A 54,254-nucleotide genomic window follows, 5' to 3' on the forward strand; every position below is an offset into this window, starting at 1 on the left:
AACGGGGGGTGGCGGCAGCGGGCGGCCGCCGAACTGGACGCCGCCACCGGACGCCTGGACCCGACGGCGGGCGTGATGGCCCAGTTCGTGTGGTTCGACGCCGCCGGCCGGCCCGGCCGCCTCCTGATCGCCCTGCACCACCTCGTGGTGGACGGGGTCTCGTGGCGCGTCCTGCTGCCCGACCTGGCCGCCGCCTGGGAACACGTCCGCGACCGGCGCCGGCCCGAACTGCCGCCGGTGGGCACCTCCTTCCGCCGCTGGGTCCACGTGCTGTCCGAGGAGGCCCGCGCCCCCGGCCGGGTGACCGAACTCAAGCGGTGGCAGGCCGTGGTGGACGGCCCGGATCCGGTGCTCGGCTCCCGGCCGGTGGACCCGGCCGTGGACGTGATGTCCACGGTGGAGACCGTCTCGCTCACCCTGGCCCCGGAGACGACCGAAGCCCTGCTCACCACGGTTCCCAGGGTCTTCCACGCGGGAGTGGACGACGGGCTGCTGGCCGCGCTCGCGCTGGCGGTCGCCCACTGGCGCCGCGGCCGCGGCGTGCACGAGACCTCCTCGCTCATCCGGCTGGAGGGCCACGGCCGGGAGGAACACGTGGTACCGGGCGCCGATCTGTCCCGTACCGTGGGCTGGTTCACCAGCATGTTCCCCATCAGGCTGGACGTGGCGGGCTGTGACGGGACCGAGGCGCTGGCCGGCGGCCCGGCGGCGGGCCGGGCGGTCAAGGCCGTCAAGGAGCAGCTGCGGTCCCTCCCCGACAAGGGCATGGGCTACGGCCTGCTGCGCTACCTCAACCCGGAGACCGCCGAAGTCCTGCGCCGGTACCCGACCGGCCAGATCGGCTTCAACTACCTGGGACGCTTCTCCGCCGACGACATGCCCGAGGCACTGCGCGGCCTGGGGTGGACCGAGGCGCAGGATGCGGTGGGGCTGCTCGCGGACCTGGACGCCGACATGCCGGCCCTCTCCACGGTCGATGTCAGCGCCTACGTCCTCGACTCGCCACAGGGGCCGCGGCTGAGCGCCCGTATCGGCTACCCCGCCGGAGTGCTCTCCAGTACCGAGGTGCGAGAGCTCGCCGACGCGTGGACCGCCGCCCTGGAGGGTCTGGCCCGGCATGTGGCCGCCCCCGGCGCGGGCGGGCTCACCCCCTCCGACCTGCCACTGGTGTCGGTGACACAGCGCGAACTCGACGGATGGGAACAGCGGTACCCGGGGCTGTCCGACGTGTGGCCGCTGACGGCCACCCAGGCCGGGCTGCTCTTCCACAGCAGGCTGACCGCCTCGTCCTTCGACGCGTACCACACCCAACTGGTCTTCCACCTCAGCGGCCAGGTCGACCCGGAGCGCATGCGCACCGCCGGCCAGGCGCTGCTGGACCGGTACCCGAACCTGCGCGTGGCGTTCGCCGACGAGGCGGGCGGGGAGCAGGTGCAGCTCGTCGTGGACGGCGTGCGCCTGCCGTGGCGCCACCTCGACCTCGGCGCGCTGACCGAGGAGGCGCGCCGGGAGGCGCTGGAGCGGCTGCTGGCCGAGGACCACGCGGACCACTTCGACCCGGCCGTGCCGCCCCTGCTGCGGCTCACCCTGGTCACCACCGGGCCCGGCCGTGCGGAGCTGGTCTTCACGGCGCACCACGTGCTGTACGACGGCTGGTCGCTGCCCTTGCTCATGCAGGACCTGGTGCGGCTGTACGCGACCGGCGGCGACGCCTCGGCGCTGCCCCGCGTCCGCGGGTACCGGGACTTCCTGGCGTGGCTGGCCGACCAGGACCACGCGGCGGCCCGTGCCGCGTGGGCCCGCGAACTGGCCGACGTCACGGAACCGACCACGGTCGCCACCGAGGCGGTCACCGCGCAAAACGGCATCGGGCAGGTGGACGTCCCGCTGGCCGCCGACGTCTCCCGGGACCTGGCCCGCCGCGCCGGGGAACTCGGCATCACCCTCAACACGCTGGTGCAGGGAGCCTGGGGCATTGTGCTCGGGCACCTGACCGGACGCGACGACGTGGTGTTCGGCACCACGGTCTCGGGACGGCCTCCCGCCGTCCCCGGGGTGGACTCGATGGTCGGCCTGTTCATCAACACACTCCCGGTGCGGCTGCGGTACACCCCCGGCCAGACACTGCGCGAGCTGCTCGCCGACCTTCAGCGCCGGCAGGCGGCGCTGATGGACCACCACCACGTCGGACTCCCGGAGGTCCAGCACACCACCGGTCTCGGAGCGCTGTTCGACACCCTCGTCGTCTTCGAGTCCTACCCGGTCGACCGGGCGGGGCTGAGCGAGGCCCACAGCAGCGCGGAGATCACCGTTACCGGCATCCGTCCGACGGCCGGAACCCACTACCCGCTGATGCTGGCCGGTGCGGCCGACCCGCAGCTGCGGCTGGGCCTCCAGTACCAGCACAGCCTCTTCGACCGGGCCACGGCCGAGCGCCTGGGCGCCCGCCTCGCACGGGTGCTGCGGCAGCTCGCGGCCGACCCGGACACCCGGATCGCCGCGCTCGACCTGCTGGAGCCCGACGAGCGCACCGCGCTGCTGCGCGGTGCCGACGCCCCCGCCCCGACGGTGTCCGAGGAGACGCTGCCCGCCCAGTTCGAACGGCAGGCGGCCGCCACCCCGGAATCCGTCGCGGTCTCCAGCGGGGAGACCTCGGTGACCTACCGGGAGCTCAACGCCCGTGCCAACCGGCTGGCCAGGCTGCTGGTCTCCCGTGGGGTGGGCCCCGAGAGCCTGGTCGGCATCCGCCTGGAACGCTCCGCGGACCTGGTGATCGCCGTGCTGGCGGTCCTCAAGGCCGGCGGCGCCTATCTGCCCATCGACCCCGCCTACCCGGCCGACCGCGTCGCCTACATGCTCCGGGACGCGGCCCCCGTACTCCTCATCACTCACGGCGCCGAAGCGGCCGGAGGCGGCGACGGGCCCGGGGACTCCACGACCGGCGGCCCGGGCGGTGGCGTACCCGTGGTGGACCTCGGCCGGCCGGAGGCCTTCGCCGGCCTGCCCGACACGGACGTGACCGACGCCGAGCGGACGGTACCGCTGCGCGCCGCCCACCCCGCCTACGTCATCTACACCTCCGGCTCGACGGGGCACCCCAAGGGCGTGGTGATCCCGCACCGGAACGTGAGCGGGCTGTTCGCGGGAACCCGCGACGCCTTCGGCTTCGGCCCCGACGATGTGTGGACACTCTTCCACTCCTACGCCTTCGACTTCTCGGTGTGGGAGCTGTGGGGACCGCTGCTGCACGGCGGACGCCTGGTCGTGGTGGCGTACACCGTCTCCCGGTCGCCCGCGGAGTTCCTCCGCCTGCTGGAGCGCGAGCGGGTCACCGTCCTCAACCAGACGCCGTCGGCCTTCTACCAGCTCATCCAGGCCGACGCCGAGAACCCCGGGCATGACCTGGCCCTGCGCTACGTCGTCTTCGGCGGTGAGGCGCTGGACCCGCGGAGGCTCGCCGGCTGGTACGAGCGACACCCCGACGACGTGCCGGAACTGGTCAACATGTACGGCATCACCGAAACCACCGTGCACGTCACCCACATCCCGCTGCGCGCCGGCTCCGCCGAACGGCACGGTCCCGGCGCCATCGGCGGCCCCGTCCCGGGGCTGCGGGCCTACGTCCTGGACGGGGCCCTGCGGCCGGTGCCCCCGGGCGTGCCGGGAGAGCTGTACGTGTCCGGTTCCGGGCCGGCGCGCGGCTATCTGGGCCGCATGGGGCTCACCTCGGAGCGGTTCGTGGCCTGCCCCTTCGGGGAGCCTGGGGAGCGGATGTACCGCACCGGTGACGTGGTGCGCCGCGACCCGGACGGTCGCCTCGGCTATGTGGGACGCGCCGACGACCAGGTCAAGATCCGCGGCTTCCGCATCGAACTCGGCGAGATCGAGGCCGCGCTCGCCGGGCACCCGTCCGTCAGCCAGGCCGCGGTGGTCGTCCGCGAGGACGCCCCCGGCGACAAGCGCCTGGTCGGCTATCTGGTGCCGCGGGCCGGGAACGGGAACGGGGAACAGGGCACCGGGCCCGACATCCCGGCGCTCCGCGACCACCTGTCGGGCCTGCTGCCCGAGTACATGGTGCCGTCCGCGCTCGTACCCCTGACCGAGCTGCCGCTGACCCAGAACGGAAAGCTGGACCGCCGCGCCCTGCCGGCCCCCGCCGCCACCGGCACGGACACCGGCCGCGCGCCCCGCACCCCGCAGGAAGAGGTCCTCCGCGGCCTGTTCGCCGAGACGCTCGGGCTCGACCGGATCGGCATCGACGACGACTTCTTCGCCTCGGGCGGCCACTCGCTGCTGGCCAACCGGCTGGTGGGCCGGATCCGCGCGGTGCTCGGCGTCGAAGTGCCGATCCGGGTCGTCTTCGAGTCCCCGACCGTCGCGCAACTCGCCGCCCACCTGACCTCCGGCGGTGATGCCACCGGCCTGACCGACCCGTTCGGGGTCGTCCTGCCGCTGCGCACCGGCGGCGAGCGGAAGCCGCTGTGGTTCATCCACCCGGGCGTCGGCCTGTGCTGGGCCTACCTGGGCTTCGCGCGCCACCTCGAGGACCGGCCGCTGTACGGCATCCAGGCCCGCGGCTTCGACGGCACCCCGCCGCCCGGCTCCATCGCGGACATGGTGGCCGACTACCTGGAACAGATCCTCAGGGTCCAGCCCGAGGGGCCCTACCGGCTGGTCGGCCACTCCCTCGGCGGCACTCTGGCCCAAGCCCTCGCCTCCGCACTCCAGGAGCGCGGCCACGAGGTGGCGCTGCTCGCGCTGCTGGACGCCGTGCCCAGCCCATGGTTCGCCACCGGCGACGCGTCATTGGCGCTGGCCGAGGCCCAGGAGTTCTTCGAGGGATACCTGCCCGCCTCCGCCGGCGGGCAGGACGAGGAGCGCGCCTCCTTCATACGGCACGCCTCCGAGATCATCGTCCAGCACACGGCGATGCTGAAGGACTTCACACAGCCCGCCTACCGGGGCGACGCGGTGTTCTTCAAGGCGACGCTGAACCCGCACGACTCCTACGCCGCGCAGTGGGCGCCCTTCATCGCCGGCACCGTGCACGAACACGGCGTCCGCGCCACCCACATGGGGATGACCGAACCCGATGCCACGGCCGAGATCTGCACGGTCCTCAACCACTACCTCGACGGAAAGTGACGCAAGCATGGCGACGCTCGCTGAACGCTGGGACCTTCGTCCGGAACACTTCTGGATGCGGGACGGCCGACCCGACAAGCCCGTGGAGACCGACGAGAACGGCGTGTGCAACGTCTACGGGTACCAGGCGATCCTGGACGTCTTCGGCGACCCGAAGACCTACTCCTCCGACGTGACCCGGTTCTTCCTCGCGGACACCGAGACCGACGACTCCTTCAACGAGGGAACGCTGCTCCAGGCCGACCCGCCGGAGCACACGAAACTGCGCAAGCTCATCAGCCGTTCGTTCACCGCCAAGATGGTCGCGGGGCTGGAGCCGCGCATCAGTGCCATCACCCGCGAGATCCTCGACGCGATGGACGGCAAGGACGAGTTCGACCTGGTGGCCGAAGTCACCTACCCGATGCCCGTGATCGTCATCGCCGAACTGCTGGGCGTGCCCGGCAGCGACCGCGACCTGTTCCGCGGATGGGTCGACCGGATGACCGACAGCGCCACCGCCCTCGCCTCCGAAGGGGGCGGCACCGCCGGGGGCGAGGAGCCCGACGCGCAGGCCGCGATGCGGCACGTGCCCGAAATGCTCGCCTACCTGCACGAGCACGTCGCGGAACGCCGGCGCGTGCCGCGCGAGGACCTGCTGTCCGCCCTGATCGCCTCCGAGGTGGACGGCAAGCGCCTCGACGACGCGGCCGTGGTCAACTTCGCCAACGAACTGCTGGTCGTCGGCCACGCCACGACCAGTGCGCTGCTGGGCAACACCGTCCTGTGTCTCGACAGCCACCCCGAGGACCTGGCACGCGTCAGGAAGCGGCCCGAGACGGCCGCCGCGGTGGTCGAGGAGGCGCTGCGCTACATGAGCCCGATCGCGGCCTCCTACCGGGTCTCCACGACCGACACCCGGCTCGGCGACACCGAGGTGTCCGCGGGGACGCTGGTCGCGCTCTGGCTGGGCGCCGCCAACCGCGACCCGGAGCAGTTCCCCGAGCCGAACGTCTTCGACCCCACCCGCGATCCCAACGCGCACCTGGCGTTCGGCCGCGGCATCCACTTCTGCCTGGGCGCCCCGCTGGCCCGGCTGGAGGGGCGCCTGGGACTGAACCTGCTGCTGGAACGGTTCCCGGAGCTGCGCACCGACCCGGACAACCCGCCGGAGTTCTGGGCGCTGCCGCATGTGATCGCCACCTCCAAGCTCCCGCTCCGAGTCGGCTGAGGAGTACCGCGTGTACGACGTGATAGTGGTGGGCGCCCGCTGTGCCGGCTCCCCGGCCGCGATGCTGCTCGCGCGGGCCGGCTACCGGGTGCTCATGGTCGACCGCGCCCGCTTCCCCAAGGACACGCTCTCCACGCTCTACATCCACCAGCCCGGCGTGGCCCTGCTGCACCGCTGGGGGGTGCTGCCGCGGATCGTGGAGACCGGCTGCCCGCCCATCGACAAGGCCCGCTTCAGCCTGGCGGACATCACGCTGGAGGGCTGCTCCTGGCCGGCCGACGGGCTGCGTGCCGCCTACGGACCCCGGCGTCACCTGCTCGACACGCTGCTGATGGAGGCCGCCGTGTCGGCCGGAGTGGAGTTCCGGGAGAACTGCTCCGTACACGACCTTGTCTTCGACCCCGACGACGGGGACCGGGTGGTCGGAGTGCGGCTCGGCTCCGGGGCGCGGGGCGGCATTGTCGAGCGGTCCCGGCTGGTCATCGGCGCCGATGGGATGCGCTCGACGGTGGCGGACCGGCTCCGGGCCCCCATGGAGATCGAGGACCCCACCGTCTCGTGCGCCTACTACAGCTACTGGTCCGACCTGCCGCAGCGGTTCCGGCTCTACGAGCGGGCGGGCGGCTGGGTGGGCACCGTGCCCACCAACGACGGTGCCACCCTGGTCGCCGGATACCTCCCGCAGGAGCGGTTCGACGCCGCACGCTCCGACGCGCTCGGCGCCCTGCTGGACAACGTGGCGCGCACCGCCCCCGACCTCCGCGAGGAGATGGCCGCCGGGCGGCGGCTGGAGCGGATGTACGGAACCGGCGACCAGCGCAACTTCTTCCGCCGGGCGGCCGGCCCCGGCTGGGCGCTGATCGGTGACGCCGGACACCACAAGGACTCCATCACCGCCCGCGGCATCACCGACGCCTTCATCCAGGCCCAGCTCCTGGCCGACCACATCGGTGATGGCCTGCGGAACCCGAGCCGGCTGGACACGGCCCTGGAGTGCTTCGCGGCCGCGCGGTCGGAGGTCCTGCTGCCCGACTACCGCAGCACGCTCAAGACCGCCCGGCTGGCTCCACGCCCGCATGAACTGGAGATGCTGCGAGCCGTCGCCACCAGCCCCGAACTCACCGATCGGTACTTCTCGACCCTCTCCGGCGTCTGCCCGATCGACGAGTTCGTCACCCCCGAACTGCTCGATCTGATGGACGAACGCGCGGAGATCGAACCATGACCGCGACCGGACGGGAAGGGAACGGCCAGATGACCGACCGGACGAGCACCCACGGGCCCCTCTCCCCGGTGCAGGAGCAGATGTGGTTCCTGAACCAGCTCGAACCCGAGCGACCCGAGCACACCACGGTCTTCGCCTGGCGGCTGCGCGGACCGCTGCGCCCCGTCGCGCTGACCCAGGCCCTCGAGTGGCTGGCCCAGCGGCACGACGCGCTGCGCACCACGTTCGCCACGGTGGAAGGCCGTCCCCGGCAGACCGTGGGACCGCCCGCACCGGTCGAGCCGGAGTACGCCGACCTGGCGGAGCTGCCCGCCGCGGAACGGCGGCCGCGGGCGGAGGCGCTGCTGCGGCGGATGGCGCGACGGCCCGTCGACTTGGCGGCCGGGCCGGTACTGCGTGTGCTGCTGGCCCGGCTGGACGCCACCGAGCATCTGCTGACCATGCTGACCCCCGCACTGGTCGCCGACCGCGCCTGCCACGGCGTCCTCACCCGGGAGCTGGGCGAGCTGTACGCCGCCGCCCTGGAGCAGCGGCCCGCTCGCCTGCCCGACGTGCCGCTGCGCCCGCTCGAGTACGCCGCCCGGCAGCGGGAGCGGCTCACCGACGCCGAGCTCGCCCGGCAGCTGGAGCACTGGCTCGGCCGGCTGGCGGACCTGCCCGACCTGCGGCTGCCCGCCGACCGGCCCCGTATCGCCCAACCGCCCGGTCCCACCGCGCGGCACGAGACCGTACTGCCCGCCGAGGTGGTGCACGGCCTGACCGGCCTGGTCCACGAGTTCGGAGGCACGCTCTTCACCGGCCTGTTCGCCGCCTGCCAGGTGCTGTTCGCGCGCTACAGCGGGCAGCAGGATCTCGCCGTGGGGTCCGTCGCCGAGGGCCGCGAGCGCCCCGGACTGCGCTCGGCGGTGGGGAGTTTCGCCAACCCCGTGGTGCTGCGCGGGACCGTGCGGCCCCACGCCTCCTTCGCCCAGCAACTCGCCGAGAGCCGCGGCACCGTCCAGGAGGCGTTCGCCCACCAGGACGTGCCCTTCGGCCGGCTGGTCGACGCCTTGGACCGCCGTGGCCAGGATGGCCGCAACCCGATGGTGCGCACCGCCGTCGTGCTGCGTCAGGACGCCGCGCACCCGGCCCGCGCGGGCGCGCTGTCCCTGCACCCCTGCCCGCCGCCCGGCGTGCCGCTGGGAGCCGAGCTGGCCGTCGAGTTCACCGAGACGGCACCCGGCGAGGTGACATGCTCCCTCGCCTACGACGCCACCCTCTTCGAGCGGGGCACGGTCGAACGGCTCGCCCGTAATCTGGTCGTCCTGCTCCGCGGAGCCGTCGCCGACCCCGGCCGCCCCGTGGCCGAACTCCCCGTCCTGGACGAGATGGAGCGGCGCACGCTGCTGGAGGAATGGGGCGTCAACCGCTCCCCGTACCCCGACCGCAGGTGCCTGCACGAGCTGGTCGGCGAGCACGCGCGGGCGCGTCCGGAGGCGGTGGCCGTCGTCCACGGCGACGCGGCCATGACCTACGGGGAGCTGGACGCGCGCGCCATCCAGCTGGCCGACCTGCTGACCGGCCAGGGGGTCGCGCCCGGCACCTTCGTCGCGGTCTGCCTGCCGCGCGGGCCCGAGCTGTTCGCCGCGCTGCTGGGCGTCCTGCGCGCCGGGTGCGCCTATCTGCTGCTGGAGCCGGGGCACCCGGCCGACCGGCTGGAGTTCATGATCCGCGACACCGGGGCGGCGCTGTGCTTGACCGAGCGTCCACTGCTGCACAAGCTGCCGGCCGACGCGGTGCGCACGGTGTGCCTGGACGAGCAGCGCGCGGCCGTCACCGCGCGGCCCACCGAGCCGCCCGCGGTCGAGGTGACCTCCGACGCCGGTGCCTACGTCATCTACACCTCGGGCTCGACGGGCCGGCCAAAGGGCACCGTGGTCACCCACCGCGCCTTCGTGCGGCTGCTGCGGGGGGCCGACTACCTGACGCTCGGGCCGGACGACGTCTCGGGCCAGGGCGCCGATGTGACCTTCGACGCCGCGGCGTTCGAGATCTGGGCGCCGCTGACGGCCGGAGCCCGACTGGTGGTCATCGACAAGCAGACGCTGCTCGACCCGCCCGCCCTGACCGGACTGCTCAAGGCCCGGGGATTCACCACCCTGTTCCTGACCACGGCGCTGTTCAACCAGGTCGTCGCCGAGGACCCGAGCGCCTTCGGCGGTCTGCGCAACATGCTCTTCGGCGGCGAGGCCGTCAATTCGCTGCGGGTCTCCCAGGTGCTGGCCGCCGACCCGCCGCGGCGGCTGGTGCACCTGTACGGGCCGTCGGAGACGACGACCTTCGCCACCTGGCACCTGGTGCGGGAGGCCGACGAGCACCGCCCCGTCCCCATCGGCCGGCCCGTCGCCAACACCACCGTCTACGTCTTGGATGAACTGCTCAATCCCGTGCCCGTGGGGGTCACAGGAGAACTGTTCGTCGCCGGGCCCGGGGTGGCACGCGGATATATCGACCGGCCTGAACTGACCGCCGAGCGCTTCTTGGACAACCCGTACGGCACGCTGCCGGCCGACCGTATGTACCGGACCGGCGACCTGGTGCGCTGGTCTGCCGAGGGCGCATTGGAGTACGTGGGCCGCGCCGACCATCAGGTGAAGATCCGCGGCTACCGGATCGAGCCGAGCGAGATCGAACGGGTGCTGCAGCAACACCCCGACATCGATGCCGCGCTGGTGGTGGCACGCGCGGCCGAAGGAGATCACAAGCGTCTCGTCGCCTATGTGCGCCCGGTGGCCGGATGCGAACCGGACCCGGGGGCGTTGCGCGACTTCGCCGCCGTCCGGCTGCCGGACTTCATGGTGCCCGCGGCTCTCGTCACGTTGACGGAGTTCCCGCTCACATCGAGCGGCAAGGTGGACCGCGCCGCGTTGCCTGAGCCGGAGCTCACGGGGCGGCCCGCCGGACCCGGGAGAGTGGAGCCGCGTACCGACGCCGAACGGGCGCTGGCCGCGATCTGGGCGGAGGTGCTGGGCGTGGAGCGGGTTGGTGTCACCGACAACTTCTACGAGCTGGGCGGCGACTCGATCCTGGGCGTCAAAGTGGTGGCGCGTGCCAGGAAGGCCGGGCTGGCGATCTCCGCCAAGGACGTATTCCGCCGGCAGACCGTCGCCGAGCTGGCCGGCGTGGCCGTGCTGAGTGACACATAGTGGTGGTTCGCTGATGTCGGAATGATTCAGCGCGGGCAATGGCCCCGACGGATCGGACACCGGCCGTTTTGCGCCATGGATGGCAGGTGTGCGCCGCCGGGGCCGTCACCGTTGCCCCGTGCGGGGACCGTATCTCTTCACGCAGTCTGTTCCGGATTTTTCCTACGAGCCCTATTCCTCATCGGGATTCCTCATCGGGATTCCTCATCAAGGCAGCCGCTCCATCAACCGCGCCGTGTCCTGGTGCCTACTGCACGGATGCTGCGCGAACGAACGCCGCACTCGGTCGCGCACGTCGGGTTCCTGTTCCTGGCTGAGCTTGAACATGCCCTCGGCCCCGGTCACGGTGATCCGGAAGGCACCTACCCCGGACACGATCTGCCGGAAATAGTCCACTGACGCGGTCATATCCCAATCGGTGCCGTGGTCGCGTTCGAAGGCGCGCACGGTGGAGCGCACCACGCCCAGGGTCTCCTCAAAGGAGTCGATCTTCTCGATGACACCGTGCACATGGACCGAGGTGAAATCCCACGTCGGTGCCGCCGGCGACTTCTCGTACACCGTCGGCGAAACGTAGGCATCCGGTCCGGTGAACGTCACCAGGGCGACGATTCCGGATTCGAGTGCGGACCAGTGAGGGTTCATTCTGTTCATATGGCCCAATAGCGTGGCGCCGGACAGATCATTCGTCCAGGGGGCCGTCATCTCCGGATCCGGGATGACGGGTAAATGTGTGGCGAACGGACCGGCGGTTGAAGTGCCGTTGGTTGCGAACAGCGCCAGGGGGAAACGGCGGATGATATCGACCATCCACCCTCCGTCGGGCTCGCGGTACTGATCAGGGACGAACATGGTGATTCAAGTCCTCTCCGAGCTCGGCGAGTTCATGTCCTGTCGCCAGGACACGATTCCGCAATCAGCGTATCCCGGCCAAGTCGTCTTTCCGGTACGGCGACACAGAATTCGGCACCGGACTCCCCAGCCCTTGAACGGGTGGAAACTCCGGTCTACGTTGGCCGAACGGAGTTGTCCAGTGCCGTGCGAGCACGGGATCTGCCGAGTGTGCACCCTTCGAGACTCGGAAACAGATCACAGTGACCTCACAGATGCGCCTGCGGGAGAATTCTTTATGGGTAATCGTGGAGACGAGACGTACGATGTCGTCGGTGTAGGGTTTGGCCCTTCCAATCTTTCGCTCGCCATCGCACTGAGAGAGCACCGGTCCCGGGCGAACGGAGAAGAACTCAAGGCGGTCTTTCACGAGCGGCAACCCTCGTTCGGCTGGCACCGCAACATGCTGCTGCCGTCGACGACGATGCAGGTCTCCTTCCTCAAGGACCTGGCAACGTTCCGGAACCCGACTTCCGTGTTCAGCTTCGTGTCGTTCCTGCACGCCTCGGGGCGGTTGGCCCAGTTCGTCAACAACCAGGATTTCTTTCCCAGCCGTGAGGAGTTCCACCAGTACCTGGAGTGGGCCGCGGCGGGCGTCAGCGACGTTGTCCGCTACGGCTCGGAGGTCGTCTCGCTCCGCGAAGAGCCGGAGGACCGCACCGGGCCGGTCGAGTACCTCCAGCTGGACGTACGGGATACGTTCGGTCGGATGCGGCAGGTACGCACCCGCAACGTGGTCATCTCCACCGGTCTGGTGCCGCATATGCCCTCCGGGGTGGAGCCCGACGAACGCGTCTGGCACAGCTCGGAGTTCCTGGCTCGGTACCGCCGCATGGACCCGGCTCGGTTGCGCAGCGTCGCGGTGGTCGGCGCCGGCCAGAGTGCGGCCGAGATCACCCGGTTCCTGCACGATGAGCTCCCGCACGCCAAGGTGTACGCGATCATCCCCTCCTATGGCTACTCGATCGCCGACGACACCCCCTTCGCCAACCAGGTGTTCGACCCGGCCGCCGTGGACGACTACTACTTCAGCACCGACCAAGCGCGCGACTCGTTCTGGCGTTACCACCAGAACACGAATTACTCGGTGGTGGACGACGACGTCATCAGGAGCCTGTACCGCCGCTCCTACGACGACCGGCTGCGCGAGGCCGACCGGTTGTCCTTCGTCAACCTCACTCGCGTGAGTGGCGTCAAGCGAGAGGGCAATGAGACGCGGGTCGCCCTCCACTCCCAGCTCGGCAGCCACCCGAGCGAGCTGGCGGTGGACTTCCTCGTATGTGCCACGGGTTACGACGGGATGGAGCCGACCGGCCTGCTGGGCGAGCTCGACCGCCACTGCCTGAGGGACGACTTCGGGCGGTACCGCATGGAGCGGGACTACCGCATCACCACGACGCCCGAGGTGCGCTGCGGCATCTATCTGCAGGGCGGCACGGAGCACACTCACGGTCTGACCTCCTCGCTGTTGTCGAACATCGCGGTACGCAGCGGTGAGATCGCCGAGTCGATCCTTCTGGGACGGCCCGTCGGGGCGAGCTGACGCAGGACCGCGTACGGGAGCGGGGTCGGTACTGGAATCAGTACCGACCCCGCTCCCGTACGCGGTGCTTCCGGCCGTCGGCGGTTCCTCAGCGGGTGGCTTCCTCCGCGGCCATGGCCTCCCGCAGGCTCTTGGGACGCAGATCAGTCCAGTTCTGCTCGACGTACTCCAGGCACTCCTGCCTGCCGCTCTCGCCGAACGCGACCTCCCAGCCGGTGGGCACCTCGGCGAAAGACGGCCACAGTGAATGCTGCTCCTCTTTGTTTACGAGGACCAGGAAACGGCCGTTCTCGTCATCGAAAGGATTCGTGCTCATAAGGGACTCCTGATTCTTCATGGAGGCCAGACAGAAGAAGCCGCCCAGATAAGTGCACGATTAGCGGCGACTGTCCTGATGGTATCCGCTCCAGCATGCTCCGGTGAAAAATTCGGCAGGCGGACAGAAGGATGCCGGTGTGTGTCCGGAAGGGATGTGGTGCGGGGAAGGCGGTGCGCCGGTGCAGATTCCACCCGGGCATCGGGCGGCGGGAAGCCCGTGCGGTGGAGTCGCATCAGGGGTGCGCGAAACGGCTGATGGCTGCCTCCTGCCGCTGTCGTGTGCCATATAGGCTCAGATCCATCTTGTTGTGGCGCCATACCATGCGCCATGCTGGCGCTATGCCGTCTCCACCTCGGCTCATTCCAGTATGCCCATGCCTTGATCACGGTCCCGTGCGACGGGTCAAGCGCTCCCATCCGCCTCCCGTGCGCGGTCGGCGGACGCTGCCGAGCCGTCCCGCTCTTGTCGGAAGGCGACCCCTGGAGAGAGCCGCACCATGCACACCTTCAATACGCCCGGGCCCATTCGCGCCCTCCTCGACATCGGCTTGGGGGACGTCTGGATCATCGCCGACGAGCGCGGCCGCACTCGTGTCGGAGCGCATCCGAGCGACCCCGGCGACCCCCGGGACGTGGCCACCGCCGAGCGCACCCGTGTGGAGTTCGCCGACGGCCGGCTGCTGGTGATGTCTCCTCGGCCCAGTGGCTCCCGGCGCACCGGCGGAGCGGTGACGGTGGTGATCGAGTTGCCGGTGGGTTCCAGCCTGCGCGGACGGGCCGTCGTCGCTGACTTCCGGTGCGAGGGCCGGTTGGGGGAGTGCCGGATCATCAGCAACTGTGGCCACATCTGGCTGGATCGCACCGGTGCGCTGTGCCTGACGGCGGGCTTCGGCGATGTCGCCGTCGAACACGCGTCGGGAGATGTCGAGGTGACCGCCCACTCCGGTGACCTGTGGGTGCGGGAGATCGAGGGCGGTGCGCTGATCGGCAAGCCCAGCGGCGGCGTCCGGATCGGGGAGATCTCCGGGGACCTGCGGGTCCGCGGGGCGGACGGACCTGTTCTGGTCGGCCGGGCGCATGCCGGGGTGGAGGTCAGGACCGTGCTCGGTGACATCCGCATCGACGAGGCCGCGCACGGACCCCTTCACCTCGACACCACTTCCGGCGAGATCGAGATCGGGCTCCCGGGTGACGTCGCGCCCTGGCTGGAAGTCACCTCCGAGGCGGGGGACATCTACCGCTCCCTCGACACCTTCCAGGCGGCGGCGCCCGCGGAAGGCGTCAAGGTGCGGGCCCGTACCGTCGCCGGGAACATCGTGATCCGCCGTTCGCCCACGTCATGACCACCGGGAGACGCGCCTTCGCCGCCGCGGGCACGCCTTGCGCGGCTGCCGCCGGCTCGATTGGCGGAGCAGGGCGGCTTCCTGTGGAGCCACTTATGTGCCATGATGGCGCCGTGGCTAGAGCCACGGCCTGGTGGAAGGTCGTCCCCCGTCGGTCACCACCGGGTGTGCGTGCGGCTCGGCTGCGAGCCGGGTCGCACGGCGGTCCCGGGGGGCCTCCAGGATCGAGCGGCTCCCCGGGCCGTAATTCAGGCCTGCGATGCCGGACTGTCCCCGTCTGGTGCCATCCAGCCCTCGGCCGCACTGTTAATCAAGGAGATTGGTCATGAGTGACTCGACGCTCGAATACTCGGATCCACCCCCAGGTGAGGCCGGGGCCGCCGGAAAGGCAAAAGCATCTGCCGGGGCATGGTTCAGCCTGATCGCCGTGGCGCTCGGGATCATGGTCGTGCAGATCGACGGTACCGTCGTAGCTGCCGCCAACCCGAAGATCGCTATCGATCTGAATGCCACTCCCGGGCAGATCCAATGGGTGACCACCGGCTACTTACTGGCCCTTTCGGGTTTACTCATTCCGGCCGGCACGGTGGCCGACAAGATCGGCCGCAAGAAGGCGTTCCTGATCGGGGTGGGCGGATTCTCGCTCGCCTCACTGCTGTGCGGCATGTCCGGTTCGATCGAGATGCTGATCGGCGCCCGGGTACTGCAGGCCGTCTTCGCCTCGCTGCTCGGTCCCTCCGGACTCGCCGTGCTCAAGGCATCCTTCCCGCCGGCCAAACTCCCCGCGGCCCTCGGCATCTTCGGCGCCGTAACCGCTGTCGCGATGGCGGGCGGACCTATGCTCGGCGGCGTGCTGGTGGAGTACGCCAACTGGTCATGGGTCTTCTACATCAACCTCCCGTTCGGCGTCATCGGCGTCCTGGTGGGTCTGATCGTCATCAAGGAGTCCGCGCAGAGGGGCTCTGAGCCGCTCGACATCCCCGGCGCCATCGCGCTCACGGCGGCCATGGTCAGCGCTGTGTGGGGCATCACCGGAGCCCAGGACGACGGCTGGGTCTCCGGCAAGACTCTCGGCTTTATCGGTCTGGGCGCCGTGCTGCTGGCGATCTTCGTCTTGATCGAGGCCAGGACCGAACACCCCATGGTCGCGCTCAGCCTCTTCAAGGACCGCTCGGTCGCGGTCGGTCTGCTGCTGATGGTAGTGACGATGCTGGCCTTCTTCGCGATCGTTTTCTACCTGATGTTCTATCTCCAGGGTGTGCAGGGGAAGAGCGCGATTATGGCCGCCGTCAGCCTGCTGCCGCTGACCGCCATCTTCACCGTCGCCTCACCGCTCGCCGGCTGGGCCACCGGAAAGCTCGGTGTGAAAGGCACCCTGCTGCTCGGCGCCGTGCTCCTTTTCGGTGCCCTGGTGTACCTCCGGCAGATCGAGGTGGACACCTCCGGCTGGGCGCTGGCCCCGCCGCTGGTTCTCTCCGGGTTCGGCGCCGGCTTCTTGCTGGTCGCCGGCATCCAGGCCATTGTCGGCAACGCTCCGGTGGAGAAGGCCGGTGTTGCCTCCGGTATGCAGCAGTCCATGCAGCAGCTGGGCGGCACGCTCGGCATCGCGATCTTCGGTAGCCTGCTCGCCTCCTCGGTGAGCTCCAGGTTCCCCGATGCGCTGCGCGACGAGTTCGCCGGCAAGGGCGGCTCGGCCGTCGATGTGATGGCCGACAACAATGGTGTCCACGAGTCCGTCGCCCTCGGTTTTCCGCCCTCGGCCCGGGACGCCATCAAGGACCAACTCGTCCAGGGCGGTGGGATGCGTACCGACGACATCAACTCCTTCGTCGGCACGCTGACACGGGTGGCGCACCAGACCTTCGTGGACGGGATGCATCTGGTCTTCACCATCTCCGCGGGCCTTACGGTCGTGGTCGGCTTGCTCTCCCTGTTGGTCCGCAACGCCAAGCCACAGCAGGAGGAGTCGGCGGCCGCACCAGAGATCGGCATCCATGTCTGATTCCGGCTCCTCCGCGGGCGGACCTCCCGGCAACAGTGACGGTGGCGGGAGGCCGCTCGCGTGTCCGCCGTCCCCACGGCAAGGTGGACCGTGCGGCCCTGCCCGTCGCGGAGGTGGCCACCGCACCGTCGGACGCGCCCCGCAGCCGTGCGGATCACCAACCGGGTCAGGGATGAACTTGGCTTCCCGCTCACCGTCCGCGGGCTCTTCGAGCATCCGACGATCGAGGAGCTCGGTCGGCTGATCGACGGGACCGGCGCGGAGGACTGACCTGTCCGGGAGAGATCACTCGGGGCGCGGAATCTCCTCGGTCCGCGGGGCCCGCCGTATCAGGCCAGAGGGACCGCCCCCCCCAGGTGATCAGCCGGGCGGCGCTGACGGTGCGGGCCTGAAGACGGAGGATGTGGCCGGCGGCGAACAGGGCGCCGCCCAGCGGGCACCAGGAACGGCAAGGTCGGGGCGAACCCCACGAGCCCCGCCTGGAACGGCGAGCCCGTCAGCGCCGCGGCCGCCACCGAGGGCCTGCTCAACGAGGCGGCCGCCACCTGCGCGGCGGCCCGGCGGGCAGGCGTTTGCCGTCGGCGCAGGGTGGCGGGCTCAGTCGGACGGGCTCGCCCCTCAGTTGATCGTCTGATCGTCGCGGACGCCGCGGGCGGTAACGATGTGGCGGCTGCCGCTTGGCGGAGCAGGTCGGCGAATTCGTTCATGACCGGGGCGGGGACGTGCGCGTGCCATGCCAGCATGACCTTCGAGACGGCGGGGCGGCCTGACAGGCGGGCGAAGCGGACGCCGGGCAGGCCGGACCCGGCCACGACCTTCGACACCAGGGCCAGGCCGTCGCCTGCGGCGACCAGCCCGAGGATCAGTTCGGTACCGAGTGCTTCATGCCGGATCTTCGGTACGAACCCGGCGCTCTGGCACGCGGAGAGCATGATGTTGAGAAGGGTGCTGGTGGGCTGCCTGCTGTAGACGATGAAGTCGTCGTTGGCCAGATCTGCCAGATCGATGACATCGCCCGTGAGCCGGTGTCCGGTGGGCAGGGCCACCACGAGCTCGTCCTCGTGGATCAGCACCGCGCAGTGGCGCTCCGCCGTGATCGCGCCGCGCACGATCACGGCGTCGAAGCGCACGGTGCTGAAGCCCTCGACCAGGCCCTCGGTGTGGCCTTCGCTGAGTTCCCAGACGATCTCGGGGTGGCGGGCCCGCATCGTCCGCACGACCGCGGGAAGTGAGCTGACGGCCATCGATTCGATGGCGCCCAGGACGATCCGCTGATGCCGGCCCCCGCTGAGGTCGGCGACCATCGTCGCCGCGCTCTCCCAGCGGCGCAGCAGATTCTGGGCCTCTCGGCGCATCAGAACGCCGGCCGGTGTGAGGCTCACCCCGCGGTTGCCGCGCTCGAGCAGACGGGTGCCCAGGGTCTTTTCGAGGGCCTTGATGTGGCGGCTCACCGGGGGCTGCGCCATGCGGAGCCGGTCGGCGGCCCTGCCGAAATGCAGTTCTTCCGCCACCACGAGGAAGACCCGCAGCTGTTGGAAGGTCGGATCACTCATACCTTCGAGGGTATCAACGCGGGCGGTATTGGTATTGGACTCCCGTCGGGAACAGGGCGAAGAATCGCGGCCAGGCCCCTTGAGCGGCGAACGGACCCTGGCCACGGGTCATCGTCTCCCATCGCTCGGCACCGGTGGCATCTGCAGCAGAAGCCCGTCTCATGTCGCCCGGATACAGGAGAGAGTTGCGATGACCACAACCACCGCCCCACCACCGTCCCGTACCGCGCAAAGACGGGTGTTCTGGGCTACCACGATCGGGGTTTCGGTCGAATGGTTCGACTACGCGATCTATGGCGTGATGGCGCCCGCGATCAGCCACAATTTTTTCCCGCAAAGCAATCCCACCGCGGGTCTGCTGGCCACCTATGGGGTTTTCGCCCTGTCGTTCCTGGCACGTCCGCTGGGCAGCATGTATTTCGGCAGCCGAGGTGACCGGCTGGGCCGCCGCAACACCCTGCTCACGGTCATCCTGCTGATGTCGGGTTCCACCGCCGCGATCGGTTTGCTGCCGGCCTACTCCACCGTCGGCCTGGCCGCTCCGCTGCTGCTGCTGGCGCTGCGCATCGTGCAGGGATTCTCCGCCGGAGGGGAATTCGGTGCCGCGGCCCTGCTCTACGAACATGTGGGCGCGCGCAGACGGGGCATGGTCTTCGGCCTGTTCAACCTCTCCTCCTACGTCTCGGCCCTCTCCGCACTGGGCCTGTCCACGCTGCTCACCCAGCTGATCGGCGAGAGCGGGGTGAACGAGTGGGGGTGGCGAGTACTGTTCCTGATCTCGCTGCCGCTGGGGCTGACCGGCCTGTACTTGCGCCGGCGGGTAGCCGAGAGCGCGGTCTTCATCAACATGGCCGAGCGGGGCGCGGTCGCCGAGCGCCCGGTGCGGGAGGCCGTGACGCAGCAGCGCAGACGGCTGTTCAGCTTCTTCGGGCTGATCATGCTGAACTCGGTCGCCTACTATGTGCTCAACACCTACCTGCCGACCTACCTGTCGGAGAACGCCGGCGTCAGCAGGGTCGCCGCGCTCGCCGCGTCCACCCTGATATCGCTCACCATGATTCTGCTCCAGCCCCTGTACGGCCTATTGTCCGATCGGATCGGACGCAAACCGCTCCTGCTGTTCGCCGCGGTCGGCCTGGTCGTGGTGCCCCTGCCCGCCTTCTTCATCGCCGGCCTCGGCGCATTCGTCTTCGTCTATCTGGGCCAGCTGTTGTTCATTCTCGCTGCCGCCCCGACAAGCGCGCTGGCGGCCGTGGTGGGCAGCGAATTGTTCCCCGCGAAACTCCGCTACAGCGCGCCGACCATCGGCTATAACTTCGCCTACGCCGCATTCGGCGGCACCGCACCGCTCATCTGCGCGGCACTGCTGGATACGACCGGCAGCCAGCTCGCACCGCCGATCTACATCATGGGCATTGCGGTCATCGCCTTCTTCATCATGGCGTTCACTCTGCCCGAGACCGCACCGTATGCGCGAAGCCGCCCTATGCAGGGGGCAGAGCAGCCAGAAAGCGAGACCCCGTGACCATCTGCGAAGGATCCGCCGCGGCCCCCGCGATCGACATTCACCGTGCATTGGCGACCGTCTCCGCCCTGGTCCGTCAGGACACCCGCACCGAAACCCCGAGTGAAAGCTCGGCGGCATTGTGGATACGGGGCCAGATGAACGCGCTGGGAATGGAAACCCATCTGGTCCCTGCCGACGGTCATCGCGTCAACGCGGTCGGGATCTGGCGCGGATCCGGTAGCGGCCCGTCGCTGATGTTCAACGGGCACCTCGACACCAACCCGGTCACCGAGGGCTGGACCCGCGATCCGTGGGGCGGCGACGTGGACGGCGGACACATCTACGGCCTGGGCGTGTCCAACATGAAGGCCGGATGCGCTGCCTACCTCGAAGCCGTCCGTGCGCTGCGCGAGGACGGCCGCCGGCTGCGCGGTGACGTGGTGCTCACCTTCGTGGTCGGTGAACTGCAAAACGGGGTCGGCACCCGCGCCGTCCTGGACGCGGGCTACCGGGCCGACCATTTCGTCAACTGTGAACCGACCGACCTCACTGCGCTGACAACACATGCCGGAGCCGTCCAGTTCCGCATCGAGCTCACCGGATCGAGCCGCCACATGTCCAAACGCGAGGAGTCGGCCGACGCCCTCGCCGCAGCCGCCCGCCTGCTTCCGCTCATCAACGCGATGAGCTTCACCGGCGCCGCCGACCGCGACGCCCGGGCCACCAACCGGGCCCATATCGGCAGCCTGCGGGCCGGCCTGGGGAGGCAGCTTCTGCAGTCCCGGCCTCCGCAGGTGGCCGACGTCGCCGAGTTGCACGGCAGCGCCCGGTTCGGCCCGGGCCAGGAAGCGAAGGCCGTGCTGGCGGAGGTGCGCGAGGCCACATCCCGCGTGTGCGGGGACGGCATTGCCGCGACGGTGGAGGAACTCACCGACGGCGGCCACACGTTGAACCGCCCGTTCAGCACCGACCGGGACAACCCGGTCGTCCGCACCGTCAACACCGCCTACGCACGCTTGCGCGGCACACCCCAGCCCACCGGCGCCATCCAGCCCTACTGCTTCTACGGCAGCGACGCCTCTCTCCTGCAGCACCTCGGCGGCATGCCCGGCGTCGTGTGCGGTCCCGGCGGCAAGTACAACACCATGCCCGACGAGAGGGTGTCCGTGGAGGACTACCTCGACGCCATCCGCCTCTACGCGCTGACCATCACCGGCATCTGCGGCTGACCGGGCCGGACCGCCCTGCCCCGGCCGGGCAGCGGAGATCCGCCCTAACCCGGGCATGTAGCACGGGCGCGGGCGGTGGGAGCGGCCCCGCGGCGGCCGCTGGCCGGTTTCTCCCGGGGTGACTGTCGCGGTCGGGGCTCACCGCCCCGCCCGCTCCAGCGCCCCGCGCAGCTCCGCCGCGCTCGCGCAGCCGATCCCGGGGTGCTCCCGCAGCGCCGTGTCGATGACCTCCGCGAGGCGTCGTGGGATGGCCGGGTCGCGGCGGCGGATCGGGATCGCCGGCTCCTGTAGGACGACCTGCCAGGGGTCCTTGGCGCGCGGGAACTCGCGCGGGGTCCTTCCGGTCAGCGTGTGGTACAGGCAGGCGGCGAATGCCCAGACGTCCACGGCGGGGGTGGCCCCGCGGAAGTCGATGACCTGTTGGCGCGGCATGAACATCGGTTTGCCCGCCGTGGTGCCGGTGCGTGTCAGCCCGCTCAGGCCCGCCTGGTCAAAGGCCTTTCCGATGCCGAAGTCCGCGATCTTCGCCGTCGTCGAGCCGTCGGTCTCCCGGTGCAGCAGGATGTTGGAGGGGCTCAGGTCGCGGTGGACGATGCCCTGCCCGTGCGCGTGTTCCAGGCCCTTGAGCGCCTGCACCGCGATGGGCACCGCTTCCTCGACCGGGAGTCGCCCGCCGCGTCGGGCGACGAGCCGGTCCAGGCTGCCGCCGGTGCAGAACTCGGTTGTCAGATAGAAGGTTCCGTGTCCGAAGCCCGCGTCGTGCGGCGCGACGATGTGCGGATGCTTCATCGCCCGGGTGAGCGCCACCTCGCGCAGGAACCGGGCGCGTGCCGTCTCGCTCGCCGCCACCTTCGGCAGCATCACCTTCAGCGCCACCTCGACGCCGGTGGCCTCGTGCCGGGCCAGGTACACCGCGCCCATGCCGCCGCGGCCGAGCTCCCGGATCACCGAGTAGCCGCGGATGGCCTTGAGGTCGGCGCGGCCGCCGTGCGCCAGCTCGAGCAGCAGCTTGAGCACGGCGTCGGGCCGGGCCTGACAGGCGGCGCACAACAACTCGCCGGGGCGGCCGCCCGCCTCGTCGCCCAGCTCGCGCTCGCACTTGGCGCAGCGCGCGAGCCTCACCGTGGCGACCTGCGGCCGCGTGATGTCGACGCGGAACACAGTGTCACCGAGGCGGATCCGGTCGCCGTCCTTGAGGTCGTGCTCGGGGTAGGAATCCGCGACGGCCTCCTCGGGGGTGAGGCCACGGCGCCGCTGGCCGATCTTCTCGCCGTTGACGTATGTGCCGTTGAGGCTGCCGAAGTCGCGGATGCGGATGTCCGGCGGGTTGATGTCGAGCAGGCAGTGGTGGCGGGAGACGGTCTTGTGGTCGGAGTCGTCGGGCAGTTGCGGCGAACAGTCGGTGGAGCGGCCGAGGACGCAGGTGGTGCGCTCCTCGAAGACGTACGCGCCGGGCTTCACCCGGCCCTCGACGAGGGTGAGCGTGATGGTGGCCGAGGGCGTCACAGAGGATCGTCTCCTTGCGGGTGTGGGGGAGGGCTTCGGGGGATGAGCCGGTGAACGTGAGCGTGCCGTCCGCCGCGTCGGACCGTGCGCATCCCGCTCCGCTCAGTCGGCCGCCAGCTCCCAGTCCAGGTCCCAGAGCCGGATGCCGTCGTCTCCCGCCGAGACCAAGTTGCGCAGGTCGGGGGTGAGTTCGAGGTGCCGGATGCGTTGTTGGTGCCCTTCGAGCACGTGCAGGCATCGGCCGGTGGCGACCTCCCACATCCGTACGGATCTGTCGTGGCCGGCCGAGAAGGCGAACCGGGCGTCGGGTGTGAACCGCACGGCGGAGACCCAGCCCTCGTGCCCGGCGAACTCGCGTACGGACCGCCGGGAACCGGCGTCCCACAGCCGGATCGGTTCGTCCTTGGCGCCCGAGCCCGAGGACATGACCTGGTGTGTGGACATGGCCAGGCGGCCGTCGGCACTCAGACACGCCGACAGGATCGGTTCCCGGGGGCCGGTCCAGGTCCGCAGGCAGGCTCCGGTGTCGAGATCCCGCAGCCGGAGCACGCCGCCCGAGTCGCCGACCGCCGCGAGCCGTCCGTCCGCGGACGTGGAGATCACGTTGACCGGGCCGTTCCTGGTGATCGTCGTAACGCAGCGGTCGTCGTCCAGGTCCCATCGGCGCAGGACACCGTCGCCGCCGCCGAACCAGGCGTACCTTCCGTCGCCGGTGAACCTGATGGTCCGCCTCATGTCCCAGTCCGGAGTCAGCCGGCGGCACTCGCCGTCCGCCAGTCGCCGCCGAATGATCGCGAGTGGCTTGGTGCCCTCGCACAGGACGTGCCGGCCGTCGTCGCTCAACGCCACCCCGCCCACTCTGCCCTGGTGATCGTCGAGGACGCGCGTGCACGCGCCGCTGTCCAGATCCCAGATCCGTACGGTGCCGTCGCTCTGCCCGCTGACGGCGAGCCGGACATCCGCGGCGACACCGATCGCCGTGATGGCGCCGTAGGACAGGTGGCCGGCGTCCAGTGGCCGCGACCAGGCGGAGCGCAGCCGTACGTGGCGCGCCGAGCGGCCCAGTTCGTGCCAGGCGGCCAGGACCTGGGGCGCGCGCTCGTATCCCGGTATCTCCCGTGCGCGGGTCAACAGGCCGAAGGCTGACCGGTGTCGGCCGTTCGACATCGCCTGGCGTGCTTCGGCGAGCAGCTCCTCGGCCAGTCCGCCGAGCCGGCTGACCTCCGCGTACTCGCGCGGCCTGACCACGTGCGGCTCGGCGGCGTATCCGGTAGCGGGCAACCGCCAGCGATGCACGGGCAGTTCGGGATGTCCGCCGATGGAGCAGCCGAACCGGTCGTCGCCGTCCGGGAATCCGACGTGGTGCATTCCGTACGCGTGGGCGGTGAAGGTCCGCAGACACCGGCCGCCGCTCAGCTCCCAGAGCTGAACGGTGTGGTCGCCGGTCGTTCCGGACAGCAGCAGCAGCCGCCCGCCGTCGCCGAAGGCGAGGTGACCGGCCGCGGCGGTCAGCCCCGTCAACGTACGCACCGTACGGACCCGCTGGTCGTCCCCCACCGCCCACAACCGGATCACCCGGTCCTGACCGGCCACCGCGACCATCCGCCCGTCGGGACTGAAGCACAGCGCATGGGTCCCCGAGCCGGCGGCCAGCACCCGGCACCGGCCATCGGCCACGCTCCACAGCCGCGCCCCGTCCTCCTCGGCGGTGAGCACATGGCGCCCGTCGGCGCTCACCTCGTACTGCGAGCCGTCCAGGGCGCCGTCCTTGAGCGCTGCCCCGAGCGACCACAGACAGGTCCCGGTCCGCGGTTCCCAGACCTGGACGCGCCCGTCCACGCCCTGCCACACACCGATGCGCCCGTCGGCACTCAACCTGACCGGGCACCCCGTGGCGCGTGCGGCGGAGCGGATGACGCGGGTACACCCGCCCGCCCTGAGATCCCAGAACTGCACCGTGCCGTCGCGGCTCGTGGACAGCGCGTACGAGCCGTCAGGGGTGAGGTCGACGCCGAGCACCTGCGTGCGGTGGCCCTTGACCGACAACCGCTGTGCGCTGGTCGCCGTGTCCCACAGCCGGAGCACGCCGTCCCAGTGGCCGCTCAGCGCGAGGCGTCCGTCGGGAGTGAACCGGATCGGCAGATAGCCCATCACCTCGTGCCGGGCGAGCAGTTTCACCGGCGCGAACGGCACCGCGAACGGCTCGCGGAATTCCCGGGTGCCGGTGTGGCGGGCATCGGCCACGGTTCCGGAGGCCGCCACCCGCAGCGCCGCCCGTACGTCGGTGTCATCGGGCCGTTCGCGCGCGAGGGCGTCGAGCAGATCGTGTGCCGCCGCGAGGTCGCCGCGTTCGAGGTGGACCCGGGCCAGAAACAGCCGCACCTGCCAGGAGGACGCGCCGGACCCACGTGGGATCGCCTCCAACCGGGCGACGAGTTCCCCATCGGTGATCGCCCCCGTACGCCACCGGAACAGGCCACTGTTGTACACGGCCCCGACGTGGTGCGGGTCGACCGCGAGCGCCTGGCCGAAGGCATGCTCGGCGTCGGCGGCCCGGTCCAGGTCGAGAAGCGACAGGCCACGGTTGTTGAGCTCGTCGGCCCGCAGATCGGCGGCCTGCGACGCGGGACGCGGATACGCCGAGCCGGTCGCCTGCTCGTAGATCCCGGTCAGTACATCCGCGATGTCCGCCATCGAGGGCGGCCGGTGGGCCGGGTGCTGCCGCAGGCAGCGCCGGAGCAGATGGGCGACTTCCGGTGGCGCCGCGACCGGATTCGAGGGGTCGGCCAGGTATTCCTCCAGCGCGAGACCCGCGACCGAACCAGCCGCCCAATGCACACCGCCGGTGAACATCTCCAGGACCGAGACCGCGAAACTGTAGACATCGCTGCGCCGCCCGACGGGCTCGCCCGCGAGCTGCTCCGGGGACGCGTAGCCGACCGTCATGCCGCCGGACGGCACCAACACGCTGGCACCCGGCGCCACTTGGAGGCCGGCCGGGGCCGTGGCGGCCTTGGACCGGGCGAGACCGAAGTCGGTGAGCTTCGCGGCGCCCGTGCCGTCGAGCAGAATGTTGGCCGGCTTCACGTCCTGGTGCACCAGGTCTCCGCGATGGGCGTGCTCGAGACCGCGGGCCGCTTGGACCGCCGTGTCGAGAACACGGGCGAGGGCCTGCCGCGCATCCCCGGCGTGGAGGCGCCCGTCGCCGATCCACTCGGCCAGGCTGCCGCCGTCGACGTACTCGGCGAACACGCGGGGGACACCGTCGATCACCCGCACGTAATGGCAGGCGCAGACGTTGGGATGGAGCCCGAGGGACACCCACGCCTCGGCCTCCCTGACGAACAGCTCCTGATCGCCGTGGCTCCGGAACAGCTCGGGCCGCGAACTCTTCACCGCCATGTCGATGCCCCAGGCGAGATGCCGTACCCGGTGCACGACGCCCATCCCGCCCCGGCCAAGCTCGCCGATCACCCGGTACCGGCCGTCGACGGTCTCGCCGGTCGCCCAAACGGTCGGCGACGTAGGTGCGTTCACTGCGATTCCTCATCGTGATTGCGGCAGACGCGCCGTCCTGGAAGGCACGGATGCGGAAGGCCCCGCTGTCAGACTTCGACGAGGGTCAGTATGTGACGTCGTCGATCCTGGTGTCGATGTTCCGGGCTCACCGCGGGGGTGCGGGAGCGCGCCGTTCCGTCCTTCGCCGGCCGCATCGGCGGGGAGCCACCGGGCCCGGCCGCGTCGCCCCCGCGGGGTAGGCGCTCGACGCTCATCCGCGGCCGCTACCCGTCTGGCGAGTGGTTCCACGCCCTGGTTACGCTGGAGATCAGCGAGCCCGCCACGCGGTGCCACCGAACGCCGTGTCCGGCGGGAGGACGGCCGTCACCCATGGCACACACCCGTCACATCACCGAGGACCGTGAGATCGTCACCGACGTCCCGCGCCCCGGCTACGACTTCATCGTCTGCGGCGGAGGGACCTCGGGGTCCGTCGTCGCCCGACGGCTGGCGGACGTGCCCGAGGTGAGCGTTCTGCTGCTGGAAGCCGGTGGCAGCGACCGGGTGGAGGCGGTCACCGACGCCACCCGGTGGATGTCCAATATCGGTAGCGAACGCGACTGGGGCTTTTCGGCTCGGCCGTCCCGCTCGCTGCACGGCCGTATGCCCGCGCTGCCGATGGGCAAGGTGCTGGGCGGCGGCTCCAGCGTCAACGCCTCCGTCTGGGCACGGGGCCACCGCTGCGACTTCGACTCCTGGGCCGAGGAAACCGGCGATCCGGGCTGGTCGTACGCCGCTGTCCTCGATGTCTACCGCCGGGTGGAGAACTGGACCGGCCCCGCCGACCCCCGCCGCGGCACCGGTGGCCCGCTGCGGGTCGCCCTCCCCGAGGACCCGGTCCCGGTCGCGGCGGCCCTGGCCCGGGCGACGTCCGCGACCGGCATTCCGGCCGTCGCCGATCTCAATGCGGACCCCATGGAGTCCGGCTGTGGCTGCGGTCTTCCCAACCTCCTGATCGGCCCGGGACACGCCCGGGTCTCGATCGCCGCCACCTATCTCCATCCGGTCATGGGCCGCCCCAATCTCGACATCGTGCTGTGCGCCGAGGTGACCCGGCTCAGGCTGTCGGGGACCCGGGTGACCGGGGTGGAGTTCGTCAGCCGGGGCCGTGTGTACACCGTCTCGGCGGACGAGGAGGTGATCGTCTCTCTCGGCGCCATCAACACTCCGAAGCTGCTGCTGCTCTCCGGCCTGGGCGACCAGGCGGAACTCGCGGCGCTCGGCATCCCCGGCGTCGTGCATCTGCCGGGTGTGGGGAAGAACTTCCAGGATCACATCCTGCTCGCCGGCTGTATCTGGGAGTACCGCGTCCCCGAGGCACCCAGGAACAACGCCGCCGAGTTCGCCATCTTCGCCAAGAGCGACCCGTCGCTGCCCGGCCCCGATCTGATGCCGGTGCTGGACGAGCTTCCGCTCGCCGGCGAGGCGACGGCCCTCCGGTACGACGTTCCCGTGGGGGACGATTCCGCTTGGACGCTGGCGCCCGGCCTCGCCCGCCCGGCCAGCCGTGGCTCGGTACGGCTGGCCTGCCCGGATCCCTTGGCGCCCCCGCTGATCGATGCCGGTTACCTCCGGGCCGAGGAGGACATGAGGGCGCTCGAGTACTGCGTGGAGCTCTGCCGGGAGATCGGCAACCGCGCGGAGGTCGAGCTGTTCGCCAAGCGCGAGGTCATGCCCGGTCCGCTGCGCCGTGCCGAGCTCAGGGACTTCATCCGGGACGCGGCCGGTTCGTACTTCCACGAGACCTGCACCGCGAAGATGGGGCGCGATGAGATGTCCGTGGTCGACGTCTCGCTGCGCGTCCACGGTGTCGGGGGCCTGCGCATCGCGGACGGCTCGGTCATGCCCACCATCACCAGCGGCAACACCATGGCACCCTGCGTCATCATCGGCGAACGGGCCGCGGACCTGATCAAGGCCGGGCGTGGCATCGGCTGACCTTCGCGCAGTGGCGGCACGTCCGGCCTCGTATACCGATGACCGCCTCGTATACCGATGACCATGTCCATCGGCCGGAGCTCTCCTTGAGGTGAGGGTTATATTCGGGCTATATGGGACGCTCACGGTCTGCGGTCCGTACGGCACGGGCTCCCGAGGACGATGACAGGTGACGCCATGGGTGTGGATGAACAGCACCCGGACAGTGCGGACACCCGGATCACTCGGTCGGCGCGGACACGGCTTCGGCTGCTGGGTTCCGCGGGTGGCCAGCTGAGTGGCACCGGGCCGGTGAGGCTCGCCCTCGGGCAGGCGGTCGCCGAACTCAGCGCCCTGGGCGGCATGATCCATGTGTGTGATCCGCGCCAGGGGGTGATGCGCCTGGTGGCCAGCATGGGGCTGCCGGACAACCTGGTCGTGGGGTGGGAGACCCTCACGGACGAGGACAGCGCGGCTCCCGTGTCCTGTGTGCGTTACGGCACCCAGGTCTGGACGCCGCCACCGCCGGATGTGCCGCACCGGGCGCCCCTCTCGCCGTCCGGCCGCTCCTCCCAGGGGGACTTCCCTCCCGGCGCCGGCTCGCTTCCGCCCGGGAGTGGGGTGGTGTCGGTGCCCGTGATCACGGCCGACGGGCAGTCGGTGGGTGCGCTGTCCGCCCTGGTGGAGGTGGCGGATGAGCTCGACGACGCGCAAGGTGAATTCCTGCGGATGGTCGCCGAGTGGGTCGCCGGGTATCTGCGGCCCGCCCGACCCGCCACCGCGGACGTCGAGCACGAGAGGCAACCCCTCGGCGGCGACGCCGTCCGCAATGCCGTATGGCGGATGAACGACGGCCTCCTCGCCCTCGACGACCAGGCACGGCTGACCTTCGCCAATCCCGCGGCCCTGAAGTTGCTGGGGGCTTCCGCCCAGGAGGCGCTGGGGACCGTGCTGTGGGACCACCCGGTGGTCCGGGACACCGGGATGGCCGCCTGCCATGGGCGAGCCGTGACCACTCAGGCACCGGTCGGATTCGACACCCGGTGGCCCGGCAGAGCGGGCTGGTACCACGCACGCTTCGACCCGGTCCCCGATGGACTGGTCATCCACATCGCGGACATCACCGAACGCCGGAGGGAGGAGGCCGAACACTCCACGGCCCAGCGCACCGCGGCGGAGCGGGTCATGCGCATGGGCGAGCTGACCTCGGCGCTCGCCGAGGCGCTGACCGTCCAGGATGTCGTGAAGGCGGTCGCCGACCGGGTGCTTCCGCCGTTCGGCGCGACCGGCCTGATCTGCCAGGTGATCGAGGACGGGCAGTGGCGCATGGTCGGTTCGGCCGGGTATCCGGCGGAGTTCCTCGAGACCGTTCAGAGCATCTCGGTCATGGAGATGTCCGCCATCGTGGAGGTCCTCAGCTCCCGCTCCCCGATCTTCCTGTCCACTCCGCAGGAGTACGCCGAACTCCACCCGGACGCGGTCGGCTATCTCCACCGAAGCGGGATGAAGGCATGGGCATTCCTCCCCCTGATCGCCTCGGACCAGCAGATCGGCTACTGCGTGGTGGGTTTCGGCCGGCCCCGCCACTTTTCCGAGGAGGACCGCTCCCTGCTCATCGCGCTGAGCGGACTGGTCGCCCAGGCGCTGGAACGGGCCCGGCTGTACGACGCCGAGCACACCAGGGCCCAGGAACTCCAGCGTGGACTGCTGCCCCACCGACTGCCCGTCCTGCCGGCCGTCACGGCCGACGCGCGCTATCTGCCCGCCGCCGGGGGCGTGCAGGTCGGCGGCGACTGGTACGACCTCATCCCGCTGTCCGGGGAGCGGGTCGCCCTCGTCATCGGCGATGTCATGGGCCACGGGCTGTCCGAGGCCGTGACCATGGGGCGGCTGCGCACGGCCGTGCACACCCTCGCCGATCTCGAGCTCCCGCCCGATGAACTCCTCGCCCACCTCAACGATCTGGTCGGCGACCTCGGCGATGACTTCTACGCCACCTGTCTGTACACGGTCTATGACCCCGCCACCAACCTGTGCTGTTTCGCGAGTGCCGGGCACCCACCGTTCGCCGTCGTCCGACCCGACGGGACGGCCTACTTCCCCCCTGCCGACGCCGATCCACCGCTCGGCGCCGCCAGCCCGCCCTTCGAGATGCACGAGATCGAGGTGCCCGAAGGCAGCCATCTGGTGCTGTACACCGATGGCCTGGTCGAGTCGTCCGCCGTTGACATCGACGAGGGCATGGCCCGCCTCGCCCACGCCCTCACCAGGGCTGCCGCGCCTCCGGCGGACTTGTCCGCGGACGTGCGCGCCCCCACCACGCTCCAAGGCCCCGGCCAGCTGTGCGACTCCGTCATCAGCGCATTGGTGCCGGAGCAGGCCGAGACTCACGACGACGCCGCGCTGCTGATCGCCCGGACGCGGTCGATGGCTCCGGACCGTGTGGTGTCCTGGGCGCTCCCGGACGGCCCCATCGCCGCGGCCGAAGCCCGCCATCGGGCCACCGAACAGCTGTCCATGTGGGATCTCGACGAACTGTCGATGACCACCGAGCTTCTGGTCAGCGAGCTGGTCGGCAATGTCGTCCGGCACGCGAAGGGTCCCATGCGGCTGCGTCTGCTGTACGGCCGGACACTGATCTGCGAAGTGTCGGACGGCAGCCTCACCACCCCGCGGATCCGGCGCGCCGCCGAGACCGACGAGGGCGGGCGCGGGCTGCAGCTGGTCTCGGCGCTGTCCGATCGATGGGGCATGCGTTTCACGGCGACGGGCAAGTGCATGTGGACGGAGCAGGCGCTGCCCTCGCCCGCACGCCCGGCCGTCGCCGCCTGAGGGGCGGGTGTGGGTGCCGGACTCTCCCTCTCACGTCAGCAGTTCCCTTGCCAAGGCACCGCATAGGAGCTGCCGATTTCATACAGCCCTGGTGTGGAAACTTTGAAACGGATCCAGTCACCATCACGCTCGATACAACCAGCGCTGGTGCGTAGCCAGGGGGAATAGGGGATACGCAACCTGACCATACCGGGCTTGGGAACTCGTATCGCAAATTTTGCGTTGTCGCTGCTGACGACTGACGCATCTGCACCTGAGATAATTGGCCTGGCACCCTTCACCCGATAAATCTGCCACTGGGAGTCGTGCCATACCGGCTCCAGCCAGCTTGGTCTGCTGCGGACGAGCTCGGCTTCGTCTTTTGCCGCCCAGTCAGGCTCACCCCCCGGCAAGACGACATAACCTACCGCCCACTTGTCGAGCCATGCGCGATATTTCCCCATCGTGAACTGGTTTTCATAGAACAGGCCCCCACGTTCTACATCGAGCTGACGATTCCATCCCCGCGCCAGATTCACGTGAGGACCGAGTACGGTGGTTTCACGATGATTGACAGCAGGCACTACCTCCACACGCGTGCGGTCCGCGTGCAAACGGTCGAGTGCTTTCAGCACACCTTGCGTGTGGGACGCCCATGACGGCACAGGTGTCGACATATTGAGCACATGGACAGTGTGTGCCGTCACCCACTGCACAGAAAGAGCGAGAGAAAGCCCGATGGCTATCCTTGACGCTATTCGGACGCCGCGCTCGAGTAGCACGCAGAGAAGCACCGGAGGCCCGAATAGTTCAGCGAGACGGATGACGTTGGAACCGACCGGGGAAGAAATCAGTCCGGTCAAAACCACACCTGACGCATAAACCGCGGAGCTGAAACGTAGAGTCTTCCACTCTCGCGGTGCCAGTAGCGCCAGAACGATTCCGAAGAGGGTCGGCTTCCAAATATCGTCCATGGCCATGGGCATGACGCCGCTAAAAGGAAAGAGCAAGACTGCCGAAGCGACCACTGCGACAGGCGGTGCACAAACAGCGATAGCTCTTCCAATATCCCGGTTCAAGAGCCACCCTGCCCCGAGAACCAGGAGGAACAGCCCTGCGACGGGACTGGCCAGAGTTGCCAGGGCGCTGAACGCCGATGCCAGGACCAAGCGCCGGCTGGAACCTGCCAGGCTGAGACAGGACACCAGTGCCAGAGCCACGCCCAGTGCGAAAGTCGAGCGCCCCGATGCGACATTCGCCCAGAGAGACAGGACCGCCAGGAGCGCAGGCCACAGCGGACGACTTACTCCGCTGCGTACGAACACGCGCCCCACGAACCACGAGGCAATGATTCCCGCCCCCGCGGTGACGGTCCGCACACCAAGAAGAGCCATCAACTGCGGTGCAATGACACTGTAGTTGCCGACATGGATGCCCCCGTACCAGCCCAGGTTGTAGGGGGATCCGGGGTGTCGGGAGACGAAATCCGCCCATGATAATTGCGCGGCAAGATCACCGCCGCCTGTTGCCAGATAGGCGGCCCATACCGCATACAGCGGCAGGGCCAGCGCGGTAGCCGAAATCGGGACGTAGTGTTGGCGCCAGCGTGTACGCGCCCATGCGAATCTACCGGCGCCGGCATGAAAATTATCTACAGGTATTTGGACATCTACATCTACATCTACATCTACATCTGCATCTACAGGCAGTTGGACCGCCGAGGCGGAGGGAGGTATTGGCGACACTCCGCCAGCGTGCCCGGACCTCGTTGACCGGTTGCTGACCCAACCTGACCGGCCGATCAGGAAGGCGGGCCGGCGCTGTGCAAGGCTGCACCACATGCGCATCCTGGTGGTCGAAGACGAGGTGGACCTTGCCCACACCCTGCACACCGGTCTGATTGCCGAGGGCTACAGCGTCGACCTCGCCCATGACGGCCGGCACGGACTGTGGATGGCCCGGACCGGCGAATACGCCCTTGTCGTACTGGACTTGATGCTGCCCGGACTCAACGGCTACAAGGTCTGCGCCCAGCTGCGCCGGGAGGGCAACGCGACCCCCATCCTGGTACTCACCGCCAAGGACGGGGAGTGGGATCAGGCAGAGGCCCTGGACACGGGGGCCGATGACTACCTGGCCAAACCCTTCTCCTACATGGTGCTCGTCGCACGGCTGCGGGCCCTGGTCAGACGAGCCGCCACGGTCGCCCTGCCCGTCCTTGCCGTGGGCGACATCTCGTTGGATGTCGCCGGCCGGGTCTGCCGCCGGGCCGGGGCCCGGGTGGAACTCACACCCCGGGAGTTCGCCGTGCTGGAGCTGCTGGCCCGCCGCGCGGGCCAGGCGGTCTCCAAAACGGATCTGCTTTATCACGCGTGGCCCGACGAAGCCCAGGATCCCAACCTGGTGGAGGCGCGCGTCAGCGCCCTCCGTAAGAAGGTGGACACCGCGTTCCAGCGGCAGTCCCTGCAGACCGTACGGGGTACCGGCTACCGGCTGGTGGACGACCGTGAACGCGACTGAGCCGCGACGCCGCTGGTGGCCAACCGTAAATGCGACCGGGCCGCGACGCCGCTGGTGGCCGCGTTCGGTACGAGCCCGCACGGCCCTGGCCGCCGCCTCGGCCGCCGCCGTCATCCTGGCCGGCATCGGCTGGTGGGTACACCACGACGTCTACCGCGAGAGCACAGGGATCGCCCAAGGGCAGACGCAGAAACAGTTCTTGGCTCTCGTCGATCAGCTGGAGAAGGGTGCGGTTCCCGGTCGCCGAAGCACCGTGCCGTATGAGATCGTCGCGACCGGCCGACGCGCTGCCGTCGCCTACGGCGGAGGCATGGAGGAGTTCGATCCCGGCACCCGCCATGTGCTGCCCGCCCCACCGAAGGCCGAGTTGCCCGCCCCACCGGACGAGGGGCCGAACTGGGGCTATACGACCCGTCCCGTGCGCCTGCCGGCGCGCCCCGACTCCGCACCCGGGGACCGGTTCGGCAAGGACGGCGGAACCTACCAGGTCATGTACGACGATGTCAGGGCCGATGAACTGAGCAGCGACACAGTCGCCGCTCTGGGTGTCGCCGCCGACGCCCAGTTGCGGGTCTATGTGGTGGTGCTCCCGCACGCAGCCGAGGACATCGCCGGGACCATCACCGAGGCCACCGACCGCCTGCTGCTGCGGGCCGGACTCGTCAGCCTCGTACTGATCTCCGCCGCCGCCTACTTCACCGTCCGCATCGCGCTGCGGCCGGTCGAAGCCATCCGCGTCCTCACCGCCTCGGTGACCGCGAGCGACCCCCGCGAACGCGTCACCATCCCCGCCGCGGGACATGAGATCACCGCCCTGGCCACCACCCTCAACACCACCCTCCAACGCCTCGACGATGCCGCCGCCCAGCAACGCCGCTTCGTCGCGGACGCCGCCCACGAACTACGCAGCCCCCTCACCACACTGCTGGCCAGCATGGAAGTCGCACTCGCCTACCCGGAACGCACCGACTGGCCCGCCGCGGCCACCACCGCCGCACGACAGACCCGCCGCCTCCAGGCTCTCGCCGAAGACCTGCTGCTCCTCGCCCGCCTCGACACCCGCACCCCCATAGCCGGCCCCGAAACCGTCGACCTGACAGCCCTCGCCTCCCGGTTGGCCGAGCAATACCCCCTCACCGAACGGCCGTTGACCCTCACCTGCGACAGCACCGCCCCCGCACACGTACAAGGAAACCCCGACGAATACGAACGGCTGCTGCGCAACCTCATCGACAACGCCGCCCGCCACGCCGCACACCGCATCCAGATCACCGTCCGGAACCAGGACGCCTGGGTCGTCCTCACGGTCCACGACGACGGACCGGGTGTGCCCACCGAGGACGCCGAGCGCATCTTCGAACGCTTCGTCCGGCTCGACGACGCCCGCTCCCGCGACCACGGCGGCACCGGCCTGGGCCTCGCCATCGCCCGCGACCTGGCCCACCGCCACCGAGGCACCCTCACCCTCACCCCCCGGACCCTCGGAGCATGTTTCCAGCTACGCCTTCCCCAAGCCCCCACCTCAGCCGGCAAATGACGCGCTTCACCGCGGCCGCACCGGCCACCCGATGAGAGGCCGCTGGCCGGCCCAGCACAAACGGCACGGGCCCATGGCCCTATCCGCGCCGCGCCTCTGCCATCGGGCAGGGCGTTGCTCGAGATGGTCTGTTTCAGGATGCCTTTTGGCCGGCGGGCTTCTCGATCCCGGTGGTCACCCGTGCCCCTCGGAAGAGCACCGGGAGCCACAGGAGACATGCCAGCAGGGGGACCGCGGCGTAGGTGGCCATGCCCACACCGGAGCCCAGCCCGTCCATGAGCGCGCCGAGGACGAGATAGCCGATGCCGATGAGCGCCGACTCCACGAATGCGATCATCGACAGCAGGCTCGCCCGGTGGCGCGACGGCACGGCCTCGTTGAACACGTTGTCCACGATCACGGCGGTGATCTCGGGAATCCCGACCAGGGCCAGGAACGCGGCGATGGTGACCCAGACAAGGCCGAGGCCGCTCAGGCCGAGTGCCGCGGCGAGCGTCAGGAGGGACACCGGGACGATGACCCGATACCCGATGCGCCGGTCCGCGCGGTCCGACAGCAGCGGAGTGAGCCCGCCGGCGAAGAATCCCGCCGATATGACCACGCTGACCAATGCGGTGCCCGCTCCCTGATCGGAGAGGGTCTTCTGCGCGAAGATGATGTACGGCGTCAACGTCGCGTGCATCAATCCGGACACCACGACAAGCGTCACGAGCGCCGGCGTGGCGACCCGAAGCATCGCCCGCCACGCTGTGGCGTCGCCGTGCTCCTCGGCTCCGTCCTGCTCGTCCACCGCGTCCGCGCCGCGGATCTCGGGCACCCGTGACATCAGCACCACCACGGCCAGGGCGAGGCACGCCGCCGAACCGGCGTAGACGACTCCCCAGGAGATCTGCTGCAGTTGGCCGCCGAGAACGATGGCGGCTCCCGAGGTGACCGTCCCGAGCATGGTGAACCGGGACTTGATCCTGACGTAGTCGGCCGTTGCACCACGACGCACGAGCAGGTCGTACAGCAGGGCGGTGTCCGAGCCGGACACACATGCCATGCCCACGCCCTGCCCGATGAACAGCGCCAGGAACACCCAGTAGTTGGAGAACGTCCCCTGGCCGAGCAGACATCCAGCTATCAGCAGCTGGCCGATCACGATGCCGGCACGCCTGCCGATGCGGTCGGCGATGACTCCCGTCGGCAACTCCGCAAGTCCGCTGACCAGGTAGAGCAGTGTCTGCAGTAGGGCCACTTGCCCGGCGGAGAAGCCTCGCTGCTGAAGGAAGAGGACGAATACGCCGCGCTGGAACAGCGTGTTGGCGAGCACGGCGTAGATGTAGAACGGGCGCGTGACACTGCGTGCCGCATGGTCGACCGCAGCCGACCGGCCAAGGGCCTCCGTGGTGCCGGTCACGCTGTGGGCTCCCTGGTGACTCCGGTGATCATTGGTGTTGGGCCTCCGCCGCCGACCGGAACCTCCAGTCCATAGTTCGCGCAGGATATGGGGCCGGCCATCCGCTCGTCGAGGACGAACCGGGCATCGCCGAGGCGCGCTTCGGCCGCCTGGTGACCCGGGCACCGCCGCAACCGAAACGCGCAGGTTTATTAAAGTAGCCACCGGGCGAGGACCGGAGATATTCGGGCGGCGAACTCCGCGTGCAGCATATCTCCGTGGCCGCATGGGACATCGAGGCGTTCGAGACTGCCGGTGATATGGGGTTGCCAGTTGTTCACGACCTCTGCTTCCACGGTGTGTGCGGCGGTGAACAGCATGATGTCACCCTGGAAGATGCCGGGGGTGTGATCTTCGAGGATTCGTATGTGGTCGAGGAAGATCTGCCCGACTTTGCGGAGTGTCTCCTCCGAAAGGCCGGCGAGAGGGCTGCCGTCCGTGCGGGCGAGGCGAATGTACTCTCCCATCGTGAGCGGACCGTCGGCGTCGAACGTCCCACCGTGACCGAGGGAGACGAGAAGCTGAGCGAGGTGGTCGTCGGGAATGTCCGCGGGGACCGTGGCCTTTTCGACCGGGTAGCCGTCAAGCAGGGCCAGCAGGGCTACGCTCTCGCCCAGTTCCTGGAGGTGCACGGCCATCGCGTGGGCGGCGAGGGCGCCGAATGACCACCCGAGGAGCTGGTAGGGACCGGTGGGTTGGACGGCGCGGATCTGCTTGACGTAGTCCACGGCCATTTCGGCGACACTGTCCGGAGTCTGCCTGTCGTCGGTGAGACCGCGAGCCTGAAGCGCGTAGACAGGCTGGTCGGTTTCGAGGCCGTCCAGGAGGGTTGAGTAGACGGAACCTATGCCTGCGCCGGGGTGAACGCAGAAAAGCGGAGTGCGTCCACCTCCGACGTTCAGAGGGATGACATCTCGAATGGACTCACCACCGCCAGGGCGGTTCAGACGCTTTGCGAGCGTGGCGACTGTGGATGCGGCGAAGAGATCACCGATGCCAAGACTGACCGTAAGGGTGCTGTTGATACGAGCGATCAGTTGTGCGGCGAGGAGTGAATGCCCTCCTGCGTCGAAGAAGTCGTCGTTGACACCGATGGCGGGAACCTCAAGGACTTCGCTGAACAATGCACACAGGAGTTCCTCTGCCGCACTGCGGGGAGCGCCGCTCGCAGCAACGGTAGGATCGGGTTCGGGAAGGGCCTCGCGATCCAGTTTGCCGTTCTCCGTGACAGGCAGCCGATCCAGGACGACGTAGGCGGCAGGCACCATATAGTGCGGCAAGACCTCGGAGAGCCGGGATCGCAAGGCGGTCGGATTCACTTCGCCTTCTGCCGCCACAACGTATCCGGCCAACCGGTCCCCGCGATGAACGGCGGCGGCAGCCGCGACGACCCCGGGCTGCGCGGTCATCGCGGCCTCGATCTCGCCCAGTTCGATGCGATATCCACGTACCTTCACCTGACTGTCCGCACGGCTGACGAAGTCGACCATGCCGTCGGGACGTCGACGTACCAGGTCTCCGGTGTAGTAGATCCGCGCGCCGGGCGGGCCGAAGGGATCGGCCACGAAGCGGGTCGCTGTGACGTCCGGCATGCCGAGGTAGCCACGGGTGAGCAGGCCTGAAGGGTGCCTTTATTGCCGTACGTTGGTTGACCTGGGGCGCGGCATCTGCAAACCGCCTTGCGCCGCCGTCGGCCGGTCACCCCGGGAACGCCGCTGAACTGGCACCGCCGCCCGATCCGTTGGCTCGGCGCGTCCATGTCCTGGGTGTCACCGCCCGCCCGCTGAAGTCGGCGTAGCACCAGCCGCGGCCGCAGCACCGGCCAGCGGCAACATGTTGCTCGCCGGTGCACCGTAAATCCCGCAGGCCGACGTCCCCGCAGCTATGCCGCCCGCTGGCGGTACTGTGACGGGGAACAGCCCACATTCTTACGGAAGACTCGGGCGAAGTTCGCCGGATTCGGAAAGCCGCAGCGCCTACCGACCTGAGATACTGGTTCGTTGCCGTCTGAGGCAAGGAGCTGTCGGGCGGCTTGTATGCGTAATTCGGTCAGATAGCGTAAAGAAGTCTTCCCTGTTGCGGCGGAAAACTGCCGTATGAAATGATATCTACTCAGCATAACTATCTCCGCAAGTCGAGCCAGCGTGATATCGGAATTCATGTGTTCATTCATGTACGCAGTCACCGTCCTCAACTGCTCCGGCGTCAAGCCTCCCCTCCGCTGCGTCACATCAGATTGCGGATGGACGAGATGCATGGCCAAGTAACGGGCCGCGCTGATCAGATAATTGACGCTGGCTCCAGCGGCGAGAGCACTCAGCAGTAACGGTGCCATCGATGCGACATGCGGATCGAAAGCACGCAGTGTGTGCAGTTCCATGGGGTCACCTACACCGGATTTAACGGGTTGCATGTCGAAAGCGTGCCGAAGAACCTGAGTCGAAAGACGGATGCAGGCGACTTCGAACGTGGTACGCCTTGCAGGTGAGTGCCCAAGCCGGACAGGGTTGCGGGGCGCGATGAGGGAGATCTCACCGGGCACGAGGCTGACCGTTCGCCGTCCGTACGCGTCCTGGCCCTCGATCTGGCACGAACCGCGCAGGGGTACGACGATGACGAACCACTCGTCCGGGCATTGCAGGCGCCAGGTTTCCTGCTCCACGCCAAACAAACGTTTCTCCGCCTCCAGTGGATTATTTAACAGTCCATTCTGCAACTCAAACACAGGATATTCCCCTTGCGAACTGGTGCTTGATATCGGCGAGGCGTCATCGCTGGCAGGTAACGCAGTTCACGTGTGACGATCATTGTTAATGGAGTGGCGCGGTCTGCTGGGTTGTGGATTTGGCCGTGCCTGCCGGCGCATCATGGCTGATCCCGCCTGCCCATGATTAACGGTCAGGTCCTCGACGAACCGCGGCATCGACACCAGCGCCTATCGAGCCGGTGACCAGGCAGGCTTGGCCCGCACCGGAAAAAGCTCCTGTGCACTCGCATTGCAGGAGCGAGGAGATCCCTGGCAATCAGAATCTACGAACCGTAAAGATTCAGAAGGGCGACGTTATCCGGCTTCCGTACGCACTTATGGATTCCCGCCGACCCTGTGGAACTTCGTCGGCGGCGCACTGGAGACTACCGAAATGTGAAGCGTCATACCACGCAACGGGCAATCAGGCCACATGGCCGACGCCCCACCGGAAGCGGCCGAAGCCGACGAGGCCGCCGCCGTGTTGGCCGACGGGACCGCCGTGGGGGCGACGGTACCTAACGCGATGTTACGAAGCATGTACATCCCTCACACTCGGAGCATAAGCCGTTGGGGGTGTACACGGACGCGAGTAGCCCTCGGTTCATAGGGCAGGCAAATTTTCGTTCGGCCATACGACCCCGCCCGAACCAACGCGGTGCCAGGTGGCCCTCGTGCGCGGCGCGTTGCCGGTCCGTACAAGGAGCAGAAGGTGCCGCAGTCTGTCTAGGGGGAGGTGGTGGAGCGGGCCGGCGAGGACGGCGCGATCACTGTCGGTGAAGGTCGGCTTGCCGACCTCACGCTGAAGGACCATCGGCCCCCGCGGGCCTGCTGGCCGTTCCCGCCGCCGGCCCCGCACACTCCATGGATCCGTCGTAGGCAACCGTTGCCGACGCGCCATCGGGTGCCGGGGAGGCAGGCTGGGTGCGTCGAACGCACGATGGCCCTGCACCCTCATCTGCTACCGGCGACTCGCTCCATGAGATGTCCTCTTAGACTGTGTAGTACACCTTAGTGATTCTTCTAAATCGTTCGAATTAGGATCGTCGCATCGCTTACGGCCCGAGAAACCTGCCTGATCGCCTCGCGTGGGCTCTACTGTGCAGTGCATGGCACCTCCCTCGTTGAGTGCCGGACGGCTGGTCGCCGTCCGGCGGCTCTGATCCTCGCTGGTATGACTGGAATCTTATGGGCTGTCCCGGAACGTCCTGTTCTTAGAGGGGTGCGGTGTCTGCTGGATGTCATGGGCGCCGATCTTTTCGACCGTTTACAACGTTGTCAGGACTGGGTGTGTATGGACCAGACGGGTGAATCCCAGGAATATCCGTTATCTCCATGCTTGTACTTCGATAGGGGGCTCGTGTGACGCTCGAAAGGTGGCAGGACCGGCGGCTCCGTGCGATGCCAAAACCCAGGACCGATGTGCGGTTCAATGTTCTTGGCCCGCTTCAGGTGGTCAGTGACGGCGCCATGCTGCCGATGGGTGGTCCCAAGAAACGCGCGGTTCTGGGATACCTGCTGGTGCACGCGAACAACGTGGTCGCCACCAGTCAGATGATCAAGGTGATCTGGCCTCAGGGAGCCCCCTCGACCGCGCGCAAGATGCTCCAGAACACCGTGTCGTGGATCCGCGGCCTGCTCGCCGAGCACGACCTGGCCCCGTCCTGCGCGCTGTTGACCCACTCACCCGGCTACCTCCTGCGGGTCGACGAGAGCATGGTCGACCTGCTTCGTTTCGAACGGCTGGCCCGGGTCGGCCGCGAGGCGCTGGCCGACGGCCGGCGCGCCGAGGCCACCCGGGCCCTGCGCGAGGCGCTCGACCTGTGGCGGGGTACGGCACTGGAGGACCTGACCGACACCGGTATCACCTGGCCCCGGCTGACCGCCCTCCAGGAGGGGCGGCTGACCACCTTGGAGGACTACCTGGAGGCGGAGATCGCCGCCGGGCGGCATCACCAACACGTCGCGGAACTCGACGAGTTGGTCACCGCGGAGCCGCACCGGGAGCGTGCCTGCCGGCTGTTGATGGTCGCGCTGTACCGCTGCGGCAGGCAGGTCGACGCGCTGCGCGCCTACCAGCGGACCCGCAAGGCCCTGATGGACGACCTCGCTCTGGAACCCACCCGGGAGCTGCGCGAGCTGGAGACCCGCATCCTCGCCCACGACGTGTCCCTGCGCCCGGTCGTCGAAACCGAGCTGCGGCTGACCCTCTCCGGCGCCGCGCACGTCCGTCCGGCACCGGCGGTCGAGACCGTCCCGGACGGGGTGCCGGCCGCCCGCCGGGCCGGGGTCGAACCGGTCGCGCCGTCCCCCAGGCCGGCCGCCTCGACCGGGGAGCGCAAGCTCGTCTCCATCCTCACCACGTCGTTCGATCTCGGCCAGGGGGTGGACCCGGAGGACGTGGACGACCTGCTCGCCGACCTGGCCGCCGCGGTCCGCGCCGAGGCGGAGCTCGCCGGGGGCACCGTCGTGTGCTGTACCGGCTCCGCGGTCCAGGCGGTGTTCGGCGTTCCGCGCACCGGTGAACAGGACATGCTGGCCGCGGTCCGTACCGCGCTGGTGGTGCGCGACCGGTTCGCCGCCCGGGAGGGCGCCGGCTGCCCGTCGGCCACCGTGCGCCTGTCGGTCAACACCGAGGAGATCCTGATCAAGACGCACGGCGCGGCGCCGGAGGTGGTGAGCCCGGCGATCGACACCTGTCTGCGCCAGGTCTGGTCGCTGCCGCCGGACACGGTGTGGATCTGCGAGGCGACCCGGCGCAGCGGGGGCTCCGACCTCATCCACGACCCCGCCCCGTACCCCTCGCCCGCCGGCCCGCCGCTGTGGCACGCGACCGGGCTGCGCGGCGACCCGCCGTACCCCGTCGACATCCCGCGGCCGCCGCTGGTCGACCGGGACCACGATCTGATGATCCTCCAGGAGCACCTCGACCTGGTGGTGCGGCGTGGGCGCGGGCGGATCCTGACCCTGGTCGGCGAGGCGGGCATGGGCAAGAGCCGTCTGGTGCTGGAACTCGCCCGGCTGATCCGGCGCGACCCCGACCGGGCCCGGGTACTGCGGACCGGTACGGTGCACGGCCTGCGGACCGCCACCGCCGACCCGCTCGCCGCCCTGGTCGCCTCCTGGGCCGGGCTGTCCCACGGCTGCACGCCTGAGGAGGCCGAGGCCAAGGTGACCGCCGCGGTGGGCGGACTGCTCGGCGAGGACTCGGCGGCCCGGTCGCTGACCCGCGACCTGCTCCCGCTGTTCGCCCCGGGCGGCCGGGTGCGCGGCGGGCCGGACGCCGGCGAGGTGCACGCCGCCGTGGTCGACCTGCTCACCGGGATCGCCGGGGAAGTCCCGGTGGTGCTGGTGGTGGAGGACCTGCACGCGGCCGACGACGACCTGTTGCGGTTCCTCGGCCTGCTCGCCGGGCGGGTGGCCGCCATCCCACTGCTGCTGATCTCCACGGCCCGGCCGCAGCTCGCCGGCCGCCGCGTGTGTTCCCGGGCATCCACCACGATGACACTGGACCGGCTGACCGACGCCGCGGTCCGGGAGCTGTGGGGGTCGGTGCTGCGGCGCGAGGAAGACGGTGACGGCACCGGTCTGACCCCGGAGTTGTTCGACCGGATCGGCGGCAACCCCATGTACGCCATCGAGTTCGCCCGGCAGCGGCTGCACGAGCCGGACGGCGCCCCGGAGGGCCGGCTGCCGGCCCGGATCTACCGGGTGGTCGCCGCGACGCTCGACCGCCTGGGGCCCGAGGAGAAGGAGGTCCTGAAGGAGGCCACCCTGGTGTCCGGGCCCATCGTGCCGGACACCGTGGCCGCGCTGGGCTGCCGCACCGTGGAGGTGGTGCGGGGCTGCCTGGACGAGCTGACCCGGCGGCACCTGCTGGTGCACGAACTCGACGGCAGGGGCTACACCTTCGCGCATCCGGTGATCCGGGACGTGGCGCACGCCCAGTTGCCCAAGGCCACCCGGTCCGGTGCTGACCGCCGGGCCGGGGCGCTCCGGGTCGGCTGACGGCGGCGTTGCCGGTGCCGGCCGCGCGGTGACGGCGGGGGCGGTCCCCGGGGCCGCCCCCGCCATCACCGCGCGGTCGGCGGCGTACCCGTGGGCCCACCGACGGGTGGGCCCGGCCGACCGGGCGGCGGCATTTCAGTCGGTGAGCACCTTGACCGGGTCGCAGGATGCCCAGCACTCGGTGATCAGACCGTTCTCCACCTTGAGGATCTCGGTCAGGATCCGGGTGAACGTGGCGCCCTCCGGCCCGAGTTCGCCCGCGCCCGGACCCAGCTTGCCGATCACGCTCCAGTGCGTGGTGATGTACTCGTCCGTGATGATCGGCCCGACCAGGGTGGTGAACTTCGCCTCCTGGAAGACCGCGTTCACCGCGATCACCCACCGGCGGACCGACTGCGCGTCGTTGATCGCGTCGAGGTCGCGGTCGGCCTCCAGGCACAGCTTGAACCCGGGCGCGATGATCTCGTCGGTCAGGTCCAGCTGGTTGTACCAGAGGTTCGTCCACTTCTCCCACAGGGACAGGTGTGTGGCGGTCATACGGGTCCTCCCGAGAGTGATCGTTGAGGCGTCGCGGACAGCAGACCGCGACGCAGGTCGCCCACCAGCTCCGCCGCCGAGACACGGTCAGCGGCGGATCCGAAGACGTAGAAGTCCGGCCGCACCAGCAGCGCGACCGCCGAGGACTCGGCCAGGAACGGCAGATACACCCCGTCGTCGTCGGCCACCTCGCCCTCGCCCACCGGTGCCCCGGCCGGCACCACCCGCACCAGGCGGGTCCCGACGCCGGCCAGGAACTCCCGGTCGGCGTCGTCCAGCAGCGCCGCCGGGTCCTGGCCGGTCAGGAACACGAAGCCGCGCCCGGCCACGTCGTCGAAGCGTCCCGTGCCGGCGGTGCCGGTCACCCGGCCCTGCGGCATGTACGCGCCCGCGCCGGGGCCCGCCCCGGACAGCAGCCCCTCCTTCAGCGGCACCCCGCTGAGCTGCGGCGGCTCCTCGGCCTCCGGATCGGCCGCCCGGGCCAGCAGCATGGTGTCGCGCACCGCGGCGGCGGCCGGGTCCAGTTCGCACACCATCTTGCCCAGCTCGATCGCGTAGCCGATGAAGTGCCGTAGGTGGCCGGTGCGTTCGACCGCATAGCTGTCCAGCAGCGCCGGGTCGCCGCGGCCGCGCAGCACCAGGTCCAGCTTCCAGGTCAGGTTGGCCGCGTCCCGGATACCGGCGCACATGCCCTGGCCGGCGAACGGAGGCATCAGATGCGCGGCGTCCCCGGCCAGCAGGATCCGGCCGCGCCGCCACTGGTCCACCCACTGCGCGCTGAAGGTGTACACCGAGTGCCGGTGCATGGTGGCGTTGTCGGGGGTTATGCCGTGCGGTTCCAGCAGCCGCCAGGCGGTCTCCGGCCGGTTCAGCTCCTCGATGCTCTCGCCCGGCAGCCGCATGAATTCCCAACGACGGTGTTCCAAGCCGCCGGAGACCACCGTGGTCGGCCGGGCCGGGTCGCAGATCTGGAGGTTGTTCGGCCGGAACTCGCGCGGCTCGTTCAGCACCAGGTCACAGAGCAGCCAGTCGTAGAAGAACCCCAGGCCGGTCACCGTGGACCCGATGGCACGGCGCACCGCGCTGTTCGCGCCGTCGCAGCCCACCACCCAGGAGGCGGTGAGACGGCGCCCGCCCGCGGTGACCTCCACATGGTCGTCCCGCTCGACGCAGCCGGTCACCTCCACACCGCGCAGCAGCCGCAGGTTCGGCAGCCGCTCGGCCCTTTCCCGCAGCACCCGCTCCAGCGCCGGCTGGTGGAAGACCACCGACCTCGGCCAGCCGGCCGACCCGGGCGGGTCGCCGGCCAGCTCCAGGCGCATCAGCACCTGGCCATCGGCGGTGTGGAACTCGTAGTCGACCGCCGGGTCCCCGACCTCGTGCAGCCGGTCCCCGATCCCGGCGGCCGCCAGGTACCGCGCGGTCTCCCCGTCGAAGTGCACGGCCCGCGGGAAGGGGTACGGCCGCTCGTAGCGCTCCAGCACGGTCACCCGCCAGCCCTGCTGGGCCAGCAGCGTCGCGGTCAGCTGGCCGACCGGGCCCCAGCCGACCACCAGCACGTCACAGTCGGTGGTCACCGGAACGCCTCGATGTGGTCGGCGGCCCACTCCCGGTACGACCGCGGCGGCCGGCCCAGCACTTCGGCCACCGCGCCGTCGACCCCCACCAGGCTCTCGTCGGTGTTGCGCAGCATGGTCAGCATCGCGTCGGCGACCGCCGGCGGGTAGTGCAGCCGGTCCACCATCGCCGCCCGGGCCACCGCCTCCGGCAGCTCCTCGAACGCCACCGGCTCGCCGAGCAGGTCGGCGAGTACGGCCACCTGCTCGACGACCGTGATCACCTCGCCGCCGGTCAGCGTGTGCACGCGGGACCGGTGCGGGGCCGGATCCGCCAGCACCCGGGCGGCCACCTCGCCCACGTCCCGGGGGTCCACCGCCGAACTGCGGAAGTCCCCGCCGAAGGCCCGCACCACCCGCTCGGTGCGCACCGACGGCGCCCACGGCAGCGTGTTGGACATGAACGTGCCGCCGCGCAGCACCGTCCAATCCAGGCCGGAGCCCTGGACCACCGCCTCCGCCGCCAGGTTGAACTGCTTGATGGCGCTGTCCCGAGCGCTGCCGGCCCGGATCGAGGACAGCAGCGCCACCTGCCGCACGCCCGCGTCGCGCACCGCTTTCACGATCGGCCCGGCCTGCGGGATCCCGGGCAGCACCAGGAGCAGGAACGCCCGGTCCACCCCGTCCAGCGCGGGGCCCAGCGAGCCGGGGTCCGCCAAGTCACCGGTGACGACGTCCACCGCCTTGGCCCAGCGTCGGGCGCCCTCGGGGTTCCGGGTGAGCACCCGGACCTTCTCTCCACGCTCCAGCAGCCGGTCGACGACCTCGCCGCCCACGGCCCCGGTAGCACCGGTCACCAAGATCACGGGATACAGCCTCCTGTCAGAAGACGGCGTCGATCAGCTCGGACGCCTGCTCTACGGTCAACCTCGGGTCGCACAGCGACAGATAGCGCTCGGTCAGCGCGTTCTCCTCCTCGGGGCGGCCGACGCACTCGGTCACCCGCTCCGCGGCCACCTCCAGGTGCAGCCCGCCGACATGCCGGCCGGCCCGCTCCACCACCCGGCGGAATTCCCGGCTCTCCGCGATCAGGTCGGCCAGGTATCGGGTCTTCAGCCCGCCCGCCGCCCGCCGGGTGTTGCCGTGCATCGGATCGCTCAGCCACACCACCGGGTGGCCGGCCGACACCACCGCCCGCACCAGCGGCGGCAGCGCCTCCGCGACAGCGTCCCGGCCCATCCGGAAGATCAGGGTCAGCCGCCCCGGCACCCGGTCGGGGTCGAGCGCGGCACACAGCCGCAGCAGCGTGTCCGGGGCGGTCGACGGGCCGATCTTGCAGCCCACCGGGTTGCGCACCGAGGCCAGCAGAGCCACATGTGCGTGATCCAACTGCCGGGTGCGCTCGCCGATCCACGGGAAGTGCGTGGAGCCCAGCAGCGACCGGCCGGCCGCCGGGTCATGCCGCACCAGGCCGGCCTCGTAGTCCAGCACCAGCGCCTCGTGGCTGCTCCATGGCCCCAGCCGCCCGCCGTCCGCCGCCGCCAGGCGCCAGGCGCGCAGGTCCCGCAGGATCTCCGTGCTCGCGTGGTACGCCCAGACCATCCGCCGCGGATCGGGCCGCCGGGCGAGCTCCGAGGCCGTCTCCAGGTTGACCATGTGACCGCGGAAGACCGGCAGCGTCACCCCGTCGACCGTCTCGACCGGCGCCGACCGCGGCTTGGCGTACTGCCCGGCGATCCGCCCGATCCGCAGCACCGACTGGCCGGTCCGCGCCGCCATCCGGTCGGCCAGCGCCTCGAGCGCCGACACCTTCGCGGCGGTGTGCCCGGCGCCGGACTCATAGAAACTCTCCGCGCAGTCGCCGGCCTGCACCAGCCGGGCCTGGCCCCGCGCCACCTTCGCCAGGCCCCAGCCCAGGGTGGCCACCTCGGTGTGCGTCACCAGCGGCGCGGCGCCACGCAGCCGGCCGAGCGCGGCGGCGTGCGCGGGGTGCGCGTCCCACTCCGGCTGTTGCTCCGCCGGCAGCGACTCCCACACCGACGGCAGCGGCGCGCCCATCATGCGGACGTCGCGATGTCGTGGTGGAGCAGCGCGGGCAGATCCTCGCGGTGCTTCACACCCAGCTTCCGGTACACCTTCGTCAGGTGCTGCTCGACCGTGCTCTCGGTGACGAACAGCTTCCCCGCGATGGCTCGGTTGGTGTAGCCGGCCGAGGCCAGCGTCGCCACCCGCCGCTCGGCCCGGCTGAGGAAGGTCAGCGCGGTGTCCTCCAACGTGCCGGGGCCGTCCACCTCGTGCTCGGCCATGCCCGGGAACAGCTCCCGGCACAGCGGCTCGGCCTGGCAGCTGCGCGCCACGTGCCAGGCCCGGCGGGCCGTCTGCCGGGCCCGCCGTTGCTCGCCGGACGCGTGGTACGCGTGGCTGAGGTCGGCCAGCGCCCGCGCCAATTCGTAACGGTCCCCGGCGCCCTCCAGGATCTCCACCGCGTCCCCCAGCAGATCGGTGCGCTGCCGCTCGCTCCCGCACGCCGCCAGCAGCCGCAGCGCTTGGCCCCGGACCCGGCCGAAGTCGGTTCCCACCCAGGCCAGCTGTTCGTTCAGCAGCCGTCTGGCCTGCTCCCGGTTGCCCTGACGCAGCCAGGTCTCGGCCGCGCCGGTGCGCCACGGCACCAGGCCCGGGGTGTCCAGCGCCCAGGAGCGCATCAGCTCGCCGCAGGCGAAGAAGTCGGCCAGGGCGGCGGCGTGGTTGTCGCACACAAGGTGGTAGTGGCCACGCGCGTACAGGTAGTGCAGCCCGTACCGGCTCTCGAACATCGACGCCGGGACCGGAACCCGCAGGTATTCGGCGGCAATCGGCAACTGTCCGGTCCGGGAGGCGGCCAGGATCAGCGAGCTCAGCGGCAGGCCGGCGGCCGTGCCCCAGGCCGGTGCGGACACCTCCTCCAGCGCGGCCCGCGCCCGTTCGGTGGCCGTCGCCAGATCCCCGCGCCGGACCGCGATCTCCGCCGACACGGCGGCCAGCTCGGCCCGGGACATCGGCAGCCGCGCGGTCCACGGGTCCCGGCGCCATGCCTCGCACCAGCGGGCCGCCCGCTCGGTCCGGTCGGCGTACACCTCCGGCATCAGGCACAGCAGTGCGGACTCGCCGGTCCACACCGTGCCCCGCTGCACACTGGCCTTGTGCAGCAACTGCTCGGTCCGTTCGGTGGCCTCCTCGTACCGCCCGTGGATCAGCACATCCGCCAGCACCGCGGAGAACCGCTGCCACGGCTCGGACCGGTCCGCGGGCCCCTCGCCCGCCGGCCGGCCCCGCAGCACCGGCCGGCGCCGGCGCGCCGGCCGCGGGTGGGTGCACATCAGCCACAGCTCGAACGCGCGCAGCCGGGCACCGGTGCCGGCCGGGTCGTCGTCCGGCGCGGCCCGCAGCCGCTCGACGAGCGCGGTGGCCTCCTCGGGACGGCCCTGCCACAGCAGTTGCCGGCATACCTCGATGGTGTCGCCGGGCGTCAGCAGGCCGGCCCGGGCGTCCCCGGCCAGCTGTTCCAGGTGCCGGACCGCGGCGCGGGGGTCGGAGCGCCACTCCACCTGAGCCAGCCGGACGCGGATCGCGGCCCGCTCCCGGCCGTCCCCGGCACCGCGCAGCGCCTGCTCCAGGCAGTCCACGGCCACCGCGAACCGCTGCTCCAGCAGGTGGCTCTCGGCCGCGTCCCGCAGTACCCGGGTGGCCGGGATCCCGTCGGCGCCCTCGCCCGCGACGATGTGCGCGGCGACCGCGGTGGCCGGCTCGCCCCGTTCCTGTAACAGCCGGGCCGCGGCGCGGTGCAGCGCCACGCGCTGCTGCGGCGGCAGGTCGTCGAGCACCCCGGCCCGGCCGTTGGGGTGCGCGAAGTCCCCGTCGCTGAGCAGCCCGCCCGCCTCGAAGGCCCGGACCGTGTCGGCGACCACGTCCACGTTCACCCCGACCAGCCGGCTCAGCAACGCCTCCGAGGCGTACCCGCGCAACACCGCCAGGCCCCGGACCACGGCCAGCCCGGCCGGCCCGCCACGCCGCAGGCTGGTCAGCAGCGCCTGCCGATAGGAGCGGCCGGCCATGTTCCGGCCGGTCCGCCAGTCGTCCAACAGGGCGTGCAGCAGCAGCGGGTTGCCGCCGCTGGCGCTGAAGAACGCCGGCGCCAGCCGGTGCGTGGCCGACGGCCCGCAGCGCCGGCCGATCAGCTCGGCGGCGCCCCGCTGCGACAGTCGGCCGACCGGGATCAGGTCGCTGTGCGGGTACCGCAACAGCTCGGTCCTGGCCGCCGAGAAACCCGGGTGCGGGCCGATATCGCTGGCCAGCACCACCAGCACCGGGGCCGGCCCGATCCGCCGGGCCAGCCACAGCAGCCACAGCACCGACTCCGGGTCGGCGTGCTGCACGTCGTCCACCGTGATCAGCGCCGGCGAACGGTTCACCAGGGCGAGCAGTTCCACGCACAGCCCCTGCAGCACCTGGGCGGTCAGTCGCTCGGCCGCCCCGGTGTCGGGGGTGGACGCGAGCCTGTCGATCAGTTCCGCGGCCCGATCCCGGAACGCCGCCGGCAGCGCGGGCGCCAGGAACAGCTGGCTCACCACGCCCAGTGGGAGCGCCCGCTCGGCCGGCGAGCAGATCGCGTGCAGCCGGAGCAGCGCCCCGCCGGCCCCGGGCCCGCCGTCCACATGGCGTCCGTGCGCCGATGCTCCGTCCGCTGGTGCTCCGTCCGCTGCTGTGCCGTCGGTGGGCGTGTCCGTACCGGGTCCGTGCCCGTCGGCGCGACGCGGACACACTCCGTCGGCGGACCGGGCGAACGAATGCAGCAACTCCGTCTTCCCGGTCGCCGCCGCCCCCTCGATGAGGGCGATGCTCCCGGTCCCGGACGTGGCCTGACACAGCAGCGCGGTAAGTCGGGACAGTTGCTCGTCCCTCTCCACCAACCTGGTCAAAGGTTCCTCCTGCAATCGAGCATGTCCCCCGTGCTGACCGAGTCCTTACGGCGCCGCCGATGCTAGGCGGGACGCCGCCCCGTGCCCCAGTGACGGAATTCCATCGACCGTTCCATCGACCGTTCCACCGACCGGTCACCACCCGTCCGTCAGCCGACCGGCCGACCACCCGTCGGGCCAGGTCAGAGAGGGAAGATCGGCGTGTGGCGAAGGGCCCGGCCGCCACCGGCCGCCACCGGCCGACGGGCTTCGCCACACCCGGCTCAGTCCAGCTTCTCCAGCCAGCCCAGCAGCGCCTCCGCGGTGTCCGCCACCTCCTCGGTCAGCACCGTGAAGTGGTCGCCCGCCACCTCGATCAGGTCGTGCGGCAGCGGCCACGTCGCCTGCCAGCCGTCCTTTCCGGCCATCTCCGGTGTGGGGCGGCCGGCCCGCAGATACAGCGTCGGCGTGGTGACCGCGCACGGTGTCCAGTCGGCGAACATCCGCAGATAGGCACCCATCGCCAGCAGTGCGGCGTCGTCCGGCGCGCCCTCCTCCACCGCGGCTCGCGCGGGCAGCCCGAGCAGCCACTCCTGGGCGCGCGAATCGCCGTCCAGCGGGTAGGTGTCGATCAGTACCAGCCCCCGCGGCCCGCGGCCCAGTCGCTCCAGCTCGCTGGTGACGGCGTGCGCGACGGTGCCGCCCAGGGACCGGCCCACCAGCACGTACGGCTCGTCGCCGACGTGGCCGAGGACGGACCGCGCGTGCATCCCGACCAGCGTCCCGCGGTCCTCCGGCACGGCCTGACCGGTGCCGAAGCCGGGGTAGGGCAGCACCACGCTGTCCAGGACCCCGTCCAGCCGGCGGCCCAGCGCGTCGTACTCGTGCGGGGTGGCCGCCGGAGTCACCGCCGGCACGCAGACCACCCTCGGCCGCCGCGGACCGGTCGCCAGCGTCACCGGCCGCATGGCGTGCTCCGCGCTGTCCCGGTCCGAGAACGTCGGCACCGACCAGGACGCACCGACCAGCATCTGCGTCGCCGCCTCGATCCGGCCATCCCGGTACAGCCGCTCGTACAGCGTGGCAACCGTGTAGGTGGACGACTCCGGTGAACGCCCGGCCGCCAGCCGCGCCCCCACGTGGTCGGCGAGCGCGGTGGCCGTCGGGTGATCGAACACCACGGTCGCGGACAGCCGCAGCCCGGTGGCCGACGCCAGCCGGTTCCGCAGCTCGACCGCGGTCAGCGAGTCAATGCCGAACTCCCGGAATTCCCGTTCGGGGTCGACCGCGTCGGCGCCGGAGTGCCCCAGCACCTCGGCGACCTGCTCGCAGACCAGTTTCAGCGCCGACCCGGGGTCGACCGTGGGCGGCGCCGCGCTCGCGGCGTGCCGGGCGGTCGGCCGGGGCCGTCGGATCAGGCCCCGCAGCGCCGCCGGCACCGCCTCCAGCCGGCCCAGTGCTCCGACGTCAAGCTTCACCGGCGCCAGCACGGCGGCACCGGACCCGACCGCCGCGTCGAAGAGCGCCAGACCTTCGGCGTTCGACAGTGGCCGGAGCCCGTTGCGGGTCATCCGGTCGTGGTCGGCTTGGGTGAGGTGGCGGGTCATGCCGGTGGTGCGTTCCCAGGATCCCCAGGCGAGTGAGGTGCCGGGGAGACCGTGGTGGCGGCGGTGGGTGATCAGGGCGTCGAGGAAGGCGTTGGCGGCGGCGTAGTTGGCCTGTCCGGCGCTGCCGAGCGTGCCGGCCAGCGAGGAGAAGACGACGAAGAGGGTCAGGTCTTGGTCGCGGGTGAGTTCGTGGAGGTGCCAGGCGGCGTCGGCCTTGGGGGCGAAGGTGGTGGTCAGGGCGTTGGTGTCGAGGTGGTCGATGGTGGCGTCGGCGAGGGCTCCGGCGGTGTGGATGACGCCGGTGAGGGGGCCGGTCTCGTCGATAAGCGTGGCGAGGGCGGTGCGGTCGGTGAGGTCGCAGGAGATGGTGCGGACCCGGGCGCCGTGTTGTTGGAGTTCGGTGGTGAGTTCGGTGGCGCCGGGGGCGTTGGGTCCTTGGCGGCTGGTGAGGATGAGGTCGCGGACGCCGTGTTCGGCGACTAGGTGGCGGGCGACCAGCGAGCCCAGGCCGCCGGTGCCGCCGGTGATGAGTACGGGGCCCGTGGGGAGGTCGGGCCGCTTGTCGATGGATGCCCTGGTGTCCGTGGACAGGCGTGTGAGTCGGGGGAGGGTGATGGCGCCGTCGCGGATGCGGGCCTGGGGTTCGCCGGAGGCGATGAGGGTGGGGAGGATCTTTTGGGAGGTGGGGTGGTTGTCGGTGTCGATGAGGGTGATGCGGTTGGGGTGTTCGGTTTGGGCGGTGCGGAGCAGTCCCCAGACGGCTGCGCCGGCGAGGTCGTCGTGGGTGGCTTCGACGATGAGTGGGGTGGTGGTGTCCTGGGCCAGGTGGTGCTGGACGCGGGCCAGGGCCTCGGCGGTGATGCGGTGCACATCGGCCAGGACGTCGTCGCCCACCGTGGGGACCGTGTACCGCTCGAAGTCCACTGTGGTGGTGGGGGTGGTGGGGGTGTATGGGGACCAGCCGAGCGTGTACAGGTGGTCCGTTTCGGGTTGGGTGCGGCGGAGTTGGTCGGGGTCGAGTGGTCGGGCGGTGAGGGAGCCGATGGTGATGACGGGTTGGCCGGTGGTGTCGGTGGCCAGTAGGCGAGTGGCGCCGGTGTGGTCGGTGTCCAGTTGGACGCGCAGGTGGGTGGCGCCGGTGGCGTGGACGGTCACACCCGTCCAGGAGAACGGCAGTCGGATGCCGGATTCCTCGTCCCACGCGGCGGTCACGGCGGCCGGGTGCAGGGCCGCGTCGAGCAGCGCCGGGTGCAGGATGTGGCCTTTGGCAGGCCCGGCGGCTTCTGCGAGTTCGACCTCGGCGAAGAGGGTGTTGTCGCGTTGGTAGAGGGTGCGGAGTCCTTGGAAGGCGGGGCCGTAGTGGAGTCCCGTGTCGGCGAGTTGTCGGTAGGCGTTGGTGAGGTCGATTTGGTGGGCGTCGGTGGGTGGCCAGGTGCCGGGTTCTGCCGTGGTGTGGGTTTCGCGGCTGAGGGTGCCGGTGGCGTGGGGGGTCCAGGTGCCGGTGGTGTCGCGGCTGTGGAGGGAGATGGGGCGGTGGCCGGTGTCGGCCTCGGGGCCCACGGTGATCTGGACCGGGGTGGGGCGGGTCAGCGCGAGGGGGGTATGGATGACCAACTCGTCCACGGTGGTGTGGTCGGTGTGCTCGGCGGCGTGCAGGGCCAGGTCCACCAGTGCGGCGCCGGGGACGATCACGGTGCCGTCTACCGCGTGGTCGGCGAGCCAGGGGTGGGTGCTGGTGGAGAGTCGGCCGGAGAGGATGAGTTCGCCGGTGTCGGCCATGGTGGTCACCGCGCCCAGCAGTGGGTGGTCCGTGGTGTCCAGGCCGGCCCCCTCCACCTCGGCGCTCCCGCCCGCGTCGTGCAGCCAGAAGTCCCGCCGCTGGAAGGGGTAGGTCGGCAGGTCCACCCGTCGGCCCTTCCCGATCACCGCGGCCCAGTCCACCGGGGTGCCTCCGAGGTGGAGTTCGCGCGCCGCGGTGAGCAGTGCTGTGATGTCGTGGTGGTCTCGTCGTAGCGTTCCGGTGACGGTCGCCTCCGGGTAGCTCTCCCGTATGCTCGTGGTGAGTACTGGATGCGGGCTGACCTCGATGAACACGTCAAAACCGGCGTCGGAAAGGTGGCCGACCGCGTCGTCGAACCAGACTGTCTGGCGTAGGTTTCGGTACCAGTAGTCGGCGTCCATCGATGCGGTGTCGATCCAGTCGCGTTCCACGGTGGAGAACAGCGGCACTCGTGAGGTCGTCGGCTGGATGTCGGTCAGGGTTCGGGCCAGCTCTTCCTGGATCCGTTCCACTTGTGCTGAGTGGGATGCGTAGTCCACCGCGACGCGTCGGGCGCGGTCTTCGGTGGCCAGCAGTTCTTCGAGCGCGGTGATCTGGCCGGATACCACTACTGCCTCCGGTCCGTTCACCACCGCGACCGACAGC

The 54,254-nt window shown here is 70.2% G+C and carries 30 protein-coding genes; 15 read left to right on the plus strand and 15 right to left on the minus strand.

Annotated elements, in window-relative coordinates:
- From JK364_RS49210 to JK364_RS49225, 4 genes are all read left to right on the plus strand, one after another.
- Window positions 1-5,145 (plus strand): non-ribosomal peptide synthetase (locus tag JK364_RS49210; protein WP_201857990.1); only part of this gene is annotated, 5,145 nt, incomplete at its 5' end.
- Between the two features lie 7 nt (window positions 5,146-5,152).
- On the plus strand, window positions 5,153-6,355 hold the full coding sequence (locus tag JK364_RS49215) for a cytochrome P450 (protein WP_201857991.1): 1,203 nt from the start codon (window positions 5,153-5,155) through the stop codon (window positions 6,353-6,355).
- A 10-nt stretch (window positions 6,356-6,365) separates the two neighbouring features.
- Complete coding sequence (locus tag JK364_RS49220) at window positions 6,366-7,580, plus strand: NAD(P)/FAD-dependent oxidoreductase (protein WP_201857992.1); 1,215 nt, start codon at window positions 6,366-6,368, stop codon at window positions 7,578-7,580.
- Window positions 7,577-10,765, plus strand: coding sequence for a non-ribosomal peptide synthetase (locus tag JK364_RS49225; RefSeq protein WP_201857993.1), 3,189 nt, complete (start codon window positions 7,577-7,579; stop codon window positions 10,763-10,765). Before JK364_RS49220 ends, JK364_RS49225 begins: the two co-directional genes overlap by 4 nt.
- A gap of 207 nt (window positions 10,766-10,972) precedes the next feature.
- Here JK364_RS49225 and JK364_RS49230 read toward each other — a convergent pair whose 3' ends face one another.
- Complete coding sequence (locus tag JK364_RS49230; protein WP_201857994.1) at window positions 10,973-11,617, minus strand: FMN-binding negative transcriptional regulator; 645 nt, start codon at window positions 11,615-11,617, stop codon at window positions 10,973-10,975.
- A gap of 277 nt (window positions 11,618-11,894) precedes the next feature.
- Here JK364_RS49230 and JK364_RS49235 point away from each other — a divergent pair, with 277 nt between their 5' ends.
- On the plus strand, window positions 11,895-13,199 hold the full coding sequence (locus JK364_RS49235; RefSeq protein WP_201857995.1) for a lysine N(6)-hydroxylase/L-ornithine N(5)-oxygenase family protein: 1,305 nt from the start codon (window positions 11,895-11,897) through the stop codon (window positions 13,197-13,199).
- 88 nt (window positions 13,200-13,287) lie between these two features.
- Here JK364_RS49235 and JK364_RS49240 read toward each other — a convergent pair whose 3' ends face one another.
- Window positions 13,288-13,515, minus strand: coding sequence for an MbtH family protein (locus JK364_RS49240; protein ID WP_201857996.1), 228 nt, complete (start codon window positions 13,513-13,515; stop codon window positions 13,288-13,290).
- A 499-nt stretch (window positions 13,516-14,014) separates the two neighbouring features.
- Between JK364_RS49240 and JK364_RS49245 the strand changes: the two genes are divergently transcribed.
- The 3 genes from JK364_RS49245 to JK364_RS56420 all read left to right on the plus strand — a co-directional run bounded on the left by JK364_RS49245 (window position 14,015) and on the right by JK364_RS56420 (window position 17,132).
- Window positions 14,015-14,860 carry a DUF4097 family beta strand repeat-containing protein gene (locus tag JK364_RS49245; RefSeq protein ID WP_201857997.1) on the plus strand — a complete coding sequence of 282 codons (846 nt, stop codon included), beginning with the start codon at window positions 14,015-14,017 and terminating at the stop codon, window positions 14,858-14,860.
- Between the two features lie 325 nt (window positions 14,861-15,185).
- Window positions 15,186-16,862 (plus strand): DHA2 family efflux MFS transporter permease subunit, encoded by a 1,677-nt coding sequence (locus JK364_RS49250; protein ID WP_201857998.1) that lies wholly within the window; start codon window positions 15,186-15,188, stop codon window positions 16,860-16,862.
- Window positions 16,863-17,009: 147 nt separating this feature from the next.
- Window positions 17,010-17,132: a phosphopantetheine-binding protein gene (locus JK364_RS56420; RefSeq protein WP_201857999.1), complete on the plus strand. Its 123-nt coding sequence runs from the start codon at window positions 17,010-17,012 to the stop codon at window positions 17,130-17,132.
- Between the two features lie 59 nt (window positions 17,133-17,191).
- On the opposite strand, the gene JK364_RS49260 is transcribed toward JK364_RS56420, so the two are convergent.
- The gene (locus JK364_RS49260; protein WP_201858000.1) at window positions 17,192-18,415 is read right to left on the minus strand and encodes a LysR family transcriptional regulator; all 1,224 of its coding nucleotides are present in this window, start codon (window positions 18,413-18,415) and stop codon (window positions 17,192-17,194) included.
- Window positions 18,416-18,605: 190 nt separating this feature from the next.
- Here JK364_RS49260 and JK364_RS49265 point away from each other — a divergent pair, with 190 nt between their 5' ends.
- Both JK364_RS49265 and JK364_RS49270 read left to right on the plus strand, forming a co-directional pair.
- Entirely contained in the window at window positions 18,606-19,940 is a 1,335-nt protein-coding gene (locus tag JK364_RS49265; RefSeq protein WP_230993732.1) for an MFS transporter, read from the plus strand.
- A 137-nt stretch (window positions 19,941-20,077) separates the two neighbouring features.
- Window positions 20,078-21,151, plus strand: a complete 1,074-nt coding sequence (locus JK364_RS49270) for a M20 family metallopeptidase (protein ID WP_230993733.1) — start codon at window positions 20,078-20,080, stop codon at window positions 21,149-21,151.
- Between the two features lie 138 nt (window positions 21,152-21,289).
- Here JK364_RS49270 and JK364_RS49275 read toward each other — a convergent pair whose 3' ends face one another.
- Both JK364_RS49275 and JK364_RS57855 read right to left on the minus strand, forming a co-directional pair.
- Window positions 21,290-22,657, minus strand: coding sequence for a protein kinase domain-containing protein (locus JK364_RS49275; protein WP_201858002.1), 1,368 nt, complete (start codon window positions 22,655-22,657; stop codon window positions 21,290-21,292).
- A gap of 102 nt (window positions 22,658-22,759) precedes the next feature.
- A complete protein-coding gene (locus tag JK364_RS57855) occupies window positions 22,760-26,194 on the minus strand; it encodes a protein kinase domain-containing protein (protein WP_201858003.1) in 3,435 nt (1,144 codons plus the stop codon).
- Between the two features lie 351 nt (window positions 26,195-26,545).
- Between JK364_RS57855 and JK364_RS49285 the strand changes: the two genes are divergently transcribed.
- Both JK364_RS49285 and JK364_RS49290 read left to right on the plus strand, forming a co-directional pair.
- Complete coding sequence (locus JK364_RS49285; protein WP_201858004.1) at window positions 26,546-28,153, plus strand: GMC family oxidoreductase; 1,608 nt, start codon at window positions 26,546-26,548, stop codon at window positions 28,151-28,153.
- 177 nt (window positions 28,154-28,330) lie between these two features.
- A complete protein-coding gene (locus tag JK364_RS49290) occupies window positions 28,331-30,964 on the plus strand; it encodes an ATP-binding SpoIIE family protein phosphatase (protein ID WP_201858005.1) in 2,634 nt (877 codons plus the stop codon).
- A 35-nt stretch (window positions 30,965-30,999) separates the two neighbouring features.
- On the opposite strand, the gene JK364_RS49295 is transcribed toward JK364_RS49290, so the two are convergent.
- On the minus strand, window positions 31,000-32,688 hold the full coding sequence (locus tag JK364_RS49295; protein WP_307841644.1) for a DUF8823 domain-containing protein: 1,689 nt from the start codon (window positions 32,686-32,688) through the stop codon (window positions 31,000-31,002).
- Window positions 32,689-32,782: 94 nt separating this feature from the next.
- Here JK364_RS49295 and JK364_RS49300 point away from each other — a divergent pair, with 94 nt between their 5' ends.
- The gene (locus JK364_RS49300; protein WP_201858006.1) at window positions 32,783-33,463 is read left to right on the plus strand and encodes a response regulator transcription factor; all 681 of its coding nucleotides are present in this window, start codon (window positions 32,783-32,785) and stop codon (window positions 33,461-33,463) included.
- A complete protein-coding gene (locus JK364_RS49305) occupies window positions 33,450-35,000 on the plus strand; it encodes a sensor histidine kinase (protein ID WP_201858007.1) in 1,551 nt (516 codons plus the stop codon). The genes JK364_RS49300 and JK364_RS49305 overlap by 14 nt, the downstream gene beginning before the upstream one ends.
- 133 nt (window positions 35,001-35,133) lie before the next feature.
- Here JK364_RS49305 and JK364_RS49310 read toward each other — a convergent pair whose 3' ends face one another.
- From JK364_RS49310 to JK364_RS56425, 3 genes are all read right to left on the minus strand, one after another.
- Entirely contained in the window at window positions 35,134-36,402 is a 1,269-nt protein-coding gene (locus tag JK364_RS49310) for an MFS transporter (protein ID WP_201858008.1), read from the minus strand.
- A gap of 191 nt (window positions 36,403-36,593) precedes the next feature.
- Window positions 36,594-38,033: a thioesterase domain-containing protein gene (locus JK364_RS49315; RefSeq protein ID WP_201858009.1), complete on the minus strand. Its 1,440-nt coding sequence runs from the start codon at window positions 38,031-38,033 to the stop codon at window positions 36,594-36,596.
- 290 nt (window positions 38,034-38,323) lie between these two features.
- The gene (locus JK364_RS56425) at window positions 38,324-39,166 is read right to left on the minus strand and encodes a helix-turn-helix domain-containing protein (RefSeq protein WP_307841645.1); all 843 of its coding nucleotides are present in this window, start codon (window positions 39,164-39,166) and stop codon (window positions 38,324-38,326) included.
- A gap of 1,500 nt (window positions 39,167-40,666) precedes the next feature.
- On the opposite strand from JK364_RS56425, the gene JK364_RS49325 reads away from it, so the two are divergent.
- On the plus strand, window positions 40,667-43,195 hold the full coding sequence (locus JK364_RS49325) for an ATP-binding protein (RefSeq protein WP_201858010.1): 2,529 nt from the start codon (window positions 40,667-40,669) through the stop codon (window positions 43,193-43,195).
- Window positions 43,196-43,330: 135 nt separating this feature from the next.
- Here the strand turns inward: JK364_RS49325 and JK364_RS49330 are convergent, their stop codons facing one another.
- From JK364_RS49330 to JK364_RS49355, 6 genes are all read right to left on the minus strand, one after another.
- Window positions 43,331-43,732 (minus strand): hypothetical protein, encoded by a 402-nt coding sequence (locus JK364_RS49330; RefSeq protein ID WP_201858011.1) that lies wholly within the window; start codon window positions 43,730-43,732, stop codon window positions 43,331-43,333.
- Window positions 43,729-45,309 (minus strand): bifunctional 3-(3-hydroxy-phenyl)propionate/3-hydroxycinnamic acid hydroxylase MhpA, encoded by a 1,581-nt coding sequence (mhpA, locus tag JK364_RS49335; RefSeq protein ID WP_201858012.1) that lies wholly within the window; start codon window positions 45,307-45,309, stop codon window positions 43,729-43,731. The genes JK364_RS49330 and mhpA overlap by 4 nt, the downstream gene beginning before the upstream one ends.
- On the minus strand, window positions 45,306-46,154 hold the full coding sequence (locus JK364_RS49340) for an NAD(P)H-binding protein (protein ID WP_201858013.1): 849 nt from the start codon (window positions 46,152-46,154) through the stop codon (window positions 45,306-45,308). Before JK364_RS49340 ends, mhpA begins: the two co-directional genes overlap by 4 nt.
- Window positions 46,155-46,170: 16 nt before the next feature.
- The gene (locus tag JK364_RS49345; RefSeq protein WP_230993734.1) at window positions 46,171-47,349 is read right to left on the minus strand and encodes a 3-deoxy-7-phosphoheptulonate synthase; all 1,179 of its coding nucleotides are present in this window, start codon (window positions 47,347-47,349) and stop codon (window positions 46,171-46,173) included.
- Window positions 47,346-50,243, minus strand: a complete 2,898-nt coding sequence (locus tag JK364_RS49350; protein ID WP_201858014.1) for a helix-turn-helix transcriptional regulator — start codon at window positions 50,241-50,243, stop codon at window positions 47,346-47,348. The genes JK364_RS49345 and JK364_RS49350 overlap by 4 nt, the downstream gene beginning before the upstream one ends.
- Before the next feature lie 263 nt (window positions 50,244-50,506).
- Window positions 50,507-54,238 (minus strand): SDR family NAD(P)-dependent oxidoreductase, encoded by a 3,732-nt coding sequence (locus tag JK364_RS49355; RefSeq protein ID WP_201858015.1) that lies wholly within the window; start codon window positions 54,236-54,238, stop codon window positions 50,507-50,509.
- Between the last annotated feature and the right edge of the window lie 16 nt (window positions 54,239-54,254).

Origin of the sequence: Streptomyces endocoffeicus, assembly GCF_016741935.1 — a bacterium.
Lineage (GTDB): Bacteria > Actinomycetota > Actinomycetes > Streptomycetales > Streptomycetaceae > Streptomyces > Streptomyces endocoffeicus.

Coding starts and splice junctions, on each gene's coding strand:
- JK364_RS49215 (WP_201857991.1), top strand. CDS start 5,153: ATGGCGACGCTCGCTGAACGCTGGGACCTTCGTCCGGAACACTTCTGG.
- JK364_RS49225 (WP_201857993.1), top strand. CDS start 7,577: ATGACCGCGACCGGACGGGAAGGGAACGGCCAGATGACCGACCGGACG.
- JK364_RS49230 (WP_201857994.1), bottom strand. CDS start 11,617: ATGTTCGTCCCTGATCAGTACCGCGAGCCCGACGGAGGGTGGATGGTC.
- JK364_RS49235 (WP_201857995.1), top strand. CDS start 11,895: ATGGGTAATCGTGGAGACGAGACGTACGATGTCGTCGGTGTAGGGTTT.
- JK364_RS49240 (WP_201857996.1), bottom strand. CDS start 13,515: ATGAGCACGAATCCTTTCGATGACGAGAACGGCCGTTTCCTGGTCCTC.
- JK364_RS49245 (WP_201857997.1), top strand. CDS start 14,015: ATGCACACCTTCAATACGCCCGGGCCCATTCGCGCCCTCCTCGACATC.
- JK364_RS49250 (WP_201857998.1), top strand. CDS start 15,186: ATGAGTGACTCGACGCTCGAATACTCGGATCCACCCCCAGGTGAGGCC.
- JK364_RS49260 (WP_201858000.1), bottom strand. CDS start 18,415: ATGAGTGATCCGACCTTCCAACAGCTGCGGGTCTTCCTCGTGGTGGCG.
- JK364_RS49265 (WP_230993732.1), top strand. CDS start 18,606: ATGACCACAACCACCGCCCCACCACCGTCCCGTACCGCGCAAAGACGG.
- JK364_RS49270 (WP_230993733.1), top strand. CDS start 20,078: ATGAACGCGCTGGGAATGGAAACCCATCTGGTCCCTGCCGACGGTCAT.
- JK364_RS49285 (WP_201858004.1), top strand. CDS start 26,546: ATGGCACACACCCGTCACATCACCGAGGACCGTGAGATCGTCACCGAC.
- JK364_RS49290 (WP_201858005.1), top strand. CDS start 28,331: ATGGGTGTGGATGAACAGCACCCGGACAGTGCGGACACCCGGATCACT.
- JK364_RS49300 (WP_201858006.1), top strand. CDS start 32,783: ATGCGCATCCTGGTGGTCGAAGACGAGGTGGACCTTGCCCACACCCTG.
- JK364_RS49315 (WP_201858009.1), bottom strand. CDS start 38,033: ATGCCGGACGTCACAGCGACCCGCTTCGTGGCCGATCCCTTCGGCCCG.
- JK364_RS49325 (WP_201858010.1), top strand. CDS start 40,667: ATGGGTGGTCCCAAGAAACGCGCGGTTCTGGGATACCTGCTGGTGCAC.
- JK364_RS49330 (WP_201858011.1), bottom strand. CDS start 43,732: ATGACCGCCACACACCTGTCCCTGTGGGAGAAGTGGACGAACCTCTGG.
- JK364_RS49345 (WP_230993734.1), bottom strand. CDS start 47,349: ATGATGGGCGCGCCGCTGCCGTCGGTGTGGGAGTCGCTGCCGGCGGAG.